This window comes from Clostridium sp. chh4-2, from assembly GCF_002899675.1.
Classification (GTDB): Bacteria; Bacillota; Clostridia; order Lachnospirales; family Lachnospiraceae; genus CHH4-2.
The window spans coordinates 173,015-230,685 of record NZ_PKUU01000003.1 but is presented as its reverse complement, the minus strand read 5'-3'; the positions used below and the strand labels follow the sequence as shown (position 1 = coordinate 230,685).

The following is a 57,671-nucleotide window of genomic DNA, read 5'->3' as shown; positions in this document are numbered from 1 at the left end:
CCGGGCCCGCCGTCAACGGGTATTCCATTATCACGCCATATAACTGCACCGGCATGGTTTTAATCTGCGGAAAACCTACCAGCAGGGTTCCCTGCGCCTCTTCCAAGGAACCCAGGAATGTAAATACGCTGGCCACAATAATTCCCGGCATCGCCAGAGGCAAGGTAATCTTAAAAAATGTTCTGAGGGGCCCGGCTCCCGCATCACTTGCCGACTCCTCCTGCTGCCTGTGGACGCTTCTGAACGCTCCCGAAGGAATCCAGGTCATAAACATCATGGAATTTAGGATGTGGATGATAACCACACCCACAAATGTTCCCATCAGGTTCAGCTTGTAAAAAATTATTCCAATGGATATGTACAATCCCATCTTGGGATACGCATTGCTTAAAAGGAAAGAAAGAAGGAAGATTTTCTTGCCTTTAAAATTAAACCGTGCCAGCGCATAGGCCGCCGGAATGCAGAGCAGAAGGGATACTGCAGTCACCACAACAGCCAGGAGAAACGACATTGCGATAGAACTCACCAGGCTGTTCTGTCCCAGCACGAATTCCCACCATTTAAATCCGAATTTCTGCGGTATAATGGCCGGAACCTCATATTTATCCGCAAAAGCCAGCATACAGAGATTCATAAGAGGCAGATAAAAGAACAGAATAAACACAGCAAACAACAAATATTCCAGGAAATTTTTCTTTCCCATGGCATGATACATAGCTTTGGGTGACAGATATTTCATCGAATGCCTGCCTCCTCTCTGATCTTCAGAGCCGCTTTAGCCGTTCTAGTAGTGATATTATAAACACCGTCTTCCAGAAAACTCTTTATATCCTCTTTTTCATTAACCGTCCACAGAGAGCATTTTCCATTGTGCGCTCCCAAAAACTGTTTAAACGGCTCTTTCCACAAATGGTAGTCCACATTGATACACTGAATCTCATACTGCGGTATTTTGTCCAGTGCGTTTTTCACCTTTTCCCAATACTCCTGACCATGAAGTTTTCCGGCGCCCGGCTCTTCATAAATTTCGGGAAGCAGATTCTCAATATTCAGAAAAATCTTCACCGGTTCCAGCCGGCTGTTATCTTTTCCGATCAGTTCCAGGTTCACCTCCCCCGAATAGATGATCTGGTTTTCCACACCGTAATGTTTTGCCAGTTCCAATACGGAAAGTTCCATATTCTCTTCTTTTAAATCGCAGTTTATCATCTTTTCGGGGTGTCTCTTCAGCCTGTCAAAAGCTGTTTCCAACAGCGGAGCGCTGCTTTCCGCTTTATCATGCGAAAGAATCAGTCTTCCTTTCCCATCTCTTCTCACATCAAGTTCCAGGCAGTCCACCTCTCTTCCAAAGGCATAATCCAAAAATTCAATGGAATTATCTGCCGTACCGTCGCAGCCGGAATGTGCGGTTATCAGTGTCATAATTTCCTCCATTTTCATCTTCCCGGGTCCATTTTCCTGCCCGGGAATAAAATTATATTTCTTGCTTTCTGTTCGAGGAGAAATATATCATGCTTTTGTAAAAGGAAAACGATTAGAAATTTAAATGTTTGTAAAGTGAAGCCCCGGTTATTGACATCTTTCCATACAGCGCATACCATAAGCTTAATATTGAAAGCCGCAGGCGGCGGCGAAAGAGAGGTAACCATGAATCAGCTTTATTCTTTTAAAGGCACTTTAAACAGCGGTTATGTGGGAAATATCATCTATAACCTACATTTAGATCAGGACTTAACCAAGCTCTCCATTCTTTTGATCTACGATAAAGAATACATTACTCATATCGTAAATCCTGACAGCTCTGAAAATAATCATAAATTATCACCGGATATGGAACATGGGATTTCAAAAGCATATGAGAGGCACTACGGCAAACCGGCCGATTGTCACAATATGGAAGAGCTTTTAAACTCTATGAAAACAGAGATCCAGCTGGCCGCATTTATCGACGGCCAATTTGCAGGGAACATCCATATGCCGGGAACAGAAAAAGAAATCCTGATTTCCCACGAGGAAGCTTCTTTCGGATGTCTTCCATGTGAACGGATATCAGGAATGCTGAAAATCGTGATCAATGTATTCAGTGTTCTGGAAGACCATACTTCCTATACATTAGAAATTTGTGGGGAATAAACTTGCCGGAACCGGCAGAATTCGGAGGTAAACATGTATAAAAAAATAGAACTTCATAATCACAGTGTGGAATCGGACGGCAAGATGACCGTTGAAAATCTGGTCTCTTATCTGGCCGAATACGGAATCGAAAACTTTTCCCTGACGGATCACAACACCATATCAGGAATAAGAAAGCTTCAGAACTTAAAGGAATCAGGCATTATCAGAGACTATATTCCCGGATATGAGCTGACCTCTTATTACGGCCACCTTCTCTGTCAGAATGTAACCCAATATATCCCTTGGGACGATATCGATAAAAATAACGGCGATAAACTTCTAAAACGTGTTCATGAAGCCGGCGGGCTGGCCGGAATCGCCCATCCCTTCAGCGTGGGTGCCCCCATCTCCAACGGCATGCGCTGGACCATGAAAATCCATGATTACAGCCTGATCGACTTTGTGGAAGTCATAAACAATGCCCATCCCATGCAGCCCGATAACCGCAAGGCAATCGCCTGGTGGGAAAGCCTCATCTTTTCCGGCTGCCGCATCTGCGCAGTCAGCGGAATGGACCTTCACCGCCCCTGCAATATGAACGAGTATTTTACCACTTATATTCACGTGGCCGAAGAGGATGAATCCCTTCCCCTGTCCTCCCAATTAGAAACGGCGGTTCAAAACTGCAGTACCTGGGTGACAAAAGGCCCGATTATCGAAAGCTCTTTCTGCCGTAAAGTTCTGACCGCCAATATCCACATGCCAGGTTCCAAAACAGCGGATAATTACCTCCTGCATGTCAGAACAAAACAGGCATCCCTCATTCTGCCTATAAAAGACCGGGTAACCGCGGATTTAAGCCCTATTTTAAGCGGCGGGGAATTTGCCGTAATCCTTAAACTTTATCAGGGGGCGGTATCGGAAGAAAATCTTGCGGCCATCGCTCCGCCCATCTTTCTTAAATGAGCCGGACTTCAAAACGTCCTATTCTCCCTGTAAAAGCTGTCTTAAAAAGAGGTCTTTGTCATTGATAAACAGTTTCATGATCCGGTAACAATCCGCATCTTCATAAGGAATGCCCGATATTACACCATTATCCAACGAGTAAATTTCCGCATCTGGTAATCCCAACAGGATCGGTGAGTGGGTTGCAATAATAAACTGCGATCCTTTTTTCACCAGTTCATGAATCAGGTACAATAGCGTCAGCTGGCGCTGCGGAGACAGGGCGGCCTCCGGCTCGTCCAAAAGGTACAGCCCTTCCCCCAGGAAACGGTTCTGAACCAGTGAAAGGAAACTTTCTCCATGGGACTGGCAGTGAAGGGATTTTCCCCCGTAATATTTTAAATATTGGCCTTGCTCCCGTTCATATTCGTCAATCTGGGTCGCCACATTATAAAAGCTTTCTGCCCGCAGAAAGAACTCATCCCTCGGTCTTTTGATCCCTTTCAGCACGGAGACTGCCTGGCTCAGTTCCGAGTGGGTGTCTTTTGTGCTGAAATTAAAATTTCTTGTTCCGCCTTCCGGGTTGAAGCCATATGCAACCGCAATTCCCTCCAGCAGGGTGGATTTCCCGCTTCCATTCTCCCCTACAAAGAACGTTACCGGTTTTTCAAATCTGACCGTATTGACGGAACAAATGGCGGGAATCTCCCGCAGATAAGAATCCTTTGGGATCTCTTCCTTCCTGATCTTAATTTCTCTGATAAATTTAGTATCCATCCCACACCTCCGGCTTCATGTTACAGGCATATTTTCGCCATTTTGGTTCCTGCCCTGCCCAATGACGCAGCCTGTTTAAAGCATTATTTTATATTCAAAAGGCACTTCACATTACATGAAGTGCCTGTCCATAATCATATTCAAACGTATCATCCGTTTCAGACTTTAGGATCTTATTCCTCTTCCTCGCCGTCTTCCACCAATTCATCATATTCCTGCTCATCCAGCAGCTCGTCGAAAGCATCGGCAACGATCTCGTATTCGTCGTCATCCTCGATATTTTCCAGTGTAGGATCACCGTCTTCGCTTTCCGTATAGCGATACAGATAAACCTCTCCTTCTTCTGATTCCGCACCTTCGGTAGGAAGAAGTGCAATATAATCTCTATTGCCGGCTTCGAAGATTGTCAACACGATACATTCTACTTCTGTACCGTCATCCAATGTCAATGTTACGGTCATCTCTTCTTGTGGCTCTTCTGGGTTGATTCCCATGCTTCATACCTCACTTTTCTTTGTAGTGTAATATCACTTTTTCAGATTCACTCTACCAGACAATCAGACAAAATGCAAGCAGAAAAAATCTCTTTTTAATATTCGATCCCTTCCCTGGCCGCCACACCGGAATCAAACGGATGTTTCACCTTTTGAATCTCCGAAATATAGTCCGCCGCTTCCTTAACCGCTTCGGACGGATTTCTTCCGGTCAGAACTACTTCCAGGTTCTCGGGCCTTCCTTTTAACAGTTCCAGCAGCCGTTCTTCGGAAACCAGCTTATAATTGCAAGCCGCCATAATCTCATCCAGAACCAGCAGCCCGTCTTCCATACCGGAGGCCGTCTGAAATGCCTTTTCCAGCAGGCCGCTGTAATAGACTAAAGCCTCTTTCTTATCCTCTTCTGTCATCTGAAAGAAAAATCCAAATGTCTTTTCACAGGGCAGGACTGAAATCCCGGGAATCTGTTTTAAAACAGCCACTTCCCCGGAATCATCCGTTTTTAAAAAGCGGGCGATTACCACCTGTTTTCCCCTGCCGGCCGCTCTCACGCAAAGCCCTATGGATGCTGTCGTCTTTCCTTTACCATCCCCACAGTACACATGAACACATCCTGCCATATTCTAAACCTCCTGGTTTATATATTCTCCCACAAATCTGGAAACATCCTGTCTTTTTCCATACCGCTCTTTCACATAATAAACGTGAAGCCGTTCCTTGGCACGCGTCATGGCCACATAGAACATCCTTCTCTCTTCCTCGACATCAGCGTCCAGAACCGCTTTTTGGTGGGGCGTAATCCCTTCATTGGCATCCAGGATATAGACCACTTTAAATTCCAGTCCTTTCGAAGCATGCATGGTCATAAGCGTAATCCCATCCACAGATGCTTCCCTCTGCTGCGCCTGCAAAGCCAGCTGTTCCCCATATTCTTTGATATGGGCCGTCCACTCCTCAAATGTCTTAAATCCCGCCGCGCTCTCCTGTAACTGATCCGCCACTTCGTACAGCTCTTCCGGCTTCATGCGCCTGAATTCCGCGTAATCCTTCAGATATTCATCATACCCAACGGCTTTTCTGATATAGTTGACGGCCGCTGTGGGGGCCATCTTTCCGATCATTTTAAGATCGTATTCCAGCTGTTCAATCCGCTCCACCATCCAGCCCTTATCCTGATAAAAAGATTTCATCTCTTCCCAGGATACCACCGGCATCTCCATGGAATCCCGGCTGATATAGCGGTTTGGCCGGTTAATGATCTGAAGCACCCGTCCCCGCTCCCGGCTTCCCGATGCGATTCTGATATAATTTAAGATATTCTGGGCAATCCAGTGATTGTACAAATTGGGCAGAGAATCCTTCATCCGGAACGGAATATTATATTCCATACATTTTTCAATTAAAAGCCGCGGCTCTAAGCTGGTTCGAAACAGCACGGCGATATCCGTCATCTGATAACCGCCGGCCAGATAATCCTGAATCTCTTTTACAATTCCAAGCGTCTCATCCTGCGGCGTCTCCCACCGCTTCGTCACAACCGGCTTTCCCGTCTGTTTCATCATGGCAATATCCTTCGGGAAACGCACCTTATTGCACCGGATCAGGCGGTCCGCAGCCTCCACAATGGGCCTGCAGCACCTGTAATTGACATTCAATATGATCTTATTGGTACCCGGATAGTCTTTTTCAAATCCCAGCATGATCTCCGGCTTCGCTCCACGGAAACGGTAGATGGACTGGTCGTCATCACCTACGATAAACAGATTGTTCTCCGGCGCCGCCAGCATCTTGACAATCTCATACTGCACCTTGTTGATGTCCTGGAACTCATCTATTAGTATGTACTGGTATTTCTTCTGCCATGCCTGCAGAATATCTTTTCTTTGAGCAAATAATTCATAGCACATCACCATCATATCATCAAAATCGATCAGATTCGCCCGGCGCATCCTGTCCTCATATCCGTCATACAGCCGCTTAAACACTTCCTCCGGACAGTTTTTGGAATAGTAATAATCCAGTTTAATCATCTCGCCCTTTACCGCGCTGATCTCAGCAAGGATGGAAGAAATGAATTCGTTCTCATCTTCAATCTCCATCTGTTCTTTATCAATCAGCTCTCTGATATACTGCACTCTCTGGTCTTCCCGGGCGATGCTGGACGCGTCATAGCGGTAGGCGTATTTTAAAATGCGGAAAAATATGGCATGAAAGGTGCCGAAGCTGACCGGATACCCCTGATTCCGGGTCAAATGATTAAACCGCTCCTTCATCTCAGAAGCCGCCGCTTTTGTAAATGTGATTACCAGAATATTAGACGGATTCACGCCGCACTCTTCGATCAGATATCTGGTCCTGTGGGTGATTACCGTGGTCTTTCCCGATCCCGGAGACGCGATAATAAGGCAAGGACCCTGGAAATGCCTTACCGCCTGCATCTGGCGCGCATCCAGGGTCGATTTTTGATTATTATTTTTTAAATTCTGTGTATTTTCCTGATTAAGCACTTAACAGTTCAATTCCTTTTCTGATTCTGGCCAATGACTCCTCTTTTCCAAGAACTTCCATGATCTCCGTAGCTCCTGCAGGCGTCATCTGTTTTCCCGATACCGCGGTGCGGACCGGCCACATTACAAATCCTGTCTTGCAGCCCTTTTCCTCCACATATTTGGACAGTACGGCATATAAAGCATCATTGCTGTAATCTTCCTGAGCCTCCAAAAGAGGAAGAACCTCAGTCAGCACTTCCAAAGAACTTTCTCCATTGGTTTTCATCTTTTTATGGGTGTACATAGCGCAGTCGTATTCCGGAAGGGTTTCAAAGAAATCAATGTGTTCTTCAATATCCGGAAATACTTCAATTCTCGTCTTCACCATGGCTGCGATCTTTCTCAGATCCAGGTCTTTTGAAATCACCTTCTTCAGATACGGTTCCGCCATCTCAAAGAACGCATCGAAATCCATGGCCTTCATATACTCGCTGTTCATCCATTTTAACTTGGTCACATCGAATACGGCCGGAGATTTGCTCATATTTCTGTAGTTGAACTCTTTTACCAGATCCTCCAGAGAAAAGATCTCCCGGTTGTCTTCCGGCGACCATCCAAGCAATGCCACATAATTCACAACCGCCTCTGAGATAAAGCCCTGTTCGATCAGGTCTTCGTAGGAAGCATGTCCGCTTCTCTTGCTCAGTTTCTTATGCTCTTCGTTGGTAATTAACGGGCAATGGACATAAACAGGAACTTCCCAGCCAAATGCCTCGTATAAACGGTTATATTTGGGTGAAGAGGACAGGTATTCATTGCCGCGTACTACATGGGTGATTCCCATCAGATGATCATCCACAACATTGGCAAAATTATAAGTCGGATATCCGTCTGATTTAATCAGAACCATATCATCCAGCTCGGAATTATCCACGGTGATATCCCCATAAATCTCATCGTGGAATGTGGTTGTCCCCTCCGTAGGGTTGTTCTGGCGGATTACATATGGCATTCCCGCCGCTAAATTGGCTTCAATCTCTTCTTTTGAAAGGTGCAGGCAGTGTTTATCATAAGTCATAATCTCCTGGCCTTCCACCGTCTGTTTCAGGGAATCTAAACGCTCCTGGGTACAGAAACAGTAATAAGCTTCGCCTTTTTCAATCAGCTTTTTCGCATATTCCAGATAGATCCCTGCCGCCTGGCGTTCGCTCTGAACATACGGACCCACTCCGCCGTCCTTATCAGGTCCTTCGTCATGAATCAGCCCTGTCTTCTCCAGAGTTCTGTAAATGATCTCCGTCGCCCCTTCTACATAGCGTTCCTGGTCAGTATCTTCAATACGAAGAAGGAAATCTCCCCCTTCATGTTTTGCAATCAAATAAGCGTATAATGCAGTTCTTAAATTTCCTACGTGCATTCTGCCGGTAGGACTTGGTGCGTATCTCGTTCTTACTCTACTCATTATTATTACACTCCTGTAATTTGTGATAATTTTATTCATTGATAAGTATATACCGGAATAGAAAAAAAGACAACTGATCCGCCTGTTTTTTGGTTCTTTCTTATTAGCATCTGATTCCCGTCGGTTCCTCTTTTTTCTTAACCGCGCCGGCCACTTCACTGAACAGTGTAGATCCAAGGATCAGAACGGCTCCCGCCGCCTGAAACGGATTCATCTCCTCCCCTAAGATAAGGGTGGACAGCACAATGGCCGTTATCGGATCTATATAGCTGAAAAGCGCAACTGTCTGCCCCTTTAATTCGCTGACCGATGAAAAATAAATCAAATACGCGAATCCCGTATGTACCACGCCCACCACCAAAAGCATGACCAAAGATTCCGCCCCGACCGTAACCGACGATACATTTTCAGTCAAAAGGACATAGGGAAGCAATACAACCGATGCGATCCCCAGCTGAGCCGTAGTGGATTCCATTGCCGTTATTTCTTTAAAGAACTTATTGATTAAAATAACGCCGGCATAGAGAATTGCCGCCGAAATGCCGAAGATGATTCCCAACATATTATCCGGGCTTTTCTCATACCCTCCAAATACATCCGCCACCAACGCCATACCAAACAGGGATAAAATGATGCAGACTCCCTTTGATATGGTCAGCTTTTCCTTCAATAGAAAAGGGGAAAGCGCTACCACAAAAACAGGTGCCAGGTAATAACACAGAGTCGCAGTAGAAATGGTGGTATACTTATAGGATTGGAACAGACAAATCCAATTGAATCCAATAGCGGCCCCCGACGCAGCCAACAGCCACAAGTTCTTTTTCAGCGCCTTGATGGAAATTTTGTATTTCAATAAGATTCCTGCCGTCAAAAGAACAATTGTTCCAATCACTCCCCTAGCCAGCGCGATCTCGCTGGAAGACAAATGAATGGATTTTACAAAAAGGCCGATGCTTCCGAAGATCAGCATAGCCGTCACATTTTTCAATTTGGATTTCATATCACAGGATTCTCCTACTTAATTGTATTTAGCTATATATTGCATTGCCTTTTCCGGCGTTAAATCAAATCTCTTTTGAAGCTTTTCACAGATACGCTCTTTTGGCACCTCATCTTCCATATAATCGAGAATCATGGCTTGAATGCCCTTTTCCAAGCCCTGTTCTAACCCCCGTTCTAACCCCTGCTCAAGCCCCAGTTCAACACCGCGCTTCATCTCTTCTTCCAACTCATCTGAAAACAATTCCTTCAGCGCCTCGCACATCTTCTTTCCCTCCTCATATTGCCGCCGGTTGGCACGGATAATCAGGTCCATAACCGCCGCATACATAGGATTTTTTTGTTTTCCATCATATGCCTTTGCCAGCGGTTCAATGTCTTCTTCCACCTTTAAGTCACATCTCAAACGGCTCAACCAGATATTTTCTTCTTTCGATAATTCCTTATTAACAAGTATCTGCATAGGAAACAACAGCCCGTTCACATAATAAATACCCGGGAATTCCTCATTTACCGTTATCCCATACTGTTCGGTCAGATAGCGTATCATCCCTCTTGGGTAATGATTGCTCACCAAGGTTACCGTCAATTCTTCAGGCCGTATCTCCATCACCCTTTCCGTATCCGACTGATAGAAACAAGTATACCCCAGCACCTTATAAAAATCATTCACGCTCAAATAATCTCCTGGGCTTTTATACTCCACCACATTATACCGCCTAAAAATACGCCCCAGGCTCTTTTTTACCGTTCTTCCGGGTTCCAGTTTGATGATCAACGTGTCGATCTGCAATGGTTTCTGCGTTAAATTATACTCTTTTTGAAACTGCAAAAACGCCCTGTCCTCTAAAAGCTCAATCTGCAGCGCCGCCTGAAATGCCGCATGCCACTGCAATGCCCTTTCCTCCATATGGTATTCTCCTTTTATTATAATCAAAAACAGAGATGACTTCAATCGTGAAATGTCACCGAAATAGACCGCTTTTCTTTTTTAACATGGATTTTATCTGCCGAACCGGCTAAAAGACTGCGGTTGAATACCGCAAAAGTAATAAAAGATAATCCGTTTTGTAATTATAACAGCAAAAAGGTTATTTATCAACTGTTTCTATTTGATTATGGTTGTAAAATGATATTTTTACATAAAGGGTGAAGGCATTTTCGGAAAAGCCTTCACCCTTTACTTTAAAACCTCAAGGCTTTTCCGAAAATGCCTTCACCCTTTATGTAAATCCTTATACCAACCAGTAAAATCCATACGGAGGAATACACAATTCCCCACATTTCTTCTCTTCCCCGCTCAAAGCATCTATACAAACGTCCCCAAGCCCAGCACTTCGTATATCCACAACTTTCTCATATTCACTGAAATTAAAGACCCCCGCTATGGTTTCCTCTCTTCCCTTCCGCACAATGCACAGCACGGAAATATCCCCTGTCTCTACAGTCATAAACGGCACCTCAGAGTGAAACACATCAGAACTCTTTCTAATCTTTTCCATCCGGTCAAGGGCAGAAAACAGGCGGTTTTGCACAGTGCCTTCCACATCCCTGTTCTCCATCAGATCCCACCTGAATCTGCCTCTGTGGAGATATCTGGAATCGAATGCCCGCTTTGCGTCTTCCTTATAAGAATAGTCGTTCACCTGCCCGATTTCATCCCCGCTGTACAAAACAGGGATTCCCGACTGGACGAACATATATGCATGAAGCATTAAATCCAGTTTAACCGCCAGATCCATTCCGGCTTCATCCCCGCAAAACCCGGCCTTTTCGATTCCGCACATGGAAGCGGTAGTTCCGCAGAACCTGGCGTCCTTTGTCACCGGGTCATTGTTATAGAGTTCCCCGCGGCTGAAGCTTTCCGGGATTACTCCTGTAAAGAAATCATTTAAGTACTGCTTATGCGGGATTTCCTCCATGCCATACTGTTTCAGTGTGCTGTAATCCAAGCCCCAGCCGATATCGTCATGGCATCTCAGATAGTTCAAAAAGGTATATTCCTTAGGCAGACGGCTCACGTCGTCCAGCTGTTTCTTTAACAGTCTGGCGTCCCGGGTTGCAACCGTATGCCAGGTGGTTGCCATGGTTGTTACATTATAGAGCATGTGACATTCCGGTTTTTCCACCGTTCCGAAATAAGGAGCCACCTTTTCCGGTTCCATTACAACCTCTCCTAAGAGAAGAATTCCAGGGCAGACGATTTCTCCGATCATGCGCATCATCCGCACAATGGTATGAACCTGAGGAAGATTACGGCAGCTGGTGCCCATTTGCTTCCAGATATAGGGCACCGCATCAATTCTGATCACGTCGATGCCCAGATTGGCGAAAAACAGAAAGTTGTACATCATTTCATTGAATACCACAGGGTTTCTGTAATTCAAATCCCATTGGTAGGGATAAAATGTGGTCATGACATAATGATTGATCTCCGGAAGGTATGTAAAATTGCCCGGAGCGGTGGTTGGAAATACCTGGGGAACCGTCCTCTCATAGGCGGCGGGAATCTCATAGTTATCGAAGAAGAAGTATCTGCTCATATACTCCCCTTCCCCATTTCTGGCCCTCCTGGCCCATTCGTGGTCCTCTGATGTGTGGTTCATCACGAAATCCAGACATAGATTTATGCCTCTTCTATGGCATTCTGCGGACAGCTTTCCCAAGTCCTCCACGGTTCCCAGTTTTTCCTGTACCTTGCGGAAATCGGAAACAGCATAGCCGCCGTCTGAACGCCCTTCCGGAGTTTCCAGAAGAGGCATCAGATGAAGGTAATTGACATTGCATGACTCAATGTAATCCAGTTTTTTCTTCACTCCGTTTAAATCTCCGGCGAAATTATCCACGTACATCATCATGCCCAGCATTTCGCTCTTTTTAAACCATCCGGGATTTTCTTCCCTTTGCTGATCCAGCTTTTTTAGGGACGGTTTTCTCTGTTTATAGATGGTTTCAAGGTTTGCACACAGTTCATCAAACAGATATTGATTGTCATAAAGCTCCATATAGAGCCATTTCAATTCATCCATATGCTTGTTTAAGCGTTCGTTGAACGTCTGCTGATCTTTGCTTATCCTCATATTATCACCCTGCTATTCATTCTGCTGAATCGTTACGCACTTTTTCAAATACAGCTGCCAGGACTGATACTCTCCTTCCATGACCGGGACGGGAATTCCGGCTTCCATCAGAGCAGATCCGCTGTAAATAGTTCCGGCTTCATCGCCGTATAAACCGTCTTCATCCAAACCTTTTAACTTGATATAGGAAACCGGATTATTGCCATGACTGTTCAGCGTTACAACATTTAAGAGCGCCTCTTTCCCGTCTTCGCTGACAAATTCCCATGCTGCGGTCTCCGGATTCTCTAATGGATTGGTCAGACGGTAATAATCTCCATCATGAATCAGGCTCCAATACTTATGGTATTCTTCAATCTGTTCCTTAACGCAGGCCTTATCCTCTTCCGTAATCTTATTCAAATCCAGCTCATAGCCGAAACTGCCGGCCATGGCCACAACTCCTCTTGTTTTCATCGGGGTAATCCGGCCCGTCTGGTGGTTTGGAACTGCCGATACATGGGAACCGACAGCTGAAACAGGATAGCCAAAGGATGTTCCATATTGGATTCTGATCCTGTCTATGGCATCCGTATTATCGCTGCACCAGATTTGAGGCGTGTAGTAAAGCATTCCCGCGTCAAACCGGCCGCCGCCGCCGCTGCATCCTTCAATCAAAAGGTCGGGATATTTCCTGCATAGACGCTCTAAAAAGTCGTATAAGCCAAGGATGTAGCGGTGCAGCACCTCACCCTGCCGGTTGTCACGGGCCATTGAAGAATAGACGTCCGTAATGCTCCGGTTCATATCCCATTTCACATATTCGATGTTGGCGCTGTCCAGAACTTTGGTTATCTGTTCAAATACTGCGTCAACCACTTCGGGTCTGGAAAAATCCAGAACCAGCTGGGATCTTCCTCTCACCGGTTTCCTGCCCGGCACCGTAAAGGCCCATTCCGGGTGAGCGCGATACAGATCGCTGTCTTCGGAAACCATTTCCGGTTCCACCCAGATTCCAAATTTCATTCCCAGGCCGTTAATCCGTTTTACCAGACTGTCCAGAGTTCCGCCTAATTTGGCCTCGTTCACCGCCCAGTCTCCCAGGCCGCTGAAATCGGAATCCCGTTTGCCGAACCATCCGTCATCCAGCACCAGCATCTCCACGCCCAGCTCTGAAGCCTGCTTTGCAATATCGTAAATCTTATCGCCGGTAAAATCAAAATAAGTGGCTTCCCAGTTATTGATCAGCACCGGTCTTGGAACAGTTTTATATTTTCCTCTGCATAAATGCCTGCGGTATACTTTGTGGTAATTGTGGGAGAGAGCGGACAATCCGTGTTTTGAATAAGACATCACAACTTCCGGAGCCTCAAACGTTTCCTGCGGGGAAAGGCCGTATGAGAATAATTCGTCCTGAAGACCAATGCTCACCCGTGTCTGGTCAAACTGGTCTTTTTCCGCTTCTCCCTTGAAGTTTCCGCTGTATACAAAGGACAGACCGTAACAGCTTCCATGGTCTTCGTCCGTATTCCTTCCCGCAATCACCATAAACGGATTATACTGATGGCTGGAAGTGCCTCTCCTGCTTCCGATCACCTGGGAGCCATGGGCGATGGGGGTTCTCTGCATATTGCGTTCCATGGCGTGTCTGCCGTAAAACTGGATCAGATCATAATCTCCGCCCACAAAATCCAAACAGGCGGACTGTATCTTTTCTAATGTGATAAAACCGGCGCCGCCGTTTATGACTTTTACACTTCTTGTAATCACATCATACCCGGGAAGCACGCCGTACAGCAGCACAACCTTCACCTTGGTGAGCCGGTCCTCTAAACAGATTTCCAGCGTCTGAGCTTCCTCTTCGCCCGCATAAACGGCCGGAAGCCCTGAAATTCCATATTTGCCGTTCTTGATCTCGTATCCCTGATACCTCAGATCACAGCTGTAGGCGCCATCCTGATTTTTTATGACCAGACAGGGGCTGCGGAAATCCCCGTTGCCCTGACAGGGGTATTCCTGGGGGAGGGCATCCATGGAATAGGTACGGTCGCCGCCGGCCTCATAAGGATTGCCCGAAAATCCCCTGTCATAATGGGTTAAAAGATATTCCATAGAACCGTTTGCCCTGCTTCCGTAATAGAGATGAAGGAGGAATCCATACCGGTCTACCTGGAGCTGATAAGTCGTGTGATTTGTGTGCAGTGTAAATATCTTTTTCTCTGTGTCAAAAATGATAGCCATATTCTGTTCTCCAATCTTTATTTTCCGCCTGTCATGGCAATACCTTCGATAAACTGTTTCTGGAATACAAGATACAGAATCACCATCGGTATCATGGCTAATAAGGAACCTGCCATCAGCACCGGATAATTCGTTGTAAACTGTCCTCTTAATGTGGACAAACCTGCGGATAATGTCATTTTACCAAGATCTGTGTTGGCAATCAGCGGCCACATCAGGTCTGCATAAGCGAAAACTGCTGTAAATATGGTAAGCGCCGCCATGGATGATTTGGTAAGCGGCATCATTACCTTTGTAAATGTCTGCCAGCGGTTGCACCCGTCCAGATAGGCCGCCTCTCCCAGTTCATCGGGAATTCCCATATAGGACTGGCGGAGGAAAAATGTGCCGAATGCACTGACTAATCCAGGGAATACCAAAGCGAAAATGGAGTTTGTAAGTCCCAGCTTTGCCAGCATCTGATACTGGGGGATGATAAAAATCTGGGATGGAAGCATCATCTGTATGATTACGAGGGTGAACAGCGCATTTTTGCCCGGGAAATTCAGTTTCGCAAACGCATAGCCTGCGGCTGAGGAAAATGCCAGCGCGCACAAGACGCGGAACACGATCAGCAGCGCCGTATTGATGTATAATTTTACAAACGGAAGGCTGGTAAGCGCTCTTATGTAATTCTCCGACAGCCATTTTTCAGGAAGAATCGTCGGGGGAATTCTCATGCTCTCCCCGGTTGTTTTAAAGCTGGTAAGGAACATCCATAAGAAAGGAAATATCATCAGGACTGCGCCTGCTGCCAATACTGCATAGACCAGTGTGGTCGTAATCTTTTTATTTGTATTTAAAGAACCCATCAGATCTTCTCCCTCCTATACTTCGTAATTAACCCATTTTTTCTGTCCCCAGAACTGCAGGGCTGTTACGACGCCAATTAACAATACGGTCCATACTACGATTGCGGAAGCGTATCCGCGGTTGCCTGCCACAAATGACTCGCGGTAGAACAGATACATCAGTGACTGGGCGCTTGTCAGCGCCGGATTGGTCTGATCCACCATCATGTAAATCAGGTCATAAACTTTTAAGGATGCCATCAGTCTCATGATGAGAACCACGAACAGGGTAGGGGATATCATCGGGAGGGTGATGTGCATAAACTGCTGTACCTTGGAAGCTCCGTCCAAACCGGCCGCTTCGTAATAGCTTTTTGATATGTTCTGGATTCCCGAAAGAAGAAGAACCGCATCGTATCCAACCGCACTCCAGATCGCAACAACCGCACAGGAGATCAGAACGATGTGGGGATTGGTGGTCCAGTTTACGTGAGCTCCGATTATCTGGTTGATAATACCGTATTCAGAGTTGAAAATCCATTTCCAAACCATTGCAATCGCTGCGGGAGCCACAACCATGGGCAGGAAATAAATGGCCCGGAACATGGTCTTTCCCTTGATCTTCGCATTTAACAGAACCGCCGTTATCAGAGCTACGAATATCCCAAGCGGTACGGTCAGGATACAAAAATATATGGAATTCCAGGTTGCCTTCCAAAACTCCTGGCTCTGGAACATCTTCACATAATTTCCCACCCCGCTCAGCTCATAGATGCCAAATGGATGAGTTGTCGAAAAGCTGAGTATCAAAGTCTTAATAAAAGGGTATACATTCAGTATGATTAAACCGATAATTGTGGGAGCGATCAGCAAATAACCCCATTTCATATCTTCCGTAAAACGTCTCTTTTTTCCCATTTTCCATCTTCCTCTCATGCTGCCGCCGGTAAGCGGCCTTTTAACCCGTTACAACCGGTTCCGATATTTTTACAACGCCCAATGATTCTTTTACGGTGCGCTGGCCTCGTCCACAGCCTTCTGCATCGCTTTCAATCCCTCGTCCAGCGTCACTTCTTTTGAATAAATTTTCAGGATCTGGTCATTCACCTTTGATTTCCAGTTTGGTCTTGATGCGTTATTCACACTCTGAACTCCATATTCAAACATATCCACACAGTTCTGCACGCTTAATTTGCCGTCAAATACATTGATCCAGGTGTATTCCAGACCTTCGTAAGCCGGAATTGCCGCTCCCGATTCGCCCTGAACCCGCTGTCCTTCTTCCGATCCCAGGAATTTGAGGAACTTCTTGGCTTCTTCCAGTTTCTTTCCATGAGCTCCTGTGGAATAGCAGAGGTCATTGGAAATGGTTGCTCTTCCGTCGCCTTTTAACGGGTCCGGACATTTGGGAAGAACGGCTACATCCCATTTACCTATCATATCCTTGTTATTTTCCAGGGAAGACATCAGGTTCCAGTTGCCTTCCAGGTACATGGCCCCCTGTTCTGAGAAAAATGCGGTCCCCGGATTGGTTTCCGCAAAATAATTCTGATTAGGACACCAGTCATAATCCTGTAAACCTATGTAAAATTCCATTCCTTTTTTCGTAGCCGGATTTAAAAAGTCAGCCTTTGTCTTATCCTCTGTCAAAATCTGGCCTCCTGCCTGATATACGAAATTCCAATATCCCAGCTGTTCATCCGAATATGCCATATATCCATATTTCCCGGTCTTTTCGTAAATGGTTTCCGAAGCCGAAACCAGATCGTCCCAAGTCCAGCTGTCGTCCGGATAAGCCACTCCGGCCGCGTCAAACATCTCTTTGTTATACACCAGACAAACCGTATCCTTATCCTTTGGAACCCCATAAATCCTTCCGTCGCTTCCTTTTGAGTTATTCAGCGCGATTTCTGAAAAATGATCCGTATAATAATTGGGATTTTCATCTGCATAAAGATCGGTCAAATCCGCCAGCATTCCATAGTCCGCATATTTTAAAATCTCATTGGTATGCATCCAGAAAATGTCGGGAAGCTGATTGGATTCAGCCGCCGCTTCCAATTTCGTCCAGTACTCATCCCAGCTGGTTACCTGAAGCTGAATGTTCACATTGGGATTTTCTTTTGTATAAGCATCAATAACGGCCTGCATTCCCTCTCTCTGTGCCGTATCCCAGATTTGAAATGTAAGTTTTGTTCTTCCGTCCCCCTGATCTGCCGATCCGCAGCCTGTCAGCACCGCTGCCAGCATCATAATTCCCAGACCAACCGCTACACTCTTTTTGATAAGTTTCAGCATTCTCTTCCTCCCGTTCCTCTCTTTTTCTGCTGTTTCCTAAGCTTTTCTTGTTGTTGAACTTATCATAACATTACTTTTTCGCATAGTAAATGCATGGATATTGGCAGATATATACCCAAATGCTATTTTTCTTCTTTTCTGTTGAAGTCGCCTAGCATTTGGGTATATAATGCTTTTAAAGGGTTACTATTCACAGCCCCGGTGGTCTCTGCCGTCCGTTCCGGTCTTGGCAGTATGCAGGAACTTTCCTGTGACTTTGCAGGGCATTAGCAATTCTTAACGCGCTGGATTTTTTGTTCAAGGGAAATGCCCACCTGTTTGAGAGTTAGCGAGTTTGGGCATTTCCCTTGGTTTTTAGAAAAATCCTGCACGTTTAGAAATGCTTATGCCCGAAACCGGAACAGGAAAGTTCCTGCATACTGCCAAGACCGGAACGGACGGCAGAGACCACCGGGGCTGTGAATAGCAACCATTTAAAGGAGGTATTTTGCATGAGTGATAACCTGCTATTTTCTATTTTTCCCAATGAAAATTTCGTAGATTTGGGGCTCTACCAATATGGCTGGGAGCAGTGTGATCCCCTCCATTCCTACGGCCCCTATGCCAGAAACCACTATTTGTTCCACTATGTTATTTCCGGCACGGGAACGCTTCTCTCCAACGATTCCGCCGGCAATACCAGAACCTTTCAGATCAAAAGCGGACAGGGCTTTATGATCTTTCCAAAACAGATCAATACCTATTTTGCGGATGAAACCCATCCCTGGGAATATGCCTGGGTAGAATTTGACGGTCTCAGGGTAAAAGAAGCCCTGGAGCTGGCCGGTCTCACCATGGAAAATCCCGTCTACCGGTCCAATGCAAAGGATCTGAGCCTGGATCTAAAAAACGAGATGCTCTACATCGCCCAGCATTCCGGCCAGTCCCCGTTTCATCTGATCGGACATCTGTACCTGTTTTTAGATTATTTAACCCGCTCCTCTTCCTCCCGCAAAATGCTGCAGGGCGGAAAGATCCGCGATTTCTACATCAGAGAAGCCATGTCCTATATTGAACAGCATTTTCAAAATGACATCACCATCGAAGACATCGCAGTGTTCTGCAATTTAAACCGCAGCTATTTCGGCAAAATCTTCCGGGACGCAGTAGGCAAAAGCCCTCAGGAATTCTTAATCAGCTACCGCATGACCAAAGCCGCCGAGCTGCTAAAACTCACAGGCCTTTCCATCGGCGATATCGGCAACGCGGTAGGCTACCCAAGCCAGCTGCATTTTTCACGCGCCTTTAAAAAAACATATGGAATTTCTCCTAGACAGTGGAGAGATGAGAATAAGATTACAGAAAAAAAATAAAGCTAAAATACATCTTCCTACCATTCATACCATATAGTACTCCCCCATTTATAGCTCCTGCTCTTTATCGGGTAAATTTCTTTTAAATTCCCAGCCAAGCCAGTACACAGCCAGGAATAAGGGGAAAACGGGGCGGACGGGCGAAGATCGGATGGGGATGGAATTCGTGTGGAAACCGATTAGTGGTACTTGGTTTGCAAGAGTCAAAAGAGGCAGGCGAAAGCTGATTTCCGGATCAGCTTTCGAGGTGCCCCTGAGAGGTGAAATTATAAAAATTTCACCTCGAATGGCACCGGACTGCCTCTTTTGGCTCTTGCAAGCCTAGTACCACTTCGGTTGGAACCCGAATTCCATCCCCATCCGCTCTTCACCCGTCCGCCCCGTTTTCCCCTTATTCCTGGCGTCCCCCTCGCCAATCGAATTTAATCCTCCTCCAAAAGCCTTAACCCCGCGGTGCTGGTAACCGGAAGGGAGAACACAATTGCTTTCGCCTTAGATTCCATTCCCGCCTGGGCCATGATGGCTTTCATGATCGGATTTTTCTGTTCTTTTTTGGTGACGATGAAGATCATTTCCTTCTCCGATGCCAGGGAAACTCCCAAAAATTGTTCCGCCCGCTCCATGCCGGTTCCTTTGGCGTGAATCACAGTTCCTCCTGCGGCTCCGGCTGTCCTTGCCGCATCCATAACCGTTTCTATATATCCGTTATTTGCAATTACTACTAACAGTTCGTGAGTTGTCTCCTTCAATGAGGTTTCCTCCCCTTTCTCATATCCCTGGTTTTCTGTTAAAAACATTAATTCCCGTTTTCCCCCGATGCTGCTTAAAGGAACGGTAAATGCGATTCCGCTTCCCGGAATGTCGATTCTCAGCTGGTTTTCCAGCCCCTTTTTTACCGTTTTCCAAATGCCATCCGTCACCACGGAAAAGATCACGGCCTTTTCGGACACTTCCAGACCGAGATAATCCAGCACATCCCCGGAGGCAGTTCCGGCTCCCAATGTGACCATCATGACGCTCAGCTGCTTTTCTTTATAAAAAGAAAGGAACTTTTCCACACGGCTTCGATTTGTCACAGTAACCATCATATACACTTCACTCATGTCTCATTTCCTTTCTACAATTCAATAATATCGTAATCATCCAGCAGATCCAGGGAAGCCAGCGGTTTGGCAGCCGGAATCTGTGCCTTAGAACCTTTTGCCTTGGCCTGATAGATTACGCCAAGAACCTGTATGGTGATTAACGGAGTCATCGCTACCATCGCCACCACGCCAAATGCGTCCGTCACAATATTTCCGCCCACGGTGACGCAGGCCCCCATGGCGAACGGAAGTAAAAATGTAGCCGTCATCGGTCCGGACGCAACACCGCCCGAGTCAAATGCGATGGCCGTAAATATTTTCGGCACAAAGAATGATAAAATCAGCGCCACCGCATACCCCGGTATGAGAAACCACAGAATTGAAATTCCGGTCAGCACCCGGATCATGGACAATGCTATGGAACAGGACACTCCGATCGAAAGGCTGATTTCCATAGCCTTGCCCGGAATCGCCCCGTCGGTCAGTTCCTCCACCTGCTTGGTGAGCACATAGACAGCCGGTTCGGCCATTACAATGAAGTATCCGATCACCATGCCGATGGGCACGATAATAAAACGGTAAGGCAGTCCGGCAATCACCTGTCCCAAATAATTTCCCGCAGGCATAAATCCCACATTTACCCCTGTCAAAAATAATACCAGTCCTATATATGTATAAACAAGCCCTATGGAAATTTTAATCAAATTTTTTCTGCTGAGTTTTAAAGAGACGATTTGAAATATTCCAAAAAAGAAAATAATCGGAAACAGCGAAGCCGCCATTTCAACCATATATACAGGCAATGCATCGGAAAACAGCTTCCTCAGCACAACGGAATTTTGAATCTCCGGAATCACATCCGGCTCATAGGCGCTTCCTGCCGGATGAAAGATCATCCCCAACACGAGAACTGCCAAAATAGGCCCCACCGAACAAAGGGACACAAGTCCGAAACTGTCGTCCGCCGCATGTTTATCGCTTCGAATTGCAGAAATACCAATACCGAGAGCCATGATAAACGGCACGGTCATCGGACCGGTAGTCACGCCTCCGGAATCAAATGCCACGGCCAGAAAATCTTTAGGCACAAACATTGCCAACACAAATACGATACAGTAAAGCCCCACTAAAAGAGGAGGCAGCGCAACACTGAAAAGCATACGCAAAAGCGCAACGGCCAAGAAGATACCAACCCCCACCGCAACTGCCACGATAAGAGTCAAATTGGGAATTGCCGGCACCTGCTGTGCCAAAACCTGAAGATCCGGCTCTGAAATTGTAATCATAAATCCCAGCACAAACCCAAGCCCTATCATCATCGCCAGTTTTTTGGATTTGGTAATGCTGGTGCCCACCCGTTCTCCCATGGGAGTCATAGCCAGTTCCGCTCCAAGGGAGAAAAACATCATCCCCACAACCAGCAGCACCGCCCCCAGAATAAAGGACATTAAAATGCTGGGCGACACAGGAGCAATGGTAAAACAGAGCAGCAGCACAATCCCAATAATCGGGAGGACCGCCTTTAAAGCTTCCTGTAATTTTTCCTGAAGTTTAGTTTGGTAAAATATCATGAACCCTCCTTTTTATGTTATGTGAACTATTTTATTATATATGATGGGAGGCAGATTCTTATATTAAGATTTCGTTAAGATTGCTCACCCCAAGATTGCTTACAGCTTCTTTCTCCCCGTCTTTAGTAGAATTACTTATGCATTTTAATATTCTTACACAGTGTTCATACAATTTTTAGTGTGATATAATTAAGGTAAATTTTACTGTATTAGAGGAGATAAATGCATGAGTACGTCTACGACAATTTATTGTAATAATTGCGGCGCTCCATTGGATGTTGAAATGAACAGGGAATTTATATTTTGCCAATACTGCGGTTCTAAAAATATCATTCATACTGAGGGGATGAAAACGAATATCAACATTGGAGATATTGATGTAAAAGCAAAAACTGATTTTGAAAGCATGATCAGTTCTGTATTTTATGCGATTGAGATCAAAGATTATAAAAAAGCGGAGGATCTGTCATTAGCCGCCATAATGAGCGGCTGTAACAATTACCTCATCTACATAGCAAAAGCCATGATTGATTTACAAAAAGATGATAATGCCGCCCTGTTTGCGGACATGGCAAAGCTGCGCGCATTTGAGCAGCAGGATTCCAATAACCGGGAGCTGTCCGATGCCATTTCTAAATTAATGCATTACAGAGGGTGCAATGGTGTTACCGTTCTCCATAACGCCACATTCCACGAGTTAATGGAATGGGTTACTTACTGTGTCGAACACGGAAGCGATGTGAATTTACATGCCGGAATGAATAACGTCACCCCTATCAGCATTATGTTTGTGCCGGTGTCAAAATCTTCTTCCCGATTAGACGGCACGCCATTTATACGGAACAAGGCGAAAGTGAAGGAAATAAGACGGTATTTAATGGATCACGGTGCGTCCGACAGATTCAGGCTGGGTTATTAGACGCTCAGCCATATCAAAGTGTTCAGCCGCTTCTATCCGCTCCATAAAAAGCTGCCCCACCGGCATTTCAAAGCTGCCGGTGGGGCAAAACGATCTCTTTTTTCTAATTTTTACTTACCGTAAAAGTGTCAAGGCAATTATCTGTTTCTCCATATGTGGCATAAGTGGAGAATTTCACCTGATTTTCCCCGACTTTAATGATTGTATATCCAGGTATTTTATTCTGTACCGCAACATTTGTGGATAACGGATATACCCCTTTCAGATATTCGGCCGATCCTGTCAGGCCGTTTGCCAGATAAGGATATGCCGTGTTCTCTTTTTCATAGATCTTTTCCGTGTCAAAAATATTATAATATTTTAATCCCGAACCCGTATTGCAGGTCAGATAAACGGTGCCGTCAGGATTGGATAGATTATCTTTTTCTTCTGACGTTCTCCGGCCGTTTTTCATCGCGTAGCTTCTCACGTAAACATGGTCATGCCCTGCCAATACAAAATCCACCTGATACTGGTCCATCAGTTTTTCAAACCCGGCTTCCACATAATATTGGATATCTTTGTCCGCAACATGCTGGGCCACGCTGGCCGTGGATTTATGATGCTGTACAAACAGCCATTTATAATCCGGATGGGCGGCAGTTGCTGCGTCAAGAGTTCTCTGGAATACCTGAATAAACGGAACGGCCTGGGTTGTGCTGGTTGGATAAGCCGAATCATTTAAAACCACGAATAAGGCATTATTATACATATAGAAATAATTTCCGCTTGTTTCTGCTAAAGCCCGGTCAATGGGGCTTCCTGTCGCCATAGCGATGGCCGGATCAACGGCAACCGTATTCGGAAGGTTAAAATGATAGCCAAACAGCGGGTTTCTGTCGTGATTACCAACTGCCGGGGCAAATGGAATGGACTGCATGAAAGCAGGGGCAAAGAAATCATTGTACTCCCCTTCCACTCCATTTTCAGTGGTATCCACCTGATCTCCGGCCGACGCGATAAAATCAACTTTTTCAGCTTTTATTTTATCTATCGTATCCGCCCATCCTGTTTTTGTTGTCTTGTCCGCGCTGAATAAAGCGCTGTTTTTATCCTGTTCTCCCTGATTCAGCTGCGGATCTCCTACGAAAGCAAAGGTAAAATCTCCATATGCAGGCGCATGGTAGGTATAATCTTTACTCCATGTAGCACCTCCGTCGTTGGAGACATTATAAATATATGAAGTTCCCGGTTCCAGTCCGTTTACACTGGCCTTACAGCTGGCTTTGCCTGAGGTTGCAGCTGACACGGCTGCATCCGTTATGATGTCCTGTTTTCCCTCCGCTCTGAATCTCACCTTAGCTCCGGATGTAATACTGCTGTCCCGGTACCAGTTTACCTGGATTCCATATGTGGAATCAGCCGGATTCAAAGTAAGGGTTTCCGCCTGAAATCCATCATCTGCAAGCGTGTACATGGAAGCCGATGTGCAGAATACAGCTGCCGCCAGCATCGTACCTATAATTTTTCCCGAATAATTCTTTATTAAATGCCTTTTCATCTCATAACCTCCTTAATAGTTATGAAGCCATTATAATGAATAGGGCTGTTCCGTTAAATCGTACCATAGTAAAAGTATTGTTAAAAGACTGTAAACTCCCATCCGTTTTCTCTTGACACGGCTTGTTGTATGTGTTATAACATAAATAGAACAGATAGAGAGAAATCTTATTATTAAATGGTGATGTAAACAGTCAGGGGTAAGCGGAGGAGCATGGATTGTTCCTCCGCTCTTAGGTTCTCTCAATGAAGGGAGTGAATTGCATGAAAAAAGATTATTATGAGACATTGGGTGTCAGCAGGGCGGCAGATGCTTCGGCAATTAAGAAAGCCTATCGGAAGCTGGCGAAAAAATATCATCCCGACGGCAACGAGGGTAATGCATATGCTGCCGAAAAATTCAAGGAAGTAAATGAAGCCTACGACATTCTAAGCGATGAGAAAAAACGGAAGTTATACGACCAATATGGAGACGCTGCATTCGATGAGAATGCAGGAGGATTTAACGGAACACAAGGCGGGGGCTTTGGCAATGGTTCTTACCGCACCTACGGCAGCCCCAATGGTTCTTTTCATGAATTCCATTTTGAAGGCGGAGAAGGAATGGATGATATTCTGAAAAATTTGTTCGGAAATTCCGGCGCATTTCAAAGGGACGGATTTGGAGGCAGGTTCCGACATGATTATTCCGAAAAAGGTTCCGACATTGAAAGCAATATTGATGTCAGCTTTGACGAAGCTGCATTTGGCGGCAAAAAGATCATTAGCCTTCAAAATGAAAATGGCCAGGTACAGACCTTAGAAGTCAACATTCCGGCCGGTATCTCAGACGGAAAAGTAATCCGCCTGAAAGGAAAAGGGATGCCGAACAGGAACGGCAAAATGGCAGGAGATTTACTCTTGAAAGTAACGGTACATGACAAACCGGGCTTTAGAAGAGAAAATCGGGATCTCTATACGACCGTCTCAATCCCGTTTACCACAGCGGTGCTTGGCGGAGAAGTGAAGATTTCTACGATTTATGGGGATGTTCTCTGTAAGATTAAGGCGGGCACACAGTCCGGCAGCCAGATCCGCTTAAAAGGAAAAGGCATCGTGGCAATGGGAAATCCTTCTGTCCACGGCGACCAATATGTGAAGGTAGAGATTCAAGTACCAAAGGATCTGACGCCGGAGGCCAGGCAGAAGCTGATGGAATTTGAACAGCTCTGTAAAAAATCCGGCGGAACCTATTATGGCGGACACGTTGCATAGATCAGAAAGAGTGACAAAACATGAAAGCATACGACAGAGAAAAAAGGCTGTGGAATGAGGTATATTCCCAATGTCAGCCAGTGGATTTAAGAGATATCAATTTAACGGTGGAACCGGGCTTTGACGGAGTTTTAAGGGAATTTGGAGAAAAGACCAGCCGTGTACTGGATTTTGGGTGCGGCACAGGGGATATCATTTTTCAGTATATGCAGAATTTTCCGGAGAAAAGAGGAGTAGGGATCGATGAAGCTGAAAATGGCATCACATTTGCTAAGGAAACGGCAAAGCTGAGCCATTACAACAGACTGCATTTCTTTACCGGAAACAGTGAAATGCTGGATGATTTTGAAGACGGGGAATTTGACGGGATCATATTGTCCAATGTTTTGGACGTGATGCCGGAGCAGGTGGATAAAATCGTTCTGAAAAGACTGGACCGCGTACTTGCTCCGAGAGGATACTGGTTCATTAAGCTGAACCCCTATTATACTCCAAAAGAGATACTGGATCTGGATTATAAAAAGAAGACGCCTCATTTATATGAAGAAGACGGAATCCTGCGTCTGCATCAGGAAACAACGGATTACTGGAAGCAAATATTTGAAACGTATGGCAGCATCGAGCGGTATATGGAATTTGTTTACCCGTGGCAGAAGGATCTGAACAGGCTGTTTCTTGTAAAAAAGGAATCTCATTAATCAAAATCAGCCCATGTGTCCTCTGCCGGATGGTCCGGCAGGGGAAGACGGCTATACCATCGAATTGATCACTTAATAAAAACCCGGACAAGGCACAATGCCTATCCGGGTTTTCATATCTGAATATCACATTATTTCACAATCAAAGATTTTCCAGTCATTTCCTTCGGCTGTTCCATTCCCATCAGTTCAATCAAAGTAGGAGCAATATCCGCCAGGCAGCCGCCCTCTCTCAGTTTGTAAGACGGATCTGCATTCACCAGGATAAACGGCACTGGATTTGTCGTATGGGCGGTAAATGGCTCGCCTGTCACATAATCCACCAGCTGTTCCGCATTGCCGTGGTCGGCACAGATAAACATAACGCCGTTTACTTCTTTAATGGCTTCCACAGCTCTTCCCACGCAGTTATCCACGGTTTCAATGGCTTTGATCGCTGCCGCTTCCACGCCTGTATGGCCTACCATATCCGGGTTTGCAAAGTTAATGATGATCACATCATATTTATCAGACTTGATCGCCTCTACCAGCTTGTCGCACACTTCAGGAGCGCTCATCTCAGGCTGTAAGTCATAAGTTGCAACCTTAGGGGATTTAACAAGGATTCTATCTTCGCCCTTGTTCGGTTCTTCCACGCCGCCGTTGAAGAAGAAGGTAACGTGAGCATATTTCTCAGTCTCTGCGATTCTGGCCTGTGTTTTACCATGTTCTGCCAGGAATTCGCCAAATGTGTTGGTAATGCTCTCTTTGTGGAAGGCAACCAGTTTGTTCTGGATGGTTTCATCATAATCGGTAAAGCATACATAAGTCAGTTCCAGACGTTTTTCTCTTGCGAATCCGGCAAATTCATCATCGCAGAACGCTCTTGTAATCTCTCTTGCACGGTCAGGGCGGAAGTTAAAGAAGATTACAGAATCATGATCCTGAATGGTTCCAACCGGTTTTCCATCTTCTGTTACTGCAAACGGCATAACAAATTCGTCGTTCTTTCCATCGTCATAAGAAGCCTGGATTCCGCCTGTTGCGCTGTCTGAGGAGTTGCCCTGTCCCTTGGTAAGAACATTGTACGCCAATTCCACACGGTCCCAGCGGTTGTCACGGTCCATGGCATAATAACGGCCCATAACGGATGCAACTTTACCCACGCCGATCTCTTTCATCTTATCTTCCAATGCAGCCACGAAGTCCTTGCCTGAAGCCGGAGGCGTGTCACGTCCGTCCAGGAAGCAGTGAACAAATACTTTTTCGAGGCCATTTCTCTTAGCCAGTTCCAACAGGCCGTAGATATGGGTATTGTGGCTGTGAACGCCGCCATCGGATACTAATCCGAATAAATGAAGTGCGCTGTCATTCTTTTTGCAGTTTTCAACTGCCTGCAGGAAAGCCGGAACTTCGAAGAAGTCTCCGTCCATAATTGATTTTGTGATTCTGGTCAGTTCCTGATATACAATACGGCCTGCGCCCATGTTCAGATGTCCAACTTCTGAGTTGCCCATCTGTCCGTCAGGAAGACCTACCGCCATACCGCTGGCATTGCCCTTTACAAATGGGCACTGGCTCATCAGCTGGTCCATAACCGGTGTTTTGCCTTCGCAGACTGCATTGGCTTCACAGTTATTATTTAATCCGTATCCGTCGAGTATCATTAAAACTACAGGCTTTTTACTCATTTTCTTTCTCCTTCATCGTTTTGCGCAGGATATGATGACGCTTCCCGCTTGTTTATTTAAATTATAAGCATACTAATTCTAACAATACTATATTGTACATGATTTTATGCATTCTTGCAACAGAGGAATGATAATATTTTGACAGTCTTTCCTTATTTTTCCTGTGCAAAACTGCGGTTTTTGGGGAAGACATATGCCAGACAGAAAAAAGAAAAGCCGGGAACCGTCATAGCGGAATCCGGTTACTGATTCCCTCTGTGATGGTTCCCGGCCTTTTATTCAGACTGCCTTTGGGGAGGCAGCTTCGTCTGATCAGTCCAATAACGCTTGTTAAACCATATATCCGCCCTTCATCGGAGAAACCGCATGTTCGGAGAAAATCTTTAAAACTCCGGATGTATATTTCTTTGGCTTAGGAGTCCATGCTTTCTTTCTCTCCGCCAGAACTGCGTCAATCTCTTCCTGGGTCTTTTCCTCTCCGTTTATGCCTATGATTCTCAGAATCCGCTTTGGAATATTGATTTCGATCAAGTCATTTTCCTCAACCAAAGCGATTGGGCCTCCGTCTGCTGCTTCCGGAGATACATGGCCGATTGCAGGTCCCTTGGAAGCTCCGGAAAATCTTCCGTCTGTGATCAGCGCGATGGTCTTTCCAAGTTCTTCATCAGATGCGATGGCTTCCGTAGTATAGAACATCTCAGGCATACCGCTTCCCTTTGGTCCCTCGTACCGGATGATAACCGCATCGCCAGGCTTAATCTTCTTCGTGATAACCGCTTCAATGGCATCTTCTTCACAGTCAAACGGTCTTGCCTTTAAAATAGCTTCGTGCATCTCCTTAGGCGCAGCCGTATGTTTCACCTCAGCGCCTTCCGGCGCCAGGTTTCCTCTCAGTATGGCGATGGTTCCGTCTGTTCCGATGGGATCGTCAAAGGTGCGGATGATATCGGTGCGCTTTCTTCCCACTTTTTCCAGGTAAGCGTCACATTTCTCATAGAAACCGTTTTTCTTTAAATCTTCCAGATTCTCGCCCAAAGTCTTTCCTGTTACAGTCATAACGTCCAGGTGAAGCATGCTCTTGATCTCTTCCATAATTCTTGGAACGCCGCCTGCATAGTAGAAATACTCTGCCGGCCATTTTCCTGCCGGTCTGATGTCCAGAAGATAATGAGCGCCTCTGTGCATCCGGTCAAATGTATCCGCATCCAGTTCAAATCCGAACTCATGGGCTATTGCAGGAATATGGAGCAGTGAGTTGGAAGAACCTGAAATCGCCGCATGAACCATAATCGCATTTTCAAATGACTTCATTGTCACGATATCTCCGGCTTTCATTCCCTTCTTAGCCAGCTCCACCGCCTGTTTACCAGCTTCATAAGCAACCTGTTTCAGATCAGCGCAGGTGGCTGGCATCAAAGCGCTGCCGGGAAGCATAAGTCCCAAAGCTTCCGCCATAACCTGCATGGTGGATGCGGTTCCCATGAAAGAACACGCTCCGCAGGAAGGGCATGCGTTATGTTTATAATAAGTAAGTTTTTCTTCTGAGATTTCCCCTCTTTGGCACATAGCGCTGTACATGCCAATCTGTTCCAAAGTAAGGAGATCCGGTCCGGCTTCCATAACTCCTCCGGTGACCACAATAGAAGGAATGTTCAGCCTTCCAATGGCCATCAGATGCGCAGGAACCGCCTTATCACAGCTGGCAACGAATACGCCTGCGTCAAATGTAGTTGCATTAGCATGAATCTCAATCATATTGCAGATGGTATCTCTGGATGCCAATGAATAATTGATTCCGTCATGTCCCTGGGACATGCCGTCGCAGATATCGGTTGCAAAATATCTGGCTCCTTTGCCGCCATGCTCATTGATTCCCTTAACCGCTTCATCTACAAATCCGAGAAGATGGGCGCTCCCCGGGTGGCTGTCGCCAAACGTGCTTTCCACAAGAATCTGAGGTTTGTCCAAATCCTCCACTTTCCAGCCCATCCCCATGCGAAGCGGGTCCATCTCAGGCGCAATGGCCCGAATTTCCTGACTCTTTAATTTCATCGTATCCTCCATTCTGCCGTCCTTACGGCGCGGCTCCTCAGGCGAATGATTTCAATCACCTGGTTTCTTATCCGTTCCATTCTGCTTTCTAATCATAAGACGTATGATGTATTTATAGTTCAAAATTATCATACATCCCGGTATTTGTCAATATTATATTCTATTTTCTGCGATAACGCCAAATATTCCCTTTACATTTTAGGGATAATTTTAAACCAGCGTGTATCAAACATCATATGTATTATATACTTTAGTTCCTGCCGGGGAGGGCTTTTTATATCATAGGGGCAAGACCTTTTGACTCACGATTCCTATGATATAAAAAAGAGGTGCTTTTCCTCACATCCGGCGTCTCACCCTCTGTCAGTCAGCATCTCTCTTTCGTAATTCTTATTCTATTTTCCCTTTATGGCACGGCGGTTATATAAAAGGTGCATCTGCATCGCGCATCTGGCCCCTGCCGCGTCCTTTCCGGCTATGGCATCCACAATCTCCCGGTGCGTCTGGATTGTTTCCTCTTTAAGCTGTCCGTTGGTCACATCCACAAATACGGCAATGGAGGAATTGATAACCGGAACCAGCTTTTCCACCACCACGTTGCCGCTGCATGATGCGATCATCTTATGAAACAGAATATCCTCCTGAAGATGGTTTTTTCCCTCATGGATCATATCCTCCACCTTTTCACACTGGCTGTACAGCTGTTTAATCTGTTCCTCAGTGGCATGTTCCGCCGCCATCATGGCGATCTCCGGCTCCAGCATCAATCTGACGCTTAGAAGATCCATGGCCAGCCCGTTCTTATCCTTCACAAACGTCAGTCCCAGCGGATCGTCGATGACTCCCTGGCCTTCTGAAACAAAGGTTCCGGCCCCTCTCCTGATTTCTACAATATTTCTGGATACCAGGATCTTAATCGCCTCCCTGACCGTACTCCGCCCAACCCCGATCTGCTGGGCCAGCTCAAATTCATTGGGCAGCTTCGCACCCGCATCCAGGTCATTATCAATAATATAATTTAAGATCAGATCCGCCACCTGATCAGCCAAAGGCCTGCCGTTATATAAACTGCCTACATTCTCCATATTAATCCCTTCTTGTTAGTCCCTTCTCGTCTGACGTCTTTATTCATAATATCATAATAATATAATCCTTATTTTCTGTCAACGCAGGCTGATGAAACTCATTGAATAAACGGTTCTTTTGATATACAATGAATCCAAACCTATTAAAGGAGGATCTTATAGTGAAAGTATATATCAGCGTTGATTTTGAAGGAATATCCGGGTCTACCTCCTGGTCTTCCACCAATTTGGGGGACATCGAATATGGAGCTCTGGCACGGGAGATGACATTGGAAGCGGTCGCCGCCTGCCAGGGCGCTTTGGATGCGGGAGCCAAGGAAATCTATGTGAAAGACGCTCACGACTCAGGGCGCAACATGGATCTCTCCCTGTTTCAAAAAGAAGTGAAAATCATCAATGACTGGACCTGTACCCCCTATTCCATGGTGGGCGGACTGGACTCCACATTTGATGCGGTTATGTTTGTGGGATATCATTCCCCTGCCGGCAGCAGCGGCAGCCCTTTGAGCCACACCATGAACCGGGGCAACAATTATGTGAAATTCAATGGAGAACTGGCCTCTGAATTTTTGATTCACGCCTACATAGCGGCCAGCATGGGCGTGCCTGTTGTATTTCTAAGCGGAGATCAGGCCCTGACCGAACACGTACATAAATATGATCCCAAAATACGCACTGTGGCAGTAAAAGAAGGCATGGGCTCAGCCACAATCAACGTCTCCCCTGCAAAAGCCCAGGAGATGATACGGGAAGGTGCGAAGGAAGGGCTTCTCAGAAAAAACAGCTGCCACATCAGCCTTCCTGAAATTCTGACTATGGAGATCAACTACAAAGATCACTTCCGCGCTTCTAAGGCTTCCTGGTATCCGGGGGTGAAAAAGATCGATGATTATACCGTATCCTATACATCCGATTCCATTGACGATGTGATGGCTGCCAGAATGTTTATTTTATAAGCCTGAGCGCCGCATCTAATACAGTATGAAAAAACCTCCGACAGGGCGGTCACCCGTCCAGCCGGAGGTTTTTTCTAACTTTTAAAAATCTCTATCACTAAAATCCTTATTTGTAGTTAACGATCTTGCCGAAATCAGGTTTTAAAGAAGCTCCGCCTACCAGGCCGCCGTCGATATCTACCTGAGCAAATAACTCTGCTGCGCTGGATGCTGATACGGAACCGCCGTACTGAATGCGGATCGCTTCAGCGGTTGCTTCATCATAAATCTCGCCGATGCATACGCGGATTGCAGCGCAAACTTCCTGTGCCTGCTCTGTGGTTGCAACTTTTCCTGTGCCGATTGCCCAGATTGGCTCATAAGCGATAACTGCTGTCTTCGCCTGATCTGCTGTTACATTAAGGAATGCGATCTTAATCTGCTGACGAATCCAGTCGATTGTGATTCCCTGTTCTCTCTGTGTTAAGCTCTCGCCGCAGCAAATGATTGGTGTTAAGCCATGCTCAAATGCTTTCAGAACCTTTTTGTTAACGGTTTCATCAGTCTCAGCGAAATACTCTCTTCTCTCGGAGTGGCCGATAATCACGTATTTCACACCTGCATCAACCAGCATGTTCGGAGAAATTTCACCTGTATATGCGCCTTTTTCTTCATAATACATGTTTTCCGCACCGATGTTGATGTTGGTTCCCTTAGCTGCTTCCATAGCCGGAATGATATCGATTGCAGGAACGCAGAATACTACGTCCACTTCGTCATTAACTACCAATGGTTTTAATTCATTTACTAATGCAACTGCTTCTGTTGGTGTCATGTTCATCTTCCAGTTGCCGGCGATAATTTTTTTCCTTGCCATTCCCTTATTCTCCCTGTTCTTTTATTTGTTGTCTGCTGCAGCTACGCCTGGTAATTCTTTTCCTTCCAGGAATTCCAGAGAAGCGCCGCCGCCTGTAGAGATATGAGTCATCTTATCAGCAAATCCAAGACGTTTTACAGCGTTTACAGAATCACCGCCGCCGATTACTGTGGTTGCATCTTTTAATTCAGCAACTGCACGGCATACTTCCAAAGTACCGTCTGCGAAGTTGGAGAATTCGAACACGCCCATCGGTCCGTTCCATACAACAGTCTTAGCGCCTTCCAATGCTTTCTTATACAGTTCGATTGTCTTAGGTCCGATATCAAATCCTGACCATCCTGCATCGATCACTTCCACAACTTTTCTCTCTGTATCGTTGGAGAATTCTTTTCCTTCCACATGGTCTACTGGAAGAAGTAATTTCACGCCTTTTGCTTCTGCCTTTTTCACCATCTCTAATGCATAGTCCAGCTTATCTTCTTCACATAAAGAATTGCCGATTTCCTGACCCTGTGCTTTTGCGAAGGTATAAGCCATACCGCCGCCGATGATCAAGGTATCCACTTTATCAAGCAGGTTGTTGATTACGTTGATCTTATCAGATACTTTTGCTCCGCCAAGGATTGCAACGAAAGGACGAACCGGGTTTTCAACTGCTTCGCCCAGGAATTTGATTTCTTTTTCCATCAGGTATCCAACAACATTCTCTTTACAGCATTTTGCAACGCCGACGTTGGAGCAGTGCGCTCTGTGTGCGGTACCAAATGCGTCATTTACAAAAATACCGTCGTCGCAAAGGTCAGCCAGTTCTTTTGCATATGCTGCAGCCGCATCGTCTTTGCCGTATTTTGTCTCTTCCACTCTGTAACGGGTGTTCTGAAGAAGAAGTACTTCGCCGTCTTTTAATTCAGCGGCAACTTTCTGTGTTTCAGGTCCTGTAACCTTAGCGTCGTCTACGAATTTCACTTCCACGCCCAGTCTCTCTGCTAAAGCAGGTGCAACCGGTGCTAAAGACATCTCCGGAACCGGCTCTCCCTTCGGTTTTCCAAGGTGGGAGCAAAGGATCACTTTTGCGCCCTGGTCAAGTAATTTCTTGATGGTTGGAATTGCGCCGTCGATACGGTTGTAGTTCTGAATCACGCCGTCTTTTAACGGAACGTTAAAATCGCAGCGGACTAATACTTTTTTACCCTTCAGATCTTTTAAATCATCAACAGTTTTTTTGTTTAACATGGATATCATCCTCCTATTATCATTCCTAATGGCAAAAACCCGGGCATATTGCTCTGGTTTTGTATACATTATTCTTATACACATCAAAAGGGCCCGGTCCAAATGACCGGACCCTTCTATGGATCGTTATAGAGTTCGCGGCTCGTCCGCAGAACAATATTAAGCTAATTCAGCAAAGTATTTGATTGTTCTTACCATCTGGCTTGTGTAAGAATTCTCATTGTCATACCATGAAACAACCTGTACCTGATACAGATCATCGCCAATTTTAGAAACCATGGTCTGAGTTGCATCGAATAAAGAACCGTATCTCATACCGATAACGTCGGAAGAAACGATCGGATCTTCGATGTAACCGAAGGATTCAGAAGATGCTGCTTTCATAGCTGCATTGATGCCTTCTTTTGTTACGTCTTTGCCTTTAACAACAGCTACTAAGATTGTAGTAGATCCTGTTGGAACCGGAACACGCTGTGCGGAACCGATTAATTTGCCGTTTAATTCAGGAATAACTAAGCCGATAGCTTTAGCTGCACCTGTTGAGTTAGGAACGATGTTAGCTGCGCCTGCTCTTGCTCTTCTTAAATCGCCTTTTCTGTGTGGTCCGTCAAGAATCATCTGATCGCCTGTGTAAGCGTGGATTGTTGACATGATACCGGATTCGATTGGAGCATAGTCATTAAGTGCTTTTGCCATAGGAGCTAAGCAGTTTGTTGTACAAGAAGCAGCGGAGATGATTTTGTCATCAGCTGTAAGTACGTTCTCGTTAACACTATAAACGATAGTTGGAAGGTCATTGCCTGCTGGTGCGGAGATAACAACTTTCTTAGCGCCTGCATCGATATGAGCCTGAGATTTATCTTTAGAGCAATAGAAGCCTGTACACTCTAATACTACATCAACACCGATTTCTCCCCAAGGAAGATCAGCAGCGTTCTTTTCTGCATAGATTTTGATATTCTTTCCGTCTACAGTGATAGAATCTTCTCCAGCTTCTACTGTATGTTTTCCTTCACCCAAATGTCCGGCATATCCGCCCTGTGCAGTGTCATATTTTAATAAATGAGCAAGCATCTTAGGATCTGTTAAATCGTTGATTGCAACTACTTCATATCCTTCTGCGCCAAACATCTGTCTGAAAGCCAGACGGCCAATACGTCCAAAACCATTGATCGCTACTTTTACTGCCATAATTAATTCCTCCTAAAGAATAATTTTAAAATGATTGTTAAAATATAATCAACCTACAGATCATTGTACATAAAAAAGTACGAAAGATCAAGTAGTTTGTATTAAATTTTTATTAATTCCTGGAAAATCTTATTTCTGCGGTCTTTTATCACTTTTAACCACAAAGGGACATAAATAAAGGATTCCATTCAGATGAATATCAATACAACAACCTGAAATTTTTAAAAGTTCCCGTCATTCTATGGAAGGAATCCGCATTTTGTCTATGAATATTGTAACAGAACAGACTTTAGTTCACAACTATTATTTTTCAATCTGAGAAAAAACAGTCGTTTCCTATTATATACATCTGTAATTTTTTTATACTTTACCATGAATTTTTCCGATTTACAATAGAACAGATTTTTTATTTTCCGCATAATTGCTCTATTTTTCTAAAATTCTATTTTTCAATTTAAATGAATAATATTACTTTTTTAACAGATACTATCCAAAAAAAGGAGATAACAACAATGGATTTAAACGATACAATCTGCAGCTGTCTTGGAATTACCAATGGAATGATTAAGGACGCGGTTGATTCCGGCGCAAGAACTTTGGAAGAAGTACAGGAAATAACAGAAGTGGGCACCATATGCGGCGCCTGTCTGGATGATGTACAGCAGTTAATCGACGAATTGGTGAAAGAAAAATAAACGTCCTGACAACCGATTTGCCCCCTGGCCGGCGCCGTGATACAGAGCCGTCCGGGGGGCAAATGCTGTCATTTCGTAAATGCACAGACCTGCTGAACCGTTATGTCATTTCTTTTTTACATACACATCGGCATAATAGACACCCAGATCCAGGGCTTCCTGATGATAGGTAACCGCCATATCAATCTTTTTCCCCTTTATCATTCCTCCGGTATCTTCCGCCCGGTACTCCTTGCCGTTGATGATCACAACTGATCCAAGCGGTATCAGTTTCGGGTCCACGGATATCAGGCCCGGCCGCACATCCAGTCCGGTGGCTGTTTTCCCGCTTCCGGTACCGCATATATGCTTGTATTTTTCACAGCAGTAATGGCTGATTTTAAATTTTCCCATATAAACGGCTGTTTCTTCTTTTGACAGATATTCGGATTTAATAAATGCAACCATGCCTTCTTTCGAAACCATACTCCATCCGCCCAGCTCCAGCAGAACTTCAAATTTTTCATTGTATCTTGTATGCCTGTAGACTTCGCAGTTGGTATTGGGCTCCGTACGGATATTGATATCATTGGAAACCGCATATCTTGTGGAAGTATCATCAATATATTGTAATTTTTCTATAAACTGCTCTGTTGTTATGATACGCGCTTCACTTTCATCCGCCCGCACCGTGGTGCCTGTCACTGTAATAATGGATAACACGGTAATCACAAATAACAAAAACTTTCTCATCTGATCTCCTTAACACTTGTAACAGAATCTATTACTATTCAAAAGAGAGCATTGACAAAGTTAATCCCATTTATTCCATATTTTTAATGTTTTTTCATTTTATCATTAATTATTCCTGTAAAATGAAAACGGACGGCAGAAAATATCCGGAAATCCGAATCATTTTCTGCCGTCCTCTATGATCTACTGCTCATTTTTAACGTATCCTGCCAGGTTATAAGCATGGTCGGAAATACGTTCCATATTGCTGATTATATCCAGGAACATAACTCCTGCCGAAGGAGCACATTCACCGGTGGAAAGACGCTCGATATGCTTCTCTCTCAGTTCTTCCTCTATGCTGTCCACATCGTCCTCGTACTGGCTCACTTTACGGACAGAATCCATGTTTCCAGTCTGTCTCGCGTCGATGGCATATTCAAATGCCTTCAAAACGGAGCTGCTGATCTCCTCTAAATCCGCGATTCCCGTCTCTGAGAAATCCAGCTTGTGATTCACCATGTATTCCGCCGACTCCGCTAAGTTTTCCGCATGATCTCCCACGCGTTCAATATCGCTGACGCTGTAGAACAGATCGTTGACAACTAATTTCTGATGTTCGGTCAGGGACAGGTTATCCACCTTAATCAGATACTCGGTCAGCAGTTTTTCCATGTTGTTGATCACTTTTTCCGTCTTATAAACTTCTTCCACTTCATTTATATTGCCTGTGATAATGGCATCAATGGCCCTTTTCACATTTTCAGTCGCAATCTGGCCCATATGAACCACTTCCAGCGCCGCAGTTTCCACTGCAAATGCAGGCGATTCAAAGATTCTTTCGTCCAAATGCCTGCCTGCCAGAACTGCCTCATCGCCTTCTCCCTCTTCTCCTTCTGCCAAACCTTCTTCCGGTTTATCCTTCACCAGAATGCCGGATAATTTAACCAGCTGATTAGCAAACGGGAATAAAAGAGCCGTATTAGTCAGGTTGAAAATCGTATGGAATATGGAAATCTGCACGGCGGAAATCCCGCTCATACCAAACGAGGGCCTGATCGTAAACATCACAAAGCCCAACACACCGAAAATCACCGCGCCGATAATATTAAAACTCAGATGGATCGCAGCAGCCCTCTTGGCTGTTCTGGAACCGCCGGCACTGGAAATCATGGCCGTCACACAGGAACCGATATTCTGTCCCAATGTAATGTAGATGGCCGCCCCGGTGGTAACCACGCCGTTCATTGCCAGCGTCTGCAGGATACCGACCGATGCGGAAGAGCTCTGCAGCAATGCGGTAACAAGCGCACCGATCAGCATGCCCAACAAAGGATTTCCTCCCAGCACCTCGAATGCCTTAGCGAAAATCGGAGCATCCGTATATACGGAAATGGAATCCGACATCAAATCCAGTCCCATGAACAGAAGGCCCAGACCGATGAGAATCTCCCCAATTGTTTTTTGTCTCTGTTTTTTTGCAAATACCAGCAAAAGCGCGCCAATACCAATTAAAAACGGCGCATAAAATGCCGGCTTCATAACTTCAAAAGCATCCCCCAGCTGACTCATGGATACAATCCATGCAGTAATTGTGGTACCGATATTGGCGCCCATAATTACTCCCACTGCCTGAGACAGATTTAAAACCCCAGCACTTACAAAACCAACCACCATGACCGTAGTGGCACCGCTGCTCTGAATAATAGCCGTAATCAAGGCTCCCAGCCCCACTGCCAAAAAGCGGTTGTTTGTCAGCATCCCCAAAAACTGGCTCATCTTAGATCCGGCAGTTTTTTGCATACCGTCTGCCATAATGTTCATACCATATAAGAACATACCAAGACCGCCCAAGAACCCAAACAGATTCGAAATGTCACTGATTGACATAAAATCCTCCTCACCAAAAATAAAATCTTTTGTATTTCTGCAAACGCAGACAGTTCAATGATAACATAGACAGGCTTTTTATTTCAATCTTTTTTAAGAATTCGATAAATTTTCGTTAAATTTAAGTTAAATTGCTTTTTATACCCGCATCTGCTGTATAATATCCCTAATGCAGTTGAAGTTTTTGCATTCCGCATGGTTCCTGCTGTGAGCCCCGGCCCATTTTCTCAGCGCCCGCCAATGCAGAGGGGCCAGTATTCCGCATTCGGGCATAAGAGGCTGTAAGCGTGCGGAATGCAAAAACTAAGATAGTATCGCCATTGACATCCCACCCCAAGGGCACTACACTTAATAAAGAAATCATTTACACACATAACAGTAAAAGGAGCATACTCATGTTTTCTGACTTTCACACGCACACTGATTTTTCCGGGGATTCCGACACTCCGGTTTCCAAGCAGCTTGATCAGGCCATCAAATTGGGCATGAAGGAAATATGCATTACTGATCATCATGACCATGACGTAGTGGTTCCAGGCTTAGGGCCTATCTTTGAATTGGATATTGATTCCTATCTGCCCTTTATGAACCGGATACGGGAGGAATATTTGAGCCGGATAAAAGTCAATATAGGTATCGAGCTGGGGCTTCAGCTTCATATTAAAGAGTATTTAGAAGACTTTGTAAAGAATCATACATTTGACTTTATCATCGGTTCCAGCCATTTTATCGACCGGAAAGATCCTTATTATCCCGAATTTTTCCAGGGACGTACTGAAAAAGAAGCCTACTGCCGATATTTTGAAATCACTTTGAAACGGGTTAAGGAACTGGACTGCTTTGACGTATTCGGCCATCTGGACTATGTTGTACGTTATGGGCCTAATAAAAATGAATTTTATTCTTTAGAAGAATACAGGGATTTAATCGATCCTATATTAAAGACATTGATTGAAAAGGGTAAGGGCTTGGAGTGCAATACCGGCGGTTATAAGTATAAGCTTGGACACCCCAATCCCAGTGAAGAGATCCTGTCCAGATACCGCGAACTGGGAGGGGAAATCTTAACCATCGGTTCTGATGCGCACACACCGGAACATCTGGCCTATGACTTTCAGCGGTTAAAGCCGGTACTGCAAAATTGCGGTTTCCGCTATTATACGGTTTATCATGAAAGAAAGCCGGAGTTTATTCCTATCTGAGATTTGGAACTCAAGTAGGACGAAAAAAGTTGAAGGGCGGGATAGATGGAGGTATTTATAACTTTTATGAAAAATAAATTTGTCTTTTGGCTGGTAATTTCTGCAATAGTTATGCTGGCCTTTCCCTGGCTTGTAATTACTTTTGTAAAAAGTGATGCCGGGATGGCTGCTTGTTTCTTACTGTTTTTTGCAGTAAATCCGATCTATTCTGTTTTCATGGGCGTTATTGCAGGAACAAATATTCGAAATCTATGGAGTTTGCCGTTTATTACAGCAATCTTATTCGTATCAGGCACATGGATATTTTTTGATATGGGCGAATCTGGTTTTAACATTTATGCAGGAATTTACCTCATTTTGGGAATAACCGCTATGTTGATTTCTGCGTTCATAAATAAAAGAATGCAGCATTTGAAAGAGTAATGAGGGAGGAAATTTAAAACGTGCTTATTTACATTGAAATGTATCCAAGAGACAGAATGCTTCACGGTCCAAGTTGTTCCGTGTCTGAATTAAAGAAACGAGTGGCAGAAATTCAAGCAGAGGCAGATACCAAGGATTTTATTTCAATATTCTGTGCACGATATAATTTTGAAGAACTGCCTCTTGATAACTTGCCCGTTAATGAAAATATTAAAGCAGATTATTATGTCGATATCGATGCCGCACTTGTTCATAAACCACCACTAACTGCACACGATAATCATCTATTTCTTGAAAAAAATTGCAAGGAAACATTTTGCATAAAATAAGGAGATAAAACAATGGATTTAACATTAAAATTAAATGCCAGATTTCAGCCGAAGCACAGATTTGAATTAGAAGATGCGCTGCAGGAAATATTGGAGAATAAACAGTTAGGCGAAATAACCGGGGGAGGTACGGCTCAAAATCCCGATGGAGAAATTGCCTATTGTGATATAGAAATTCACTTGAACAATGACGATTTGGACTGTATTGAATATTTGACGGATTTGCTCAACAAAATAGGAATTCCCAAGGGTTCCGTATTGCAAGGGTTAGAACCGGAAATTGAAGTGGGAACATTAGAGGGCATAGCATATTATTTCAATGGTGTTGATTTACCTGATGATATTTACCAGACTTGTGATATCAATTATGCGGTTGAACAAATGGAACAGGCATTAGGAGAAACCGGCAGAATGTACAGCTATTGGGAGGGAAATACATACACAGCTCTATATTTTTATGGAACCTCGTTTCTTGAAATGAAAGAAAAGACAGCACCTTTTATTGCAAACTATCCTCTGTGTCAAAAATGCCGTATCGAGCAGATTGCTTAATTTCAGCTTATAGGGGAGACAAATCGGTTCTTGCTAATATTTATTATTTAAATTGAAAGGGGTAATTATATGCTTAAAATGTTAAAAAAAGCTTTTTGGGTACCTTATGAGACCAGTGATGTTTATCCGACTGTAAAAAAGGCACAGCAGGCAATTTCTAAATACTGTGAAGAAAACGGATACTCCTATTCTTTTCCTGGCGATGATGAAGTTGTGATCGATGAGAAAACATATGAAATATACCGGGGATATCAGCTTGGAAGCCGGGGAAACTACGGAATTAAATGCAGAGAAAAATAAACTTTACGGAGACAGAGAATGATTATTTTAATCGCTGGAAGTTCTCATACAGGAAAGACTTTGTTGGCGCAAAAGATGCTTGAAAAATATAAATATCCTTACCTTTCGATTGACCATATAAAAATGGGACTGATACGTAGTAAAAATACGGATTTAACTCCCGAAGATGATGATAAGCTCACAGATTATTTATGGCCGATTATCAGAGAAATGATTAAAACGGCGGTTGAAAATAAGCAAAATCTTATCGTTGAAGGCTGCTATATACCTTTCGATTGGAAAAAGGATTTTAGTGCCGGGTATTTACAGGAAATCAGGTATTATTGTCTCGTAATGACAGAGTCTTATATAAAGAGAAACTTTGATAAGATATGTAAATACGGAAATATTATCGAAAGCCGCATTGAAGATTCATGGCTTTCAGAAGAAAGATTAATCGAAGAAAATAATTATAATTTTGACATGTGTCAAAAATTCAGCTGTAACTATATCTTAATTGATGAAGCATATCAGGTGGATATCGAACTGTAAAATTCCAGTCTGCCTGATAATATGGCGGAGTACAAAACTTGGCGAAAGAGGAAAAATCAATGAAAACATATAGGGATTTAGTGTTTGAAGAAGTGCGGGAAAAGGATATTGAGGTTCTTACCCCTATTATGAAGCGCGCTTTTGATGAAGATACCAGAATCCATTTAGGAAGAAACTGTGGCGGTCCTCCTGGCTATGATAATGGTGATTTTTTACGCCGCTATGCGCTTGATAATGCCTCAACCTCCTATAAAATTTTAAAAGCCGGAAAAGTTATAGGCGCTATTATACTTTGGATTAACACAGACACCAATCACAACTTCCTTGGAAACGTATTTATTGACCCAGCAGAAGAAAACAAAGGCATTGGCAAAATAGTTTGGGATTTTGTCGAACATGAATTTCCCAATACAGAGATATGGAAAACAGAAACACCCATTTTTTCACATAGAAATCATCATTTTTACATTAATAAATGCGGTTTTCATGTTATAAAAATAGAAAATCCCAAAGACATTGAAACGGGAAGTTTTATTCTTGAAAAAAGGATGAAATAGCACGAACAAAACAGGGCGGCTGGACGAACATTTAATGTTCCTCCAACCGCCCCGTTTTACACTTTTATGGCGCACTCTATTAATGATTCAACATTTTCACCTGATTATAATTAATAAGGCTGCCGGCTTTTACAATCTTACGCTCTTCCGGCGTCATATCAGCGATATGAAGGGTCAAAGTCTTAACCGTATCTCCGATCACATATGCTTTAATATCGCTCATATCCCCGTCTAAGGCCTGTTTAATGCCCGGGACATAGATATAGTCGCCGATTTCAAATTCAGGGTCTGCATCCATCAGGAATGGAATCATGCCCCAGTTCATCACATTGGAACGGTAGCGTTTCGTCGCGTATTCAAATGCGATGTTGGCAAGTCCGCCCAGCACTCTCTGACAGCTGGCCGCCTGTTCGCGGGCGGAACCGTCGCCTGGGCGCACTGCGTAAATCATGCTTCCGATCTCTGTATCCGACGCTTTAACGTCTTCATTGCCCGGAATCTGATGAATCTTTTCAAAGATTTCTTTTAACTCAGGAGCTGCTTCGAAAGGACAGTTTCCTGCGGCTCTGGATTTCTCCACCACATCAACTGCTTTTGCCCTCCCCACATATTCCGGATCTCTTCTGGACAGGGTAAATTCTGCAAGTCCCAGAGGATTGGAACGGTAAGAAGAAGTCTCTCCTGACGGGATCAGTTCATCAGTGGTTGTCACCTCATCCATGATCTTGGAGCATACTTTCAGCAGGATGTTGTCGGTTAAGGCGCTCATCTGAGGCCAGTCTTTAATATTTGGTCCGTAAACCAGGTCATTTTCCTTTTCCGCCTTGCCGAATCCCTGATAAACACGGCTAACATAGGAAGAGTCGTCGAACTCATAGGCAGGAATCTCATAATCATCCATAACTCTGGACGCTGAGGTCAGGAAACCGCCGTTTGCGCTGGTCGCTGCGATAGAGCGGGCATCCATGAGAGCCACGGCCGACATCTGGCCGGAACCGGGTTTGGAACCTTCACGGTTAGGGAAGTTTCTGGTTGTATGGCGGATGCTGAGCGCATTGTTCGCAGGCGTATCTCCGGCGCCGAAACAAGGCCCGCAGAATGCGGTCTTAACAGCCGCTCCCGCTGCCATCAGGTCTGCCACAGCCCCCTTCTTCACCAGATCCATGAATACAGGCTGGGAAGACGGATAGACGGACAGGGTAAATTCATCATGGCCGCATTTGCAGTTCTTCAGAATATGGGCTGCCGCCATCACATTGCTGTAATTGCCGCCTGCGCATCCTGCGATAATTCCCTGCTGTACATACAGTTTTCCGCCGATAATTTTGTCGGTCAGTTTATAATTTAAGCCGCGGTTTCCGCTGATCTTCTCCGCTTCCACTTCCACGCTTCTTAAAATATCACCTAAATTGGCATTTAATTCATCGATTGTATAAACATTGCTGGGATGGAATGGAAGGGCGATCATCGGTTTTACGTCGCTTAAATCCACATAGACCATGCCGTCGTAATAAGCCACGTCGGCAGGATTCAGCTCCTTGTATTCTTCCCCTCTTCCATGCATGGTTAAGAATTCTTTCGTATCCTCATCCGTTCTCCAGATGGAGGACAGACAGGTGGTTTCTGTGGTCATTACATCCACGCCGTTTCTGAAATCTGTGGTCATGGAAGAGATTCCGGGGCCTACAAATTCCATCACTTTATTTTTCACATAACCGCTTTTGAATACAGCTCCCACGATGGCTAAGGCAATATCATGAGGGCCTACTCCCGGGCCTGGTTTACCTTCCAGATAAACGCCCACAACTCCGGGATAAGTGACGTCGTAAGTATCGCAGAGCAGCTGTTTTACAAGCTCTCCGCCGCCTTCGCCGATGGCCATGGTTCCTAACGCACCGTAGCGGGTATGGCTGTCGGAGCCCAGAATCATCTTACCACATCCGGCCATCATTTCCCGCATGTACTGGTGCATAACTGCAATATGAGGCGGCACGAAGATTCCGCCGTACTTTTTAGCAGCGGAAAGTCCGAATACGTGATCGTCTTCGTTGATGGTTCCGCCCACCGCACAGAGGGAGTTATGGCAGTTTGTCATAACATATGGAATCGGGAATTCCGTCATGCCGGAAGCTTTTGCCGTCTGTATGATGCCTACAAATGTGATATCATGTGATGTCATAGCGTCGAATTTGATTTTAAGATGGTCCATGTTATCGGAAACATTGTGAGCATTTAAAATGGAATAAGCCATGGTGCCTTTTTTGGCTTCTTCCTTCGCTACGTAGTTTCCCTCTGCACTGCTTTTTTCGGCATATTCCTTTTCATCTACGATTGTCACTCCATTTAACAGATATGCCCCGCCGTCATATAATTTAATCATGGGTTTCCTCCTATAATGCTGCGATAATCGCATCCCTGTATTCTTCTGTGGTAGCTGTTCCGTCCAAATCAGGTGTCAGGCAGTCCGCTTTTTCCAGAACGGTATCAACTGCCGCTCTGATTCTGGATGCACAGTCAAACTGTTTTAAATATTCCAACATCATGCAGGCAGACCATAAAAGCGCGGTAGGGTTAGCGATATGCTTTCCGGCAATGTCAGGAGCGCTTCCGTGTACGGCCTCAAACATGGCGTAATCTTTTCCAAGGTTGCTGGATGGAAGAAGTCCCAGACCGCCGATCAATCCGCTTGTTAAATCCGATACGATATCGCCGTAAAGGTTTGGCATAACCATGATGTCATATTTATGAGGGTTCATAACCAGCTGCATGCAGACATTATCCACGATCATATCATTGCTTTCAATATTCGGATATTCAGCTGCAATCTGGCGGAAGATATCTAAAAACATACCGTCCGACATCTTCAGTATGTTGGCTTTATGTACACAGGTAACTTTCTTTCTGCCATGCGCTTTTGCATATTCAAATGCATCTCTGATGATTCTTTCGCTGGCAGCTCTTGTAATGATCTTTGTTGCATGAATGGTGTCTTCATCAATTTTTTCTTCCACACCTACGTACAAATCCTCCGTATTCTCGCGGAAGGTAACCAGATCCACATTATCGAATGCTGATTTCACGGCCGTATTGGATTTTGCCGGGCGGATGTTGGCATAGAGATCATATTTTTTTCTCAGAGCCACGTTTAATGAACGGAAGCCTTTTCCAATCGGCGTTGTGATCGGGGATTTCAAAAGGACTTTATTCTTTTCAAAAGAAGCATATGCTTCGTCAGGAATTAAAGCGCCGTGTTCTTCCATCTCCTTCTGGCCTACATTAAAGATTTCGTAATCCAGTTCTGCGCCTGCTGCTTTTAAAATATCGATTACACAATCCGTGATCTCCGGACCGATTCCATCACCTCTAAAAACTGTAATTGTCTTATTCATCTCTATCTTTCCTCCATCGCTTTATAGTTAATTGTATCGCCTACATATTTGGTTGCAGGTCTCATAATTCTTCCATCGTAAAGTTTATTCTCAATGTTGTGGGCCAGCCAGCCTACCAGACGGCTGCAGGCAAACAGCGGTGTGTACAGTTCTTTTGGAATATTGAGCATGTTATATGCAAATCCGCTGTAGAAATCAACATTGTTGGAAACGGTTTTTCCGGTTTTCTCAAGAAGCATCTCTCTCGCAATTTTTTCAAATGTCTGAAGGAATTCAAATTCCTTTTCTCTGTGTTTTTCTCTTGCAAGATCGCCGCAGTACTCTTTCAAAATCTCGGCTCTCGGATCGGAAACCGTATATACCGCATGACCCATTCCGTAAACCAATCCGGATTTATCATAGAAATCTTTATCCAGAATCCGTTTGATAACGCCTCTGATTTTCGCTTCATCTGTGGTAAACCCGATCTCGTCGGTAACGGCCTGCATCATCTGTGCACAGCGGATATTGGCGCCGCCGTGTCTCGGTCCCTTTAAGGAGCCGATGGAACCGGCCATGGTGGAATAGATATCGGTTCCTGTGGAGGCGATCACTACGTTGGTAAACGTGGAGTTGTTTCCGCCGCCGTGGTCTGCGTGGATTAACAGAAGAGTATCCAGCATTTTGGCTTCCTGATCGGTAAACTTCCTGTCTTCACGAATCATGTACAGGATATTTTCAGCAATGGAATAATCATTTCTCGCATAATGGATGATCAGGCTCTGCTTCTGGAAATAGTGAAGCTGGCTTTGATAACCGTAGCAGATGATTAACGGCATCTTTCCGATCAGATTAAGTCCTTTTAAAATATTCTGGTAAGGGTCAATGTCATCCGGATTCGGATCATAATTGTACAGAGATAAGACTGCACACTGCAATAGATTCATCAAATCTTTGGACGGCATTCTCAAAAAGTTCATCTCCAAAAATTCATCGGGAAGAGAATAGAATTGTTTTATCACTCCTGAGAACTCCATGAGTTCCTTCTTAGACGGTAAAAATCCAAACAAAAGCAGGAAACAGGCTTCTTCATATCCATAATGAGAATCTCCTTTTCCGGCCACCAGATCGTTTAAGCTGATTCCACGGTAAAAAAGTTTACCTGGAACTTCCACCTTTTTTCCATCCTCCAGATCATACCCTACAACATCCGATACTCTGGTAAGCCCCACACGAACGCCGGTTCCGTCCTCGTTACGAAGGCCCTTTTTTACGTTGTACTCTTTAAACAGACAGTTGGGGATATCCGTATAGTTCATAGATTTTCCAAATGATTGTGCAATAAAATTATTACCCATAGCGCCTCCTCATGGTGATAAAAGTTTAAAAAAAAGGCATCGCAAATAAAATATACGATGTCTCCATTGACATGTTTCTAATGTTTTCTTGTTTCACTATGTTGTGTAGTCTACCACGCCCAGAAATCAAAGTCAATATATTGTTGATATTACAATCAAAAAGTTGTGATTTGCAGTTTTTTCCTTATAGTATATTCTTTAATTTCAAAAATCATGCTCTTTTATTTCAGTTTTTATTATTAATATTCTTTTTTTATCAGTTTTTAATTAAAATATCCATTCATTTCTGCAACTGATTCACAATCTAAAGCTTAAATGTATTACATTTGAACTTCATGCTTTAACGTGATATATTAATAAATAGCCGCTAATTTTATATAGAAAGAACGCCGCATCTGCGGCAGAATGAGAGGTAATAAATGAAAAATAAAAAAATTTCGTTCCGGATGACCGGCTTCAGCATCTTGGTATTGGTACTGCTGGCTTTCCTTCTGTTTTTCAAAGGAGAGAATACAAGCGATCCTCTATTTGATAAAAACAGCCCAACCACTTTATATCTGAACGCACTGACAGGCGAAGTTCCTGAAGTTGATTTTAAAATCTATTTCCCCGATTCTGATTACGATTTTTCAAAGTTTAATTATGACAAGTCCGGCGTTAATTTTCAGGTTCCCGGCATCTATCAGCTTCCCGTTTACTATGACGGACAGAAAACTTCCTGCACCCTTCAGCTCACCATATCTGAACCGGCAAAAGAGGACATTTCTCTCCCTGAAACAGAATTAAAAAATCCGTAACTGAAAGATCTGAAATTCCCGGTTCTTTATGATATACTGAAAGCAGATGATACGATTGTAAAAGGAGGGGTGTGGACATGAAAAACAGGAAAATGAACGTCATGCTGGCAGCTGCGCTGCTGAGCGCAGTCTGTTCCTTTACTGCTTTCGCCGGAGAATGGAAACAGGATGACGCCGGATGGAAGTATGATAACGGAGATTTAATGTTTATCAGAGACGGGTGGAGCTGGATTGACGGGAAATGCTACTATTTTACTCCGGAAGGGTATTGTTTAACGGATACGGTAACGCCGGACGGGTATACCGTGGATGCAGACGGCGCGTGGACGGTGGACGGCAGAATACAAACCCAAAACGTGCCTGCTCTTCCGGAACATACTTTGGGCGACCTGGTGTTTACAACGCCGGATGGATTTAGCCTGAATGAAATGTCCAAAACCGGGTTAAAATTTTTCTCATCCGATTATGAGACGGTTATCGCAATCGGAAAACAGGATTATAACGTGAAAATTACGGATGAAGACCTGGATTATACGGCAGCATCTTCGGGAGGAGATTATTCCTATAAAGCGATGACGAGTTTCAACAATACAACATGGCGTAAATATTACTTTGAAACAACCGGCGATCCTAATATATCCAGCATGGCTTATTATTACAGAACCGTTGAGAAAACTGTTTATATAATCATAATCGCAACTAATAATCAAAATGAACCGTTTAAGCCGGATTCATTGATGCTTTCCATGGTAAACAAGGCATCACAGTAAGATGGACGCTCTGTCTTCACAGACCGCTGCTGCGTGACATCGCTCTTTATATAGAAAAAACGCCGGTAAGAAGGGAAGGCCCTGTTCACCTTTCCCTTCTTACCGGCGTTTTTTCTCAACGATATAAAATTCCCATTAATCGGCAAAGATCTGTACCCAATAATAACTTCCGTTGACATAAGCGCATCCGACGCCCATACGTCCAAATGAAGATTTTAAAATATTATTCTTATGGCCGGTGGAATTCATCCATGCATTCATCACATTTTCCGGTGACCGCTGCCCATAAGCGATATTTTCGCCGCAGCTTTGATAAGAAATACCCTCGTCTTTTAAAATGGTATACCAGGAAGACCCGTCCGGGCGGGTATGTTCATACTTTTCATGAATTTCGTAAGCCCGCTCCTGAGCACAATATGCCAATTCAACATCCCATTCTAAGTTTTCCCTGTCCTCTTTTCGCCTCTCCCTGTTTACAATTTCAAACACTTCATAAGCGTAGCTGCCTTCATCCGCTTCAATGGTATCGTTGTTATAATAATCGGAGTAGTCATAATCGTCATCATAATCAGAATTATCATAATACCAGGAATTATCATAATCGTCCGATCTGTCGTAATCATCATCATCCGAATCCCGGTAATTTCCTGTAAACCAGTCAAACTCATCGATTTCATCAGCAATTATGCCCTTTTCCTTTATGATATACCGCATATCATCCAAGGTAAATGATTCCATCTGCAGGGAGCCGTCATCATTAAAATAATACTGATCCCCATTGATGTGCCGAAAACCTTTCGCCATATTGCCGTTCTCATCAAAATAATAGCGTTTGTTCTCAATTGTCTTCCAATCGGACGTTATATATTTGCTTCCCGTATAATACTTCCACGTACCATCCACATCATTCCAGCCCTTTACCGGATTATACGGCCGTATCTGAACCACCCCGTCAACAATCCAGGCTCCGCTGGCGTCAACATCATTGCCGTCCGGCGTCTTCGTATTCATCAGACAGTATCCTTCAGAAGTAAAATAATAACATTTGTTTCCGATCCACTGCCATCCGTCTTTTGCATAACTTCCATCCGCATTCACAAACCACCAGTTTCCCTGCTCCTGCCTCCATTCGGCAAATGCATTGGTGGAAAATAATAATGTTAAACATAAAGATAAACCGGCAATTCTTCCAATTTTCTTTTTCATACCCATTCGCTCCTCATTTTACCGTCTTTCTATCTATTCAGATACTCTTCCACTGCTGTGATCAGATTGTCGGCTTTCTCACCATCTTCATCTAAATAGCTCTTTCCGCTCACATATTCTGCAATCTTCTTCATTACATTTTGGGAATTGTATTTCAGCAGGTTATACATTGAGTTTCCGTTGCCGCCTAACATTAGCTCGGAGGTATATCTGACACCTTCGTCCCTGCTGATCGACAAACCGGTGGTATTAAATCCCAGCGCCTCCAGATAGTCAAAAACAGCCTGCCCCCTATAATAAAAGCTCATATCCTCGGCATCATACAAGGCATCTTTTGCATCCTGTACAGAAGCTTCATCCCTCTCCTGTTTTTTCTGTTCAAGCTCATTTCTGAACTTGTTGATCTCTTCTGTATCCAGGAATTTCTTTTGAATTTCCCCATTCTCTATCCAAACACCGTCCGGATTCACCTGATAACCGTCCGGAGTTGTTGTATCCTTTAAAATATATCCGTTACTGTCAAAATAGTAACAGTAGGCCAGACCGGAAGTTAATTCCTGAACAATCCATTCCCACTTGTCGGCCGGATAGGAACCATCATCATTTTGGTACCACCAGCCGGTGTCATCAAATTTCCACTCGCCCGCATAAGCTGCCATACTGCCTGCAACTGTTAATCCAATCGCCGCTCCAACTGCCAATAGTCTCTTAACCGCATTCATACTCACTAACTCCTTTTCCTATCGTTTATTTTATTGCTTAAATCATTTCACTTAACTGTTGATTGTATTATATCAAATTTTATATAATATTACATTTATTTCTGACAAAAAGCCTATTTTATATCCTCAGTAACCAATCCGGGCTTTTAGCCATCGTTTTCTTCAATGGAGAGGAGGGAAGAGGGAATGATGCCTTGCTGGAATTTATGCAACACGAAATGCAACACAAAAAATAAGACCCTTGTAAACACAAGGGTCTAGGAGCGGAGACGGAGGGATTCGAACCCTCGTGCCGCTTACGCGACAAACTGATTTCGAGTCAGTCTCGTTATGGCCACTTCGATACGTCTCCATAAAATACTAACCGCTTTATTATACACGACATTGCTCTATTTTGCAAGATCAGGATTACATTGTTTGTAAAAGTTTGAAAAAGAAAAACTGTAAGAGATTAAAAGTCAAGAAAATGTTTACACGATTCACCCATATTGATATAATTGACTTATCATTTTTAATAAAGGAGAAGAAGGATGAGCGAAACAAACCATGTCGGTATCTTTAATACTGACGATATGATGACAAACAAAACCTTATGGAAGGCCGCTGGTTTATCTGATGACGATCTGGACAGGCCAATTATAGGAATTGCCAACTCATTCAATGAGATGGTTCCGGGACACACAAATCTGCGCCGCGTGGCGGAACAGGTAAAAAACGGAGTTTATCGTGGGGGTGGAACACCGGTGGAATTTGGAGTAATCGCATGCTGTGACGGCGTCGCTACCGGACATATCGGCAACAATTACGTGCTGCCGTCCCGTGACAACATCGCAGACAGCATAGAGATTCAGGCGCGCGCTCACAAACTGGACGGCCTGGTGCTTTTGGGCTCCTGCGATAAGATCGTTCCGGGCATGCTGATGGCCGCTGCACGTCTGGACATTCCCTGCATTTTCGTAGCCGGAGGATGTACACCCGGAGGCGCTCCATTTGCCCATAAAACAAAATCAGATTCCACCACGATCACGGAGGCTCTGGGACTTTGGCAGACCGGAAAATGCACCAAAGAAGATATCCAGAACCTGATCACAGTCAGCTGTCCGACCTGCGGTTCCTGTCAGTTTATGGGAACTGCCAATACCATGTGCTGCCAGGCAGAAGCCCTCGGTTTATCCTTAACAGGCTCCGCCCTCATACCTGCTCCTTATAATGAGCGCTACCGCGATGCTTTAAGAAGCGGTGAAAAGATTGTAGAGCTGGTGAAAAGGGGAATTACCAGCCGCAAGATCATGACAAAAGAAGCGTTAGTCAACAGCATCAAAGTGCTTATGGCAGTGGGCGGCTCCACCAATGCGGTCATCCATACCTGCGCCATCGCTTATGAACTGGGATTTCCGGCAGAAGAGATTATGGAAGCATTTGACCGGATCAGTGATGAGATTCCTCATATTGCCAAGGTAAGCCCTGCTTCCAATACATATGACTGTGAAGACCTTTATAAAGCAGGAGGTATTCCTGAGGTTATGAAAGTCATTCGGGATCATCTTGATTTAAGCGTTATGACCGTAACAGGCAGAACGATGGGCGAAAATATCGATTCCTATGTGAATATGTACGCTCCCAATCCTGAGATCATACGCCCGCTTGACAATCCTCACAGCACGTTGGGCGGCCTCGCAATCATGAGAGGAAACCTGGCTCCTGATACAGGCGTTGCCAAACCTGCTGCCATTGCGGAAGAAGCCCGCAACTTCACGGGAACTGCCATCTGTTTTGATTCGGAAGAAGATTGTACGGAAGCGGTGAGAAACCAGATGATCAAACCTGGACACGTAGTAGTCATCCGCTATGAAGGACCGAAAGGCGGCCCCGGTATGCGCGAGATGTATCAGCCGCTGAAGATGCTCTACGGACAAGGTCTTAATAAGACAACCGCATTGATAACAGACGGACGTTTCTCAGGAACCAACAACGGCTGCTTTGTGGGCCATATCTCTCCTGAAGCCGCTGCCGGCGGCCCTATCGCTTTAGTGGAAGACGGGGATCAGATTACCATCAATGTGTATACAAAAGAATTAACCCTCCATGTAAGCGATGAAGAATTAGCAAGAAGAAAAGAAAACTGGCATTATGAACCAAAGAAACTGACCGGATATCTGGCACGCTACGCAAAGCTGGCTAAATCAGCAGACCAGGGCGGTGTTCTGGAATAATACCGGAACGCTTAGAATCCTGTTTTTCTATGATACTAAAAAGCCTGAAGCTCAGGATGATATTCTCCTGGCCTCAGGCTTTTCATCTTTTATAATCTCGTTCTGTCTGCGGCAGACGGTTATGCAGATGGAATAAGTAAATCTTCATCAAAATGTAAACTTTAGGCCTTCAATCCTAGTAGAAAACAACCTTTTATTATGCTACACTGAAAGTAACTAACATATCTGCATTGTAGACAGTACTGACATTGGAAAACGAGCTGTTGCCAGTGTTAAAAAGGGGTAATTATGGACAAGTATGAAGAGTTGAAACAGATACACGGCCATTTAGACGGACTTCGCAACGCGATCGACGGAATGGATCTGGATCTCTCCAAAAAAGAGGATTTAGAACTCCTGATTGATATTAAGAGAGAAATGGATGATTTAATTTTGAAAGCGGCTGTTTATCAGGCCTTTCAGGAAGAATGCTGTAAAAAGGCGGAAATGGAGGACGATGCCAGGGTATCTGAGGCTCCGCTTCCTATATTCCGGCCTGATCCGCAAGCCAATCCTCTGGTAATTCCGCCGGATGCCCAACAGCCGGTTCCACCGGTAATTTCACAGCAGCCCCTGCAACCGTCCCCGGAACCAATTTTGCAGCAGGCGGAAACACAGGTTGAAAGGCCGCTTCACACCGCTTCTAAACCGGTAAAAGCTGTGACATCTCAGGATAAAAAAGAGGTTTTCTCCGAAAACAGCGTGGGAAAATATCTGATCGGCGTGCTGGCTTCGCTGCTGATTCTGGTGGGTGTTGCGGTGCTGGCCGCTACAATCTGGAATTACATCCCTGACGCAGTGAAGTTTTCCATGGTTCTATTGATGGGACTTCTCATGGGCGGTCTGGGGTTTTTACTTGGAACCAAAGGAAAGACATTTAATGCATTTCATCTGAGCCTGATTGGCTGCGGAACCGGCATCATCTACTGCGACCTGATCGCAGCCAAGTTAGCCTGGTCCCTGTTCCCGGACCCGGCCGTCCTGCTGTTTTTTATTGTCTGGACCATATCAGGATTTGTTTTATCCAAGAAGCTTCATTCGGATATTATGTTTTCCATTATACAGATTGGCAATGCAATCTCCATCCTGCTGACCGTTCATCTGATGGAAATCGGCCCTTCGCTCTGGCTGATATTATTATTTATTTTGTGTACGGTTGTGCTGACCAGCGTATTTGCAGGACAGGGCTTCCATAAAGCAAACGGCCTTGCAGCTTCCTACATTGCAATCTTCTCCTATCTGATGATCTGTTCCAGATTGGGAGAGTTGATGCGCTATTACCCGACGGACAGCGATACCGCTTTCATGGTAACCTGCGGCATTTTATATATGGGACTTTTCCTATTTTCGGCTTGTTTATTCTGGATGATTCCCTATGGAATACGCGGGTTCAGCGATGCTGCGGAAAAATGTCTGGTGGCTTCCCAGCTTTTGATACTGGCCGCCGGAACTGCATTTATAATGGTGCAGCTTCCGCATTCTTATATTTTGGACGGCAGGATTGCCGAACCGGCGCCGGAAATTCTGTATTTCCTGATCCTTATGGCTGCTCTTTTTAAGAAAAAGACGAGAACCTTCAGCCTTATGGTTCTTTCCATCAACATGACCGCAGTTCTAATGGATTTATCCTCCTTCTTTTTTGAGAGCTGGGGGCTGCTGCCATGTGTGCTTTGTTTGGTATTTCTTCTCCTCGGTCTGCATCTTAAAGACATCTGGATGAAAATTGGGGCGGTGGTCATTTATGCAATTATTACCTGCGGTATCCTGTTATTTAGCTTCATCAATCTGTTTACCAACGCATTTAACTCTGAACTTAACATCTGTATCCTGCATGGTCTGATGATACTCATTCCATGTATTGTAATCGCTGATATTGTGAAGCATAGGGAACGGGCTTTGAAGAGAAAAATTCTGGCTGTGCTCTGTCTGGACAGTGCGGTCTGCTACATTTTTCTGATGTTTTTCAACCTGGAACTCTGGATGATGTGGAGCACGGCTTTGGCCGCTGCTGCTCTCACCATTTTCTCCAGACTGCCGGTATTCAGAGAAGACCGGTCCTGCCGGATTCACGACCTGATTTGCCACAGCCTGCTGCAGCTCTTGTTATGGGCCGCTTTATCCTCAGACCGGGGTGCCTGGGAAATGGCCGCGGGATGTCTGATTCTGCTTCTGTTTACGGCCAAGATCGTATATGAAGCCCTGGCCCACATGAAACGGACCGGAAATCATATTCTGCCTTTAATCAGCTGTGTGCTGATGACAATCAATGCCGTGGACGTGCTCCATAAGACTCCCCTTGGAAGCTACGCCATCCTGACAAGCCTTACCTGTCTGCTGGCCGCGGGATTCTGCATCGTTCTGGGCTTTTCATGCAGGGTAAAACCGCTTAGAACTTATGGATTGATCCTGGTCATATTCAGCGTTTTAAAAATGGTCACATTTGACATCACATCCACGGATTCCATCATCCGCGTGGCCGCATTTATCGGCGGAGGACTTCTCTGCTTCGGAATCAGCTGGGCCTACAACCGGGCTGAGAAAGAGGATTCGGGGGAGAAGTGAATTTATTGGCAAAAAGTACGCAGGGAATCGGGAGGCGGGACAGGGAAGGAGCCGGACCGGTGGAAAACGAAACAGCCGGCTGGGATTCGGGATTCGCCCCTAAGAGATACTAAGGCCCGTAAGGGCAGAACGAGGCAGGCCAGCGCCATTCGCAGTGAACTCTTGATGACTTCGCTGCTCAGCGGCGCTTTAGAAACTGATCTGGAATTCAGTTTCTACCTGCCTCGTTCTGCCCTTACGGGCCTAAGTATCTCTACAGGGGTTCCATACGATCCCAGCCGTCTGTTTCGTTTTCCACCGGTCCGGCCCCTTCCCTGTCCCGCCTCCCGATTCCCTGCTGGTTTTCGCCGGCCTGGTTAAATACAATTGGCTTCTCCTGAATTAGAATCGGATAATTGAAGGATTCTAATTTGGGAGAAGCCAATTAAGTATAAGTACAAAACAGTATGTTTACTGTCCGAAATATTGATTAACACCGGCTAAAAGGCCATCGCCCAATGTACTCAGCATGGAATTGGAATAGTCGGAGGCTTTGTCTCCGAGTTCGATGTCGATGGACGGGACTGTGGAGTAGGAGGTTTGAGTTAGATCCATCTCCATGGAGCCGCCGGAAAAGATCTTGACGCCGGCTGATTTCAGGCCTGAGATCAGGCTTTCGCCCAGAGCGTTATGCTGTTCCCAGTGGGATTTTACAGGTTCCATGGCTCTGTAAGTGGAGTTGCTTGGAACGCTCATGTAAAATGCGCCTTTATCGCTGGTGGTGGAATCCCAGTGGAGGGCGATATGGCAGTCGGCTTTGTTGTTTGCAATTACGGTTCTGGCTACGTTGTCTAGCTGAACGTCGTCGGATTCACGGATCATCAGCACGTCATAGCCTGCTGCTAAAAGCTTATCTTTAAATATCTTTGCCATCGCTAACGTTACCACCGGCTCATTGGTTCCATCGGAAAACTGCATGCCTCCGGATACTGCTACTGCGCTTGTAGCGCCTGCTCCTGTGGTTCCGCCTGTTACTTTCGGGCTTCCGTCCGGGTGGCACAATGTTTTCACGCTGGAACCGCCTTTTGTTCCATGGCCTGCATTGACGCAGACTGTGATTCCCTTCCGGTTTGCGGAATCTGAACGGTACATCGTGGCAGATCCGCTGTTAATCTTGGAAAATTCTGCATATTTCCAGGAGGAATCCAAGGTAACGGCTCCGCCCTGGACATCAGCTGCTGCCTTTTCTGATTCCGTTTCCGGCTCTGTTTCAGGCTGTTCTGTTGATAAATATCTGGATGAAATATAGCATTCCTTATCCTGGTAAATGACACGGCTCCAGGATTCGCTGTTTCCGGTTCTTTTTAATTCAGTTCCCTTCTTCAGACGTTCGATCACCTCTGAATCGGGAGCGGTGCTTGTCCTTAAATTAACATCGTCTCCCGTCACATAGACGGTTTCGTCCACCGCTTCATAGGATTCTGATGTTTCTGTGGTAACGACGGTTTCCTTTTTGCTGGATTCCGGCTCTGCTGTCTCAGTCTGTGCCTCTGTTTCGGTTTCCGCGGCAGTTGTCCGGATCGCCTCATATTTGCCGCCGCAGCCGGATAACAGGATTGCGCCGGCAGCTAATGCGGCGATGAAAGGCATGTTTCTGCCTCTTGAAATTCTCATAGTATAGTTCCTCCTCCGATGACATAATCACCATCATAAAATACGACAGCCTGACCCGGAGTTACCGCACGCTGCGGTTCTTCAAACACGCATTCCACAGTTCCGTCTCCCGCTTCCGAAATCGTGCAGGGCGCGCCTTTATGGCTGTATCTGATCTTGGCAGATACCTGCATCTCTTTTCCGTGAAGCCCGTCAATGGCCATCCAGTTCAGTTTATCACACCTGAGCTGTTTGGTAAAGACATCTTCAGAGTTTCCAATCACCACTTCATTGGTTTCCGGCCTGATGGCAGTTACGAATACAGGGTGGCCCATGGAAAGGTTTAAGCCCTTCCTTTGGCCCACCGTGTAATGGGTGATTCCCTTGTGACGGCCGATCACATTGCCGTCCAGATCCACGAAATTGCCGGGCATCAGTTCCTTATCCGTGTTTTCACTGATAAAACGGGCGTAATCGTGATCCGGAATAAAACAGATTTCCTGGCTGTCCGGCTTACTCGCCACCTGAAGGTTGATCTTCTGGGCGATGGCGCGGATCTCGTCTTTGGTGTACTGACCTACCGGCATCAGAGTATGGGACAGCTGATACTGGGTCAGGTTATAGAGAGCATAAGTCTGATC

52 protein-coding genes and 1 tRNA gene (2 of these 53 running past the window's edge) are annotated in these 57,671 nt (G+C 45.0%); 19 read left to right on the top strand and 34 right to left on the bottom strand.

The window, feature by feature from the left end; translation table 11 throughout:
- Both C0033_RS04485 and C0033_RS04480 read right to left on the bottom strand, forming a co-directional pair.
- On the bottom strand, positions 1-739 hold the 5' portion of the coding sequence (locus tag C0033_RS04485) for an ABC transporter permease subunit (RefSeq protein WP_103226673.1). The gene continues 101 nt to the left of window position 1, outside the view; only the first 739 of its 840 coding nucleotides appear in the window; the start codon lies at positions 737-739; the stop codon falls past the left edge of the window.
- Positions 736-1,422 carry a glycerophosphodiester phosphodiesterase gene (locus C0033_RS04480; protein WP_180994558.1) on the bottom strand — a complete coding sequence of 229 codons (687 nt, stop codon included), beginning with the start codon at positions 1,420-1,422 and terminating at the stop codon, positions 736-738. Before C0033_RS04480 ends, C0033_RS04485 begins: the two co-directional genes overlap by 4 nt.
- Positions 1,423-1,647: 225 nt before the next feature.
- Here C0033_RS04480 and C0033_RS04470 point away from each other — a divergent pair, with 225 nt between their 5' ends.
- Positions 1,648-2,133: a DUF6669 family protein gene (locus tag C0033_RS04470; protein ID WP_103226670.1), complete on the top strand. Its 486-nt coding sequence runs from the start codon at positions 1,648-1,650 to the stop codon at positions 2,131-2,133.
- Positions 2,134-2,166: 33 nt separating this feature from the next.
- The gene (locus C0033_RS04465; RefSeq protein WP_103226669.1) at positions 2,167-3,081 is read left to right on the top strand and encodes a CehA/McbA family metallohydrolase; all 915 of its coding nucleotides are present in this window, start codon (positions 2,167-2,169) and stop codon (positions 3,079-3,081) included.
- A gap of 18 nt (positions 3,082-3,099) precedes the next feature.
- On the opposite strand, the gene C0033_RS04460 is transcribed toward C0033_RS04465, so the two are convergent.
- From C0033_RS04460 to C0033_RS04405, 12 genes are all read right to left on the bottom strand, one after another.
- The gene (locus C0033_RS04460; protein WP_103226668.1) at positions 3,100-3,837 is read right to left on the bottom strand and encodes an AAA family ATPase; all 738 of its coding nucleotides are present in this window, start codon (positions 3,835-3,837) and stop codon (positions 3,100-3,102) included.
- Positions 3,838-4,010: 173 nt separating this feature from the next.
- Complete coding sequence (locus C0033_RS04455; RefSeq protein WP_103226667.1) at positions 4,011-4,331, bottom strand: DUF1292 domain-containing protein; 321 nt, start codon at positions 4,329-4,331, stop codon at positions 4,011-4,013.
- Positions 4,332-4,426: 95 nt separating this feature from the next.
- Positions 4,427-4,951, bottom strand: a complete 525-nt coding sequence (locus C0033_RS04450) for a cob(I)yrinic acid a,c-diamide adenosyltransferase (RefSeq protein ID WP_103226666.1) — start codon at positions 4,949-4,951, stop codon at positions 4,427-4,429.
- 3 nt (positions 4,952-4,954) lie between these two features.
- Complete coding sequence (locus tag C0033_RS04445; protein ID WP_103226771.1) at positions 4,955-6,769, bottom strand: ATP-dependent helicase; 1,815 nt, start codon at positions 6,767-6,769, stop codon at positions 4,955-4,957.
- 61 nt (positions 6,770-6,830) lie between these two features.
- Positions 6,831-8,282, bottom strand: coding sequence for a glutamate--tRNA ligase (gene gltX, locus C0033_RS04440; protein ID WP_103226665.1), 1,452 nt, complete (start codon positions 8,280-8,282; stop codon positions 6,831-6,833).
- A gap of 103 nt (positions 8,283-8,385) precedes the next feature.
- Positions 8,386-9,282, bottom strand: a complete 897-nt coding sequence (locus tag C0033_RS04435) for a DMT family transporter (RefSeq protein ID WP_103226664.1) — start codon at positions 9,280-9,282, stop codon at positions 8,386-8,388.
- Positions 9,283-9,300: 18 nt separating this feature from the next.
- Positions 9,301-10,191 carry a 3-isopropylmalate dehydrogenase gene (locus C0033_RS04430; RefSeq protein WP_103226663.1) on the bottom strand — a complete coding sequence of 297 codons (891 nt, stop codon included), beginning with the start codon at positions 10,189-10,191 and terminating at the stop codon, positions 9,301-9,303.
- A gap of 325 nt (positions 10,192-10,516) precedes the next feature.
- Positions 10,517-12,361, bottom strand: a complete 1,845-nt coding sequence (locus C0033_RS04425; protein ID WP_103226662.1) for an amylosucrase — start codon at positions 12,359-12,361, stop codon at positions 10,517-10,519.
- A 12-nt stretch (positions 12,362-12,373) separates the two neighbouring features.
- The gene (locus C0033_RS04420) at positions 12,374-14,581 is read right to left on the bottom strand and encodes an alpha-galactosidase (protein WP_103226661.1); all 2,208 of its coding nucleotides are present in this window, start codon (positions 14,579-14,581) and stop codon (positions 12,374-12,376) included.
- Between the two features lie 17 nt (positions 14,582-14,598).
- Positions 14,599-15,432 carry a carbohydrate ABC transporter permease gene (locus C0033_RS04415; RefSeq protein WP_103226660.1) on the bottom strand — a complete coding sequence of 278 codons (834 nt, stop codon included), beginning with the start codon at positions 15,430-15,432 and terminating at the stop codon, positions 14,599-14,601.
- A 15-nt stretch (positions 15,433-15,447) separates the two neighbouring features.
- The gene (locus C0033_RS04410; protein WP_103226659.1) at positions 15,448-16,329 is read right to left on the bottom strand and encodes a sugar ABC transporter permease; all 882 of its coding nucleotides are present in this window, start codon (positions 16,327-16,329) and stop codon (positions 15,448-15,450) included.
- Between the two features lie 90 nt (positions 16,330-16,419).
- Complete coding sequence (locus C0033_RS04405) at positions 16,420-17,709, bottom strand: sugar ABC transporter substrate-binding protein (RefSeq protein WP_103226658.1); 1,290 nt, start codon at positions 17,707-17,709, stop codon at positions 16,420-16,422.
- 491 nt (positions 17,710-18,200) lie between these two features.
- Between C0033_RS04405 and C0033_RS04400 the strand changes: the two genes are divergently transcribed.
- Complete coding sequence (locus C0033_RS04400; RefSeq protein ID WP_103226657.1) at positions 18,201-19,061, top strand: AraC family transcriptional regulator; 861 nt, start codon at positions 18,201-18,203, stop codon at positions 19,059-19,061.
- 422 nt (positions 19,062-19,483) lie between these two features.
- Here the strand turns inward: C0033_RS04400 and C0033_RS04395 are convergent, their stop codons facing one another.
- Positions 19,484-20,164 carry a P-II family nitrogen regulator gene (locus C0033_RS04395; protein ID WP_103226656.1) on the bottom strand — a complete coding sequence of 227 codons (681 nt, stop codon included), beginning with the start codon at positions 20,162-20,164 and terminating at the stop codon, positions 19,484-19,486.
- A gap of 14 nt (positions 20,165-20,178) precedes the next feature.
- Positions 20,179-21,717 carry a DUF1538 domain-containing protein gene (locus tag C0033_RS04390; protein ID WP_103226655.1) on the bottom strand — a complete coding sequence of 513 codons (1,539 nt, stop codon included), beginning with the start codon at positions 21,715-21,717 and terminating at the stop codon, positions 20,179-20,181.
- A gap of 226 nt (positions 21,718-21,943) precedes the next feature.
- Here C0033_RS04390 and C0033_RS04385 point away from each other — a divergent pair, with 226 nt between their 5' ends.
- Positions 21,944-22,636 carry a zinc ribbon domain-containing protein gene (locus C0033_RS04385; RefSeq protein WP_103226654.1) on the top strand — a complete coding sequence of 231 codons (693 nt, stop codon included), beginning with the start codon at positions 21,944-21,946 and terminating at the stop codon, positions 22,634-22,636.
- Between the two features lie 103 nt (positions 22,637-22,739).
- Here C0033_RS04385 and C0033_RS04380 read toward each other — a convergent pair whose 3' ends face one another.
- A complete protein-coding gene (locus tag C0033_RS04380) occupies positions 22,740-24,176 on the bottom strand; it encodes a metallophosphoesterase family protein (RefSeq protein ID WP_103226653.1) in 1,437 nt (478 codons plus the stop codon).
- 245 nt (positions 24,177-24,421) lie between these two features.
- On the opposite strand from C0033_RS04380, the gene C0033_RS04375 reads away from it, so the two are divergent.
- Positions 24,422-25,429, top strand: coding sequence for a J domain-containing protein (locus tag C0033_RS04375; RefSeq protein WP_242984413.1), 1,008 nt, complete (start codon positions 24,422-24,424; stop codon positions 25,427-25,429).
- Positions 25,430-25,449: 20 nt separating this feature from the next.
- Entirely contained in the window at positions 25,450-26,127 is a 678-nt protein-coding gene (locus tag C0033_RS04370) for a class I SAM-dependent methyltransferase (protein ID WP_103226651.1), read from the top strand.
- 131 nt (positions 26,128-26,258) lie between these two features.
- Here the strand turns inward: C0033_RS04370 and gpmI are convergent, their stop codons facing one another.
- From gpmI to C0033_RS04355, 3 genes are all read right to left on the bottom strand, one after another.
- Positions 26,259-27,797 carry a 2,3-bisphosphoglycerate-independent phosphoglycerate mutase gene (gene gpmI, locus C0033_RS04365; RefSeq protein WP_103226650.1) on the bottom strand — a complete coding sequence of 513 codons (1,539 nt, stop codon included), beginning with the start codon at positions 27,795-27,797 and terminating at the stop codon, positions 26,259-26,261.
- A gap of 330 nt (positions 27,798-28,127) precedes the next feature.
- Positions 28,128-29,849 carry a dihydroxy-acid dehydratase gene (gene ilvD / locus C0033_RS04360; RefSeq protein WP_103226649.1) on the bottom strand — a complete coding sequence of 574 codons (1,722 nt, stop codon included), beginning with the start codon at positions 29,847-29,849 and terminating at the stop codon, positions 28,128-28,130.
- 395 nt (positions 29,850-30,244) lie between these two features.
- Entirely contained in the window at positions 30,245-30,934 is a 690-nt protein-coding gene (locus tag C0033_RS04355) for a FadR/GntR family transcriptional regulator (RefSeq protein WP_103226648.1), read from the bottom strand.
- A 161-nt stretch (positions 30,935-31,095) separates the two neighbouring features.
- Between C0033_RS04355 and C0033_RS04350 the strand changes: the two genes are divergently transcribed.
- On the top strand, positions 31,096-31,890 hold the full coding sequence (locus C0033_RS04350) for a M55 family metallopeptidase (RefSeq protein WP_103226647.1): 795 nt from the start codon (positions 31,096-31,098) through the stop codon (positions 31,888-31,890).
- Between the two features lie 106 nt (positions 31,891-31,996).
- Here the strand turns inward: C0033_RS04350 and tpiA are convergent, their stop codons facing one another.
- The 3 genes from tpiA to gap form a co-directional block, all read right to left on the bottom strand.
- Positions 31,997-32,746, bottom strand: a complete 750-nt coding sequence (gene tpiA, locus C0033_RS04345) for a triose-phosphate isomerase (RefSeq protein ID WP_103226646.1) — start codon at positions 32,744-32,746, stop codon at positions 31,997-31,999.
- A 21-nt stretch (positions 32,747-32,767) separates the two neighbouring features.
- On the bottom strand, positions 32,768-33,982 hold the full coding sequence (locus C0033_RS04340) for a phosphoglycerate kinase (protein ID WP_103226645.1): 1,215 nt from the start codon (positions 33,980-33,982) through the stop codon (positions 32,768-32,770).
- Positions 33,983-34,141: 159 nt separating this feature from the next.
- A complete protein-coding gene (gene gap / locus C0033_RS04335; protein WP_103226644.1) occupies positions 34,142-35,173 on the bottom strand; it encodes a type I glyceraldehyde-3-phosphate dehydrogenase in 1,032 nt (343 codons plus the stop codon).
- Between the two features lie 512 nt (positions 35,174-35,685).
- Here gap and C0033_RS04330 point away from each other — a divergent pair.
- Positions 35,686-35,868: a (2Fe-2S)-binding protein gene (locus C0033_RS04330; protein WP_103226643.1), complete on the top strand. Its 183-nt coding sequence runs from the start codon at positions 35,686-35,688 to the stop codon at positions 35,866-35,868.
- Between the two features lie 105 nt (positions 35,869-35,973).
- Here the strand turns inward: C0033_RS04330 and C0033_RS04325 are convergent, their stop codons facing one another.
- A complete protein-coding gene (locus C0033_RS04325; RefSeq protein WP_103226642.1) occupies positions 35,974-36,600 on the bottom strand; it encodes a 3D domain-containing protein in 627 nt (208 codons plus the stop codon).
- A 183-nt stretch (positions 36,601-36,783) separates the two neighbouring features.
- Positions 36,784-38,469 (bottom strand): Na/Pi cotransporter family protein, encoded by a 1,686-nt coding sequence (locus C0033_RS04320; RefSeq protein WP_103226641.1) that lies wholly within the window; start codon positions 38,467-38,469, stop codon positions 36,784-36,786.
- A gap of 395 nt (positions 38,470-38,864) precedes the next feature.
- On the opposite strand from C0033_RS04320, the gene C0033_RS04315 reads away from it, so the two are divergent.
- The 7 genes from C0033_RS04315 to C0033_RS04285 all read left to right on the top strand — a co-directional run bounded on the left by C0033_RS04315 (position 38,865) and on the right by C0033_RS04285 (position 42,363).
- Complete coding sequence (locus C0033_RS04315) at positions 38,865-39,671, top strand: histidinol-phosphatase HisJ family protein (RefSeq protein WP_103226640.1); 807 nt, start codon at positions 38,865-38,867, stop codon at positions 39,669-39,671.
- Positions 39,672-39,737: 66 nt separating this feature from the next.
- The gene (locus C0033_RS04310; RefSeq protein ID WP_103226770.1) at positions 39,738-40,094 is read left to right on the top strand and encodes a hypothetical protein; all 357 of its coding nucleotides are present in this window, start codon (positions 39,738-39,740) and stop codon (positions 40,092-40,094) included.
- Positions 40,095-40,174: 80 nt separating this feature from the next.
- Positions 40,175-40,423, top strand: a complete 249-nt coding sequence (locus tag C0033_RS04305) for a hypothetical protein (protein WP_242984412.1) — start codon at positions 40,175-40,177, stop codon at positions 40,421-40,423.
- A 12-nt stretch (positions 40,424-40,435) separates the two neighbouring features.
- The gene (locus tag C0033_RS04300) at positions 40,436-40,975 is read left to right on the top strand and encodes a hypothetical protein (protein WP_103226639.1); all 540 of its coding nucleotides are present in this window, start codon (positions 40,436-40,438) and stop codon (positions 40,973-40,975) included.
- 69 nt (positions 40,976-41,044) lie between these two features.
- A complete protein-coding gene (locus tag C0033_RS04295) occupies positions 41,045-41,275 on the top strand; it encodes a DUF4318 domain-containing protein (protein ID WP_242984411.1) in 231 nt (76 codons plus the stop codon).
- Between the two features lie 18 nt (positions 41,276-41,293).
- Positions 41,294-41,806 (top strand): adenylate kinase, encoded by a 513-nt coding sequence (locus tag C0033_RS04290; protein ID WP_103226638.1) that lies wholly within the window; start codon positions 41,294-41,296, stop codon positions 41,804-41,806.
- Between the two features lie 38 nt (positions 41,807-41,844).
- Complete coding sequence (locus C0033_RS04285; protein WP_242984410.1) at positions 41,845-42,363, top strand: GNAT family N-acetyltransferase; 519 nt, start codon at positions 41,845-41,847, stop codon at positions 42,361-42,363.
- A gap of 79 nt (positions 42,364-42,442) precedes the next feature.
- On the opposite strand, the gene C0033_RS04280 is transcribed toward C0033_RS04285, so the two are convergent.
- The 3 genes from C0033_RS04280 to C0033_RS04270 are packed head-to-tail and all read right to left on the bottom strand — an operon-like array spanning position 42,443 to position 47,089.
- Positions 42,443-44,743, bottom strand: a complete 2,301-nt coding sequence (locus C0033_RS04280; protein WP_103226636.1) for a hydratase — start codon at positions 44,741-44,743, stop codon at positions 42,443-42,445.
- Between the two features lie 10 nt (positions 44,744-44,753).
- Positions 44,754-45,752, bottom strand: coding sequence for an isocitrate/isopropylmalate family dehydrogenase (locus C0033_RS04275; RefSeq protein ID WP_103226635.1), 999 nt, complete (start codon positions 45,750-45,752; stop codon positions 44,754-44,756).
- Between the two features lie 2 nt (positions 45,753-45,754).
- Positions 45,755-47,089 carry a citrate synthase gene (locus tag C0033_RS04270; RefSeq protein WP_103226634.1) on the bottom strand — a complete coding sequence of 445 codons (1,335 nt, stop codon included), beginning with the start codon at positions 47,087-47,089 and terminating at the stop codon, positions 45,755-45,757.
- A gap of 419 nt (positions 47,090-47,508) precedes the next feature.
- Between C0033_RS04270 and C0033_RS04265 the strand changes: the two genes are divergently transcribed.
- Together C0033_RS04265 and C0033_RS04260 are read left to right on the top strand one after the other, a co-directional pair.
- Positions 47,509-47,886, top strand: coding sequence for a ty transcription activator TEC1 (locus tag C0033_RS04265; RefSeq protein WP_103226633.1), 378 nt, complete (start codon positions 47,509-47,511; stop codon positions 47,884-47,886).
- Positions 47,887-47,963: 77 nt separating this feature from the next.
- On the top strand, positions 47,964-48,656 hold the full coding sequence (locus C0033_RS04260) for a hypothetical protein (RefSeq protein WP_103226632.1): 693 nt from the start codon (positions 47,964-47,966) through the stop codon (positions 48,654-48,656).
- A 135-nt stretch (positions 48,657-48,791) separates the two neighbouring features.
- Here C0033_RS04260 and C0033_RS04255 read toward each other — a convergent pair whose 3' ends face one another.
- The 3 genes from C0033_RS04255 to C0033_RS04245 all read right to left on the bottom strand — a co-directional run bounded on the left by C0033_RS04255 (position 48,792) and on the right by C0033_RS04245 (position 50,936).
- Positions 48,792-49,862 (bottom strand): CAP domain-containing protein, encoded by a 1,071-nt coding sequence (locus tag C0033_RS04255; RefSeq protein WP_180994557.1) that lies wholly within the window; start codon positions 49,860-49,862, stop codon positions 48,792-48,794.
- A 29-nt stretch (positions 49,863-49,891) separates the two neighbouring features.
- Positions 49,892-50,584, bottom strand: a complete 693-nt coding sequence (locus C0033_RS04250; protein WP_103226630.1) for a hypothetical protein — start codon at positions 50,582-50,584, stop codon at positions 49,892-49,894.
- Positions 50,585-50,848: 264 nt separating this feature from the next.
- A tRNA-Ser gene (locus C0033_RS04245) sits at positions 50,849-50,936 on the bottom strand.
- A 178-nt stretch (positions 50,937-51,114) separates the two neighbouring features.
- Between C0033_RS04245 and ilvD (C0033_RS04240) the strand changes: the two genes are divergently transcribed.
- The gene (gene ilvD / locus C0033_RS04240; protein ID WP_242984409.1) at positions 51,115-52,797 is read left to right on the top strand and encodes a dihydroxy-acid dehydratase; all 1,683 of its coding nucleotides are present in this window, start codon (positions 51,115-51,117) and stop codon (positions 52,795-52,797) included.
- Between the two features lie 288 nt (positions 52,798-53,085).
- Positions 53,086-55,398 carry a DUF2339 domain-containing protein gene (locus C0033_RS04235; protein ID WP_103226629.1) on the top strand — a complete coding sequence of 771 codons (2,313 nt, stop codon included), beginning with the start codon at positions 53,086-53,088 and terminating at the stop codon, positions 55,396-55,398.
- Positions 55,399-55,651: 253 nt separating this feature from the next.
- On the opposite strand, the gene C0033_RS26855 is transcribed toward C0033_RS04235, so the two are convergent.
- The 3 genes in view from C0033_RS26855 to mnmA are tightly spaced (at most 26 nt apart) and all read right to left on the bottom strand, a layout consistent with a single transcriptional unit that may run on beyond the window.
- Positions 55,652-55,822, bottom strand: a complete 171-nt coding sequence (locus C0033_RS26855; protein WP_180994556.1) for a hypothetical protein — start codon at positions 55,820-55,822, stop codon at positions 55,652-55,654.
- A gap of 26 nt (positions 55,823-55,848) precedes the next feature.
- Positions 55,849-57,051 carry an N-acetylmuramoyl-L-alanine amidase gene (locus C0033_RS04230; RefSeq protein ID WP_242984408.1) on the bottom strand — a complete coding sequence of 401 codons (1,203 nt, stop codon included), beginning with the start codon at positions 57,049-57,051 and terminating at the stop codon, positions 55,849-55,851.
- A protein-coding gene (gene mnmA / locus C0033_RS04225) for a tRNA 2-thiouridine(34) synthase MnmA (RefSeq protein ID WP_103226766.1) crosses the window boundary here: on the bottom strand, positions 57,048-57,671 show its 3' portion. Its footprint extends 456 nt past the window's final position; 624 of the gene's 1,080 nt are visible here — the last part of the coding sequence; its start codon lies beyond the right edge, outside the window — the gene reads right to left on this strand; it ends in the stop codon at positions 57,048-57,050. Before mnmA ends, C0033_RS04230 begins: the two co-directional genes overlap by 4 nt.

Excerpts from the sequence above, each read along its gene's own strand:
- C0033_RS04425 (WP_103226662.1), bottom strand. The coding sequence starts at position 12,361 with ATGAGGATAAGCAAAGATCAGCAGACGTTCAACGAACGCTTAAACAAG.
- gltX (WP_103226665.1), bottom strand. The coding sequence starts at position 8,282 with ATGAGTAGAGTAAGAACGAGATACGCACCAAGTCCTACCGGCAGAATG.
- C0033_RS04420 (WP_103226661.1), bottom strand. The coding sequence starts at position 14,581 with ATGGCTATCATTTTTGACACAGAGAAAAAGATATTTACACTGCACACA.
- C0033_RS04370 (WP_103226651.1), top strand. The coding sequence starts at position 25,450 with ATGAAAGCATACGACAGAGAAAAAAGGCTGTGGAATGAGGTATATTCC.
- C0033_RS04385 (WP_103226654.1), top strand. The coding sequence starts at position 21,944 with ATGAGTACGTCTACGACAATTTATTGTAATAATTGCGGCGCTCCATTG.
- C0033_RS04320 (WP_103226641.1), bottom strand. The coding sequence starts at position 38,469 with ATGTCAATCAGTGACATTTCGAATCTGTTTGGGTTCTTGGGCGGTCTT.
- C0033_RS04275 (WP_103226635.1), bottom strand. The coding sequence starts at position 45,752 with ATGAATAAGACAATTACAGTTTTTAGAGGTGATGGAATCGGTCCGGAG.
- C0033_RS04295 (WP_242984411.1), top strand. The coding sequence starts at position 41,045 with ATGCTTAAAATGTTAAAAAAAGCTTTTTGGGTACCTTATGAGACCAGT.
- C0033_RS04465 (WP_103226669.1), top strand. The coding sequence starts at position 2,167 with ATGTATAAAAAAATAGAACTTCATAATCACAGTGTGGAATCGGACGGC.
- C0033_RS04300 (WP_103226639.1), top strand. The coding sequence starts at position 40,436 with ATGGATTTAACATTAAAATTAAATGCCAGATTTCAGCCGAAGCACAGA.
- tpiA (WP_103226646.1), bottom strand. The coding sequence starts at position 32,746 with ATGGCAAGGAAAAAAATTATCGCCGGCAACTGGAAGATGAACATGACA.
- C0033_RS04250 (WP_103226630.1), bottom strand. The coding sequence starts at position 50,584 with ATGAATGCGGTTAAGAGACTATTGGCAGTTGGAGCGGCGATTGGATTA.
- C0033_RS04435 (WP_103226664.1), bottom strand. The coding sequence starts at position 9,282 with ATGAAATCCAAATTGAAAAATGTGACGGCTATGCTGATCTTCGGAAGC.
- C0033_RS04480 (WP_180994558.1), bottom strand. The coding sequence starts at position 1,422 with ATGACACTGATAACCGCACATTCCGGCTGCGACGGTACGGCAGATAAT.
- C0033_RS04400 (WP_103226657.1), top strand. The coding sequence starts at position 18,201 with ATGAGTGATAACCTGCTATTTTCTATTTTTCCCAATGAAAATTTCGTA.
- C0033_RS04315 (WP_103226640.1), top strand. The coding sequence starts at position 38,865 with ATGTTTTCTGACTTTCACACGCACACTGATTTTTCCGGGGATTCCGAC.
- C0033_RS04340 (WP_103226645.1), bottom strand. The coding sequence starts at position 33,982 with ATGTTAAACAAAAAAACTGTTGATGATTTAAAAGATCTGAAGGGTAAA.
- C0033_RS04375 (WP_242984413.1), top strand. The coding sequence starts at position 24,422 with ATGAAGGGAGTGAATTGCATGAAAAAAGATTATTATGAGACATTGGGT.
- C0033_RS04310 (WP_103226770.1), top strand. The coding sequence starts at position 39,738 with ATGAAAAATAAATTTGTCTTTTGGCTGGTAATTTCTGCAATAGTTATG.
- C0033_RS04470 (WP_103226670.1), top strand. The coding sequence starts at position 1,648 with ATGAATCAGCTTTATTCTTTTAAAGGCACTTTAAACAGCGGTTATGTG.
- C0033_RS04355 (WP_103226648.1), bottom strand. The coding sequence starts at position 30,934 with ATGGAGAATGTAGGCAGTTTATATAACGGCAGGCCTTTGGCTGATCAG.
- gpmI (WP_103226650.1), bottom strand. The coding sequence starts at position 27,797 with ATGAGTAAAAAGCCTGTAGTTTTAATGATACTCGACGGATACGGATTA.
- C0033_RS04290 (WP_103226638.1), top strand. The coding sequence starts at position 41,294 with ATGATTATTTTAATCGCTGGAAGTTCTCATACAGGAAAGACTTTGTTG.
- C0033_RS04235 (WP_103226629.1), top strand. The coding sequence starts at position 53,086 with ATGGACAAGTATGAAGAGTTGAAACAGATACACGGCCATTTAGACGGA.
- C0033_RS04270 (WP_103226634.1), bottom strand. The coding sequence starts at position 47,089 with ATGGGTAATAATTTTATTGCACAATCATTTGGAAAATCTATGAACTAT.
- C0033_RS04230 (WP_242984408.1), bottom strand. The coding sequence starts at position 57,051 with ATGAGAATTTCAAGAGGCAGAAACATGCCTTTCATCGCCGCATTAGCT.
- C0033_RS04450 (WP_103226666.1), bottom strand. The coding sequence starts at position 4,951 with ATGGCAGGATGTGTTCATGTGTACTGTGGGGATGGTAAAGGAAAGACG.
- C0033_RS04430 (WP_103226663.1), bottom strand. The coding sequence starts at position 10,191 with ATGGAGGAAAGGGCATTGCAGTGGCATGCGGCATTTCAGGCGGCGCTG.
- gap (WP_103226644.1), bottom strand. The coding sequence starts at position 35,173 with ATGGCAGTAAAAGTAGCGATCAATGGTTTTGGACGTATTGGCCGTCTG.
- ilvD (WP_242984409.1), top strand. The coding sequence starts at position 51,115 with ATGAGCGAAACAAACCATGTCGGTATCTTTAATACTGACGATATGATG.
- C0033_RS04445 (WP_103226771.1), bottom strand. The coding sequence starts at position 6,769 with ATGCAGGCGGTAAGGCATTTCCAGGGTCCTTGCCTTATTATCGCGTCT.
- C0033_RS04380 (WP_103226653.1), bottom strand. The coding sequence starts at position 24,176 with ATGAAAAGGCATTTAATAAAGAATTATTCGGGAAAAATTATAGGTACG.
- C0033_RS04260 (WP_103226632.1), top strand. The coding sequence starts at position 47,964 with ATGAAAAACAGGAAAATGAACGTCATGCTGGCAGCTGCGCTGCTGAGC.
- C0033_RS04330 (WP_103226643.1), top strand. The coding sequence starts at position 35,686 with ATGGATTTAAACGATACAATCTGCAGCTGTCTTGGAATTACCAATGGA.
- C0033_RS04390 (WP_103226655.1), bottom strand. The coding sequence starts at position 21,717 with ATGATATTTTACCAAACTAAACTTCAGGAAAAATTACAGGAAGCTTTA.
- C0033_RS04265 (WP_103226633.1), top strand. The coding sequence starts at position 47,509 with ATGAAAAATAAAAAAATTTCGTTCCGGATGACCGGCTTCAGCATCTTG.
- C0033_RS04415 (WP_103226660.1), bottom strand. The coding sequence starts at position 15,432 with ATGGGTTCTTTAAATACAAATAAAAAGATTACGACCACACTGGTCTAT.
- ilvD (WP_103226649.1), bottom strand. The coding sequence starts at position 29,849 with ATGAAATTAAAGAGTCAGGAAATTCGGGCCATTGCGCCTGAGATGGAC.
- C0033_RS04460 (WP_103226668.1), bottom strand. The coding sequence starts at position 3,837 with ATGGATACTAAATTTATCAGAGAAATTAAGATCAGGAAGGAAGAGATC.
- C0033_RS04395 (WP_103226656.1), bottom strand. The coding sequence starts at position 20,164 with ATGAGTGAAGTGTATATGATGGTTACTGTGACAAATCGAAGCCGTGTG.
- C0033_RS04410 (WP_103226659.1), bottom strand. The coding sequence starts at position 16,329 with ATGGGAAAAAAGAGACGTTTTACGGAAGATATGAAATGGGGTTATTTG.
- C0033_RS04255 (WP_180994557.1), bottom strand. The coding sequence starts at position 49,862 with ATGAAAAAGAAAATTGGAAGAATTGCCGGTTTATCTTTATGTTTAACA.
- C0033_RS04325 (WP_103226642.1), bottom strand. The coding sequence starts at position 36,600 with ATGAGAAAGTTTTTGTTATTTGTGATTACCGTGTTATCCATTATTACA.
- C0033_RS04405 (WP_103226658.1), bottom strand. The coding sequence starts at position 17,709 with ATGCTGAAACTTATCAAAAAGAGTGTAGCGGTTGGTCTGGGAATTATG.
- C0033_RS04455 (WP_103226667.1), bottom strand. The coding sequence starts at position 4,331 with ATGGGAATCAACCCAGAAGAGCCACAAGAAGAGATGACCGTAACATTG.
- C0033_RS04280 (WP_103226636.1), bottom strand. The coding sequence starts at position 44,743 with ATGATTAAATTATATGACGGCGGGGCATATCTGTTAAATGGAGTGACA.